Here is a 50,000-nt window from a genome sequence, read left to right as displayed (position 1 = left end):
CCTCAGTAACGCTCTCGCATCTGCACACTATTTGGGCATATCTAGGGTCTTTTTCTGCTAAAGCAGATCTTTCTTCCATGGTGAGATATGCAAATCGTGGTATATGTTTACGCTCTGGCACAAATTTCCTGTTAGGCTTGAATTCAACAAGATCCTTTAGTTCATCTTTGATTCTTTCAACTATATGCTGTGCAATCGCGGGAGCGGAGGTAAAGCCTGGAGATTTGATTCCTGCGACGTTGACAAATCCATGGGGTTTTTTAAGGATCCCTATTACAAAATCTCCTGTATCTGGATCCGCCCTAAGTCCAGCGAAGGTAGTTATGGCCATATTGACCGGGATAGGAGGTATTAGCCGCCTTGCTCCTTCAATAACCTGCTTCAAGCCCTCTGCAGTGGTCGCAGTCTTATCGCGATCTACCTGGAATATGGAAGTAGGTCCCATTAGTAAGTTGTGATCTGCTGTGCTAGCCACGGTTATACCCTTGCCAGCCTCGGAAGGACAAGCAAAAAAGAAGCTCTTGACGAGATTTCCGACATATTTATCCGTTATGAAGTAATCACCCCGTCGTGGATGTATGACGAAGCTTTCATCGCCAACCATCCTAGCTATCCTATCCGAATGCACTCCAGCGGCGTTTATGACAATAGGAGCCAAAAACATTCCCTTATTCGTATTGACCCCCACAACCTGCTTTTCGCCCTGAGAGAGCAATACATCCAAGACCTCAGTCTCCAAAAACAACTCAACCCCGTTTTGTTGAGCATTATCCATGAATGCCAGGACAGCTTCGAAATTATTTATGATGCAACCCGTAGGAGCCCAAAGGGCAGCGATAATTTCCTTAGATGCATTTGGCTCTCGCGACCTTAGCTCGTCGCCGCTTATGATCTCCACGGAAGGAACTCCGTTTTTTCTTCCCTGATCGAGCAGTAAATTAAGATGGGCTATTTCCTCTTCGGCAAAGGCGCATACATAAGATCCTACTTTATTAAGTGTAAAATCAAGCTCCTCATAAAGGCTCCTGTAAATAGCATTCCCCTTTGGACAAAAGTAAGCTTTCATAGTGCCAGGCTTGTCGTCGTAACCTGCATGAACCATGCCGCTATTGGCCCTAGAGGCGCCTGAGGGTAGCTCTGAAGCCTTATCCAGAACAGCTACCCTAACATCATAACGTGACAACTCGCGGGCAATTGTCGAGCCCACAATACCGCCGCCAATTACGATCACATCGTAATATCGCGTGCTCACAAAATCACCTCCAAGAGTACTTGCAAAATCCCACTATGGAATCTAAAAGGGGAGAAAGGCGCATCTTGCAGTGCACCTCTCTCCCCTCTCATGCACCTTACGCGAGACTTATCTGATGCCCTTCGGCATTCAAGTCATACTAATCTATCCATCCCTTAGCTCTTTCAATCGCCTTCTTCCAGCCTCTGTACATTTCATCTCTCGTTTCCTTGCTCATGGTTGGCTCAAACCGCTTATCAACTTTCCAATTTTGCTTTAGCTCGTCTAAGCTCGTCCAAAAACCTGTAGCAAGACCAGCAGCATAAGCAGCACCCAGCCCCGTAGTCTCATTTACCTTTGGACGCACGACCGGAACACCCAAGAGGTCGGCCTGCAACTGCATGAGGAGGTTATTTCGTACAGCACCGCCATCCACTTTAAGTTCCGTGAGGGGCACTCCGGAATCGGCTTCCATTGCCCTTTGGACGTCCAAGGTCTGATAGCAAATGCATTCCAGGGTAGCCCTGATCAAATGCTCTTTTCGAATGTATCTCGTCAATCCCACTATACAACCTCTAGCTCTCATATCCCAATAAGGTGCAAACAATCCGGAGAAGGCCGGGACGAAATATATCCCGCCAGTATCTTTGACCTTGCTGGCAAACCATTCCGAATCGGCAGCATCATCAAAAAGTCTCAGGTTGTCACGCAGCCACTGGATCGCAGCTCCCGTAATGGCCATCGATCCCTCTAAGGCATAAACAGCTTCTCCCTCTTTAAGGCCATAAGCAACTGTCGTAAGCAGGCCGCTCTTGGAAAGGCTTGGAGTCTTGCCTATATTTAGCAGCATGAAGTTTCCGGTGCCGTAGGTGTTCTTTGCCTCGCCAACGTTGAAGCATACTTGACCAAAGACCGCTGCCTGCTGGTCTCCAAGATCTCCCGAAATGGGGATGCTCGCCCTGAATGGTCCGTTAGGGACAGTATAGCCGTAAATATGGCTGCTTGGTTTGATCTCTGGTAACATGGATTTCGGAATGCCCAAGAAATTCAGCATTTCCTCGTCCCATTGCAGCGTTTTGATATTCATGAGCATAGTCCTGGACGCATTGCTGACATCGGTTACATGAACCCCGCCGTTCGGACCGCCCGTTAGATTCCAAATTACCCATGTATCTATGTTTCCGAAAAGCAGCTCTCCCTTTTGGGCCCTTTCCCTGGCGCCGGGAACGTTGTCTAAGATCCACTTGATCTTGGGACCCGAGAAATAGGTGCTTATCACAAGGCCAGTCTTTTGATTGACCTTTTCGTTCGCGCCTGGCTCTTTCTCCCATTCCAGACAGAAATCCTGAGTCCTCATGCATTGCCAAACGATTGCATTATAGACGGGTTTACCTGTATTTTTATCCCATACTACCGTCGTTTCCCTTTGGTTCGTTATGCCGATTGCCGCAATGTCATTGGGATCTACATTGCCTTTCTCCAATGCCCCTCTAATTACGTCTTGCGTACGCGACCAGATCTCCATGGGATCGTGTTCTACCCAGCCAGGATGAGGGTAAATTTGTTCATGCTCCATCTGGCTGCTGGATATCGGATTGCCTTCCCTGTCGAATATCATACACCTCGTACTGGTAGTCCCCTGATCAATAGCAGCAACATATTTCTTTGCCATCCCGATCTCCTCCCTTTATTTTGATTATTTTAATTGGTCAACTTTTTTAGCAAGTGTGCGCTCTCCGCAACCTGCCTTACCTTTTCAACCGGAGATCCCGTGCTTGCCTCGACGGAGGCCAGAACGGTCCCCTCTAAAACGGGAGCATCGGCAATAACGACTTTACTTTTTTGATCTTCGGGCAAGAAATCCAACGCAGCCTTAGTCGACAAGACGGCGCTTCCGAGATCCGGTATAACGACAACGCCATCACATTCCATCAAAAGTTTATCCAATCCCTCATATATATTTGCAGTAGAAGTTCCCAGGCCCCCTTCTTCATTTCCGCCTACCCCTACTACCCTCACCTTTTCGCCTGCCATCTGAGAGGCAATTTCCACGATTCCATCAGCTGCCTTAAAACTATGGCAAACGACGAGAATCCCTATCATAGCTCTAAACCCCCAAGGCTTCGCAAATGGCCTTTAAAATTAGATAGCTGGACGTAGCCCCTGGATCCTGATGTCCTGCAGACCTCTCGCCTAAATAACTTGCACGGCCCTTCCTCGCCACCAACGGAATTGTATCCTTCATTCCCTTCTCAGCCATATCAAGCGCTCTCTTTAACCCTTCCTTCAAGGGCAATCCCTGCTTTGCTGCGGCCTCCAAGGCTTCTATGGCAGGCGTAAGAGCATCTACCATCGTCTTATCGCCTAACTGAGCTTTGCCTAATGCCACAACGCCCTGTAACCCCTCGCGAAAGGCCTGAGCTAACAACGTCAGATCTGCCTCTTTTTGGCCAGCGAGCTTCATCGAAGCTCTCATGAAGAAAGTACCGTAAAGTGGCCCTGCCGCTCCGCCAACGGTGCTCATTAACGTCATTGCGACATCTTTGAATACTGCCCCTATATCGTTGTACTGGTTATTTCGCACTTTCTCGAGAGCCTTTGTAAAGCCTCTGCTCATGTTGATGCCATGGTCGGCGTCGCCTATGGCAGAGTCAAGTTTCGTCAAAAACTCCTTGTTAGCATCTATAATTTCTTTTATGTTTTCAACAATGGCGACTGCTTTAGTGACATCCAGATGCTCGTTATCCAACTTTCTACATCCCCCATCTAAGCCCTGGCGTGCAAACGGGAGCGTCCCACAAGCGCTTCATTTCATCGTCAAGACGTAAAAGCGTTATGGAGCATCCCTGCATTTCTAAGCTGGTGATATAATTTCCAACCAAATTTCTTACTATCTTGATTCCCTTCTTTTCCAGAAAATCGCTCAAATCGTTGTAAACGATGTAAAGCTCAGATAAAGGCGTTCCGCCCATTCCATTGACAAAGGCCAACACCTCATCCCCAGCCTTAAAGGGAAGGTCATCTACTATCGGAGTCGCAAGCATTTCTACTATCTCTCTGGCCGGCTTCAGCTTCATGCGATGCCTGCCCGGCTCACCGTGAATTCCTATGCCTATTTCAATCTCGTCGGGTCCAAGCTCAAATGTTGGCTTTCCTGCAGCAGGAACCGTGCAGGGCGTGAGGGCCATGCCCATCGAACGCACGTTGGCATTGACGCGCTCGCACAAACTTTTAACCTCTTCAAGCGATCCTCCCTCTTCCGCTTTGGCCCCCACTATCTTTTCGGCCAAAACGGTGCCACCTACGCCACGCCTGCCAGCAGTATATAAGGAATTTTCCACCGCTACATCGTCGTTGATGACAACCTGTTCCACGGGTATCCCTTCGGCAGCCAGCATATCGGCAGCCATTTGGAAGTTCATGATATCTCCGCTGTAGTTCTTGACGATGAATAAAATTCCCTTTCCACCGTTGACTGCCTTTGCTGCCTCATACATCTGGTCTGGGGTCGGAGAGGTAAATATCTCACCGGGGCATGCAGCATCAAGCATGCCGTAACCAACATAGCCAGTGTGCATGGGCTCGTGACCGCTGCCACCTCCAGAAATGACTGCAACCTTTTCCTTGGGGGAGTCAACCCTGAGCACCGCCCTCGCTGACGGATGCAATTTGATGAGATCCGCATGAGCCTTGACCAAGCCGCTAAGAGATTCCTCAACTACTTTTTCAACATCGTTGATGAGCTTTTTCATTTTCAGTTCCACCTCCTCAAGTGTAATAACATTTCATCATAATAAAAGAGAAAGCACGCCATATGACAACATATGCTAGGCTTTCTCTTTTTGTCTCTGTGCCCAGTAAAAATTTGTAACGAATTTTTCGTTATTGCCCTATTCATTGCTCCCACAAAGCTCTTTCGCTCGTAGAAACGGCTAAAATCCCCCTTGATAATATTTTATTTACCTGATCTAGCGTCTTTATCAGCCCGCCAGCAATTAATGGAAACGGAATTTCCTTCAAAATAGGTTCATCCACGGCAATCACAGAAATGCCGGGGAGCACCTCAATGAAATCAGGATTCACATTGTAAGCTAGCTGTTTGCCTTTCTTGAAGGCCTGGGAATCGAGCAGAAAGATACGCAGTATAGTGAGCAAATTCAGATCTTTAGCGATCTCGAGAACATTTTTATGGGTCGTTATCAAGCCTTCAGGGTTAATTTCGCGTGCTAAAAACCTTATTCCCGAGGGATCCGTTTTTAGCCCTTCTATTAAATCAGCATGGACGAATACGAAATGTCCCCTTTCTCTTAGGCTATCCACTACGTTTTTTAGGGTGTAAATGGAGGATTCAAGGACAAATACGCATCTTGGCGTTATCTTCAAGGCTGCCTCGACATCCTTGCTAGACCTCAAAGCAGGTATTATGGGATTTTTTTGTAATAGGTTTTTTAGGTCACTCAGCCCAGACATCACATAACTCCCTTATACGTTACCCGCTGTTTCAGCGGACAACTAACTTTGCTAATTTTCCGTTATTTATTTTACCAAGTGCAACAACAGTATGCAACTTAAAATGTTATTTGTCCCATTGGTTATTTACTGATGACCATCAAGTTGCCCATTTCCCTAGCGCTTCTGCCATACAGCATCATCTCGTTTGCTGCATCTACGGCGTCTTTAAAACCCCAACAGGCCAGTAAAACCTCTGACAAGGAAAGCAAGCACCTGCTGCGCAAATCTTCCCATAACGGCACGCTCAAACTAAGCCATACGTATAGAGATTGGGCTTCGAATATCTCCTTAAAACGATAAATGTAGCGCAATAGATATGAATCTAAACCTTTTATCACCGTGGGATTACTTTCGCTTAGTTCAAAATGCTTGAGCTGATCGGCAACAAACCCCTCCTCTTCCCACTGCTGCAAAACCGATTCATCGGGAAACTTGGACAACGAAAACCACATGGGAGGTGGAGACGTATAGGAAGGGTTCAAAACATCAAGAGATCGTGAAAGCCATATCTGGATACGAGATACGGATTCAGTCATATTCCACAACAAAGCCCATCTTAGACCCCAATAGGCCATCTCTAGGGTGATATCTTTAACGCTGCTTTCGAGATTGTGGCCATAGGGTTTTATTATTTCGCCTTTTTTATCAGTAGCTATCCGCCTTTTCATTATATTCTGCAGAATGGAAACGGTCATTTCATGATCTCCGGGCGGCTCCAAAAGTTCAAGCAATCCCTTACGTAGGGAATTGACAGAGTCTTTTGTTAGTAAAATCTTGCCCAGCAAGCCCAGGTCGAAGAATTTCGGCCTATCACGACATAACGTAACTTCATTCCACTCATAGCTTCCCATTTTACCCCAACGCCACACTTCATAGCTCTTGCAAAAAGCACTGCCAATTAATACCCTATTAAAAGGCATAAAAAGCGCAACGAGGGGGGAGAACTCCGTCGGTATACCCGCAACGGAGTCGCTGTCAGGTAACCTCACTATCTCACCCGAAGACATCAATTCATATAAGCGCATATTGCGCTTCACCCCCTCTACTTCCTAACATAAGTTTACCTTTATATTGCGCTGGAAACAAGCCCAAACTAAATTTAATCTCTCCAACGCCTATGGAGCCATAGCCACTGCTCAGAAGATCTCCTTATGAAGCCCTCTAAAATATCGTTAAATTTTATAGTCATCTCTCTTATGGCTTCCTCTCTTGGCAACTCATAAAGAGGCTCTATGGGGGGCAAAACTAAGATTTCATGTTCATAGGGAGCAATTCTATAGGAAACGATCGGAACGACTGGAGCCTTCGTAAGCAAACTTAAGGCAGCTGGCCCTCCTACAGTGCTTGCAACTTTACCCATAAAGGAAACCCTTATACCGTCAGTCCCCCCATCCTGGTCCGCCAAGATCCCAATGAACTTGCCTTGTTTTAATAATTTAGCACCCTTTAACAATAAGCTTTTCTTGGGTATCGTCTCCACGCCTAAGGCTTTCCTATAATAGGCCAACAATTTAGAAACATGCACATCGTTCGGATCTCGGACCCCAGCGACTAGGGGATAACCTTTACATGCCAACCAGGCTGCCAATAGCTCCCAATTTCCCACATGTGCAGTCAAAAGCACAGCCCCTCTCCCGCTCTTTGAGAGATTTTCGAGATGCTCTTCCCCTTCTACCTTTGTGACCCATTTGGAAACAGCTTTAGGGTTTTTGGTCAAGATGAGAAATTCCATCACCGATAAAGAAAGATTGAAATACAGCTTTTTCACTACTTCTCTTCTCCAGGAAGGGTCACTTTCCGGATAGGCTATCCCCAAGTTTGTCAAAGCGACATTTCTACGAATTCCGAAAGTGCAGGCCAATCTATAAAGCAGATATGCCAATATATTTGCACTTATGCCCGGCTTAACAAGAAAATGGACACCTTTTATTGCTGTTGCTACTACACTCATGACTTCCTTTCTCCTCGTTTTGTTTTGTCAAAAATAGAGCAGGAAGGCGCCTTCCTGCTCTATTTTATAGCAACCAGTTCCACGATGATTGCGACGTTCACAATATCTCCTAGTCGACAGCTATCATGACCTCAGAAGCTTTTATCACAGCGTAAGCTTCCATTCCTTCTTTTAATCCTAATCTTTCCGCAGAAGCCTTGGTGATGATAGAGACCACCTGCTGTCCTCCGGGAAGTTCTAATGTAATCTCAGAGTTTACGGCCCCAGGAACGATCTTTATAATTTTTCCCTTTAACATGTTTCTGGCACTTAATTTCACAGGACATCACCCCTTTATCAAAGTCTAGTAAAACACTGATCCTGAGTCCCGCTTACCTATTAAGCTCTATTAAATGATACCTCTTTTTCCCAAGCTTTAACAGCAGGTATTTCCCATACAGAAAGTCATTCTCGGAAACCATACAATTTTCATCGAGAACTTTCTCGCCGTTTATGGTGACAGCTCCGCTTCGAATCAACCTACGAGCCTCGCTTTTACTGGAACAAGCACCAACTTTTGTCATTATATCCACTAAGGAGGAAGGGACTTCGCTGGCATGACCGCTTGGCACTTCCAGCCTTATCTCCTCCAGTAAATCTTGGGTAAGATCCTCAAGGGTATAGGATTCCCCGAAAAGAATCTCACTGACCTTCTTAACCCTTTCTACTGCCTTATCGCCATGAACAACGCGCGTCACCTCGTAAGCAAGCTTTCTTTGGGCCAGTCGCATTTCGGGATGATCGTTATGTTCTGCCATTATCGAATCAATTTCATCAAGAGGAAGAAAAGTGAAGAGCTTTAAGAATTTAGGCACATCACGATCATCAGTATTTATCCAGTACTGATAAAACTTGTAAGGCGTCGTGCGCGAAGGCGAAAGCCACACCGTGCCCTCCTCCGTCTTCCCGAACTTTTGGCCAGAAGCCGTCAAAAGCAAGGGATACGTAAGGCCGTAAGCCTTCCCCCCAAGCTTTTTCCTGATCAGATCAATGCCGGCAATTATGTTTACCTGTTGGTCATTTCCTCCCATCTGCAGGATACAATTTTCATGTTTATATAGGTGATAAAAATCATATGCCTGAAGGAGTATATAGGAAAACTCTGTGTATGTAATGAACTTATCTGGGTCCTCAAGCCGAGTCTTTACGTAATCACGGGCGATCATGAAGTTGACCGTAAAGTATTTCCCTATATCTCTCAAGAATTCAAGCAATCCCAACTTGGACAGCCAAGTATAATTATTGACAATTTTTGCCGACGACTCGCCACAATTAAAATCGAGGAAATGCTCGATCTGCTTTTTGATTGAAGCCATGTTGCTCTCGACCTGCTCCAGCGTCAAGAGCTGCCTTTCTTTGGTCTTCCCGGAGGGATCTCCGATCAACCCTGTGCCGCCCCCTGCAACGGCTATTGGCTGATGTCCGGCGCGTTGCAACCAGGCCAATCCCATTATGGGCACAAGATGTCCCACATGGAGGCTATCAGCTGTCGGATCGAACCCTATATACCCAGATACAAGCCTTGCCTTAAAAACAGTTGACAGTTCCTCCGGATCGCTGCACCATTCCATAAATCCCCGTTCTTGTAAGATCTGAACAACATCCTTCGGCATCGATATTCCTCCTGAAAAAATTTAATCATCCTAATTATCCTTGAAAAACAGTTAAATGCAAATTGCATCAATTTATCAATTATTCGCCTGCGGGCTTTTATATTGCCACAACAGCTCTCCATCGGTAATGCTCTGCAATCCCATGAAGAGATGCCCTGCATTTTTTAGCGTTTCAATGGCCTTGTATAGCTTACTGAAATTCTCCCGGATACCAATTCCGGCTGACACTTGGGTATTAAAAGCCTTGTTTACAGAGAGAAGCCTTTCTATATCTGCGGCAATTGAGCGAAAATCCACGTCAGCCCAAAATATATATTCCTTTCCGGCAACTGCAGGAAGCGCTCTATCTAACGTAAGGCCATTCAAGATGGCATCATTCGAGATAAGGCCAAGCAAGGTCATCTCCTCACTAGAGGCCAATACCAAGGAAACCGGGAGCTCAATAACCCCTCCACTCTCAAAGCCCTCCAAAGGACTTCTGTTGATCAATAAACTTTGAAGCCTGTTTTCCCATATATAATCTACTATTTCTTTACCTAACTCCTTCCTGTTCGGAAACTGAAAGAGCACTCCTGGCAAATTAAACGTGAAGACGTTGGCTTCGCCGCCCAAAGAGAAAATGACCTGACCTCTTAAAAATTCTAACAATTTATCCGGATTTACACCCAATGTGCCTGCCAATGACGAGACTCCTTTCGCTAACTGTGGCGTGTCAATCATGGTAAGCCCTAGGGCAAGCGAACTTTGAGACGGGAGGATATAATTCCCTGACCATTTCTCGGGACGAGGCAAACTTACTTGCTCTTTGGATAAAAGCCCCTCGATGCCCTGGATTTTCCATTTGGCATTTAACTTTTTATCATCGCAAATCCACGCTAACTCTCCTTGGATATTTGCTGGAACATTGCACCTCAAACGTCCTGACCATTCCCCCTGTACAAGCCATTCGAAGGAGGATATATCCCTTTCATTGTCCAGGTTATGTTTCATTATGTCCAAATCATCCATTGACGACGACACTAAAAGGATATCCCTATAGGGCAAAATCAAGATAGGATTCGATTGAGATGTGTTTACCTTCACGATTCCATCGACGAATTCATAACTAACATCAGGATATGCCTCTATCCACTTGGCTGGCAACTTGCCCAAAGATATAGTATGCAAGATTTCATGATCGGGTTTAATTGCCAGATAAAATTTCCTATCCCTGGGCAACACCAGACAAGCAGTGTTTTTTGAGCCCTCGAGCATGGATAACAACATATCGACAGATTTAAAGTTGACATCCTTGATCGACAAAACCAATGACAGGAGGTTGTCAACGGCAACCGTTTCTTTAATATGAAGCAGAGTCGATCCTTCCTCGACATACAACACGTAAGGTTCTCCTTCTTCGGGAATCGGCAGTGCATTAATCGCTGCTTCCTCTCGAAGAGGCTTTCCCAAAAAAATCAAACCACATATAAGGATTGCTAATGCCACAACGCAAGACGACCAAAAGACAAGCGAGCTTTTAGATCTGACGTTTCTCAAGAAACTCCCTCCCACCATCATGGCAATTTGCCTGCCTAATATGTCATTATCAACAATACTCCCTGCAGCAGGACCTCCGTCGTCCTGCTGCTTACAAAGAATATTAACTTATACGAAGCATGCTTGCTAGTATCGCTTTCATTTACAATAATATCGTTAAGGAAGATATTTTTCGACAGCTTACATAATATATCATTTAACCAGCAATATAGCCACTACAACCAGCAAAGCGCGAGGAGCGATGAAAAATGGCCACAGTCTTGGGATTGCTTTTTATTTTTTTTGCCAGGATAGCGGATGTATCGATCGGCACAATTCGAATTCTCCTTTTGGTCCGAGGAATGAGGTTAAGGGCTGCAGTAATCGGGTTTTGTGAAGTAAGCATATACATGATAGCCCTTTCAATCGTATTAGGTGGCGGTAAGTTAAGCCCCTTAGAATTAGTGTTCTACGCTGGAGGATTTGCTACTGGCAACTACGTCGGGTCATTCCTGGAAGAAAAATTATTATCAGGATATGCCTTGATCGAAGTAATAGCAGAAAGCAGCCCTCTGGTTAGAGAAAGGGTCGAAAATCTAAGAGAGGCAGGATATGGCACAACGGTTCTGCGTGGAGAAGGTAAATTCGGTGAAAGAATGATCTTAAAGATAGTCTGTGAGAGAAAGAAAATTAACGACGTATTGACCAAAGTTAAGGGATTAGGATTTGCCTACATCTCCGACATCAAAAGCGTTTCCGGGGGATTTTTCCCCAGAAAGGGGAAGTAATACTTTACATAAAATTATTGTACCTCTGTTTGATGATGATTTTATGTCAATTTGGCCGTTTACCATGCGCATTCTTTCTGCCATATTGGCTATTCCCCTATGCCCTTTTATCCTTAAAGATTCGATATCTCCCTCAAAGTCAAAACCACTTCCATCATCTTCGATTTGAAGCACTAAATATCCTTTCTCGCAAGCAAGCCTGACCCAGACGTTCTTTGCACTGCCATGCTTTACTGCGTTATTGATTGCTTCCTGTACTATCCTAAAAAAAGCTAGCGTTACATCCTCGTTAACATCAGGAATTTCACTTGCTTCCAGATATACTTTGATCCCGTAAATGCGGGCAAGCCTTTCTGTGAGCTCTGTCAACGCTTGCAGCAAACCAAGATCCAGCCACGGTGGCGAAAGCGTGTCGCAAAGCCCCCTCAACTCCCTCACGGCAGCGGTTGCGCTTTCTTCGGCTATTTCTATATATTTTTTTGCCCTTTCGCTCCAACTTTCTTGCTTTAGCAATAATATTCTCTGAAGTAGCGCCGTTACATCCTGAAGCGGGCCATCGTGTATTTCTCTGGCCAGTTTAGTCCTTTCCTCTTCCTGCACTTGAACCAGATCCGATACATATCTCTGTGTCAGCTCTTCCCTTTCCTTTGCCGTTTCAGCCAACTGGTACAATACCTTCCTTAGCCTGCGAAGCTCCCAGACAGCAATGGGGTCGTCGGGCTTTGGGAGGTCTATGCCCCATTTCAAACTGCTTACCTCAGCTTCCAATGACAATAAGGGCATTATCAACCATCGCCAGAAGGCCCACACGGCACACATCCCAACTATGGCCAAAAGCCCAACTGCCGCGGGCCATAGATGCGAGAACCGTACCATGGGCCCAAGCAATTGAGACCATGCCACTGCCGCAATGACATACCATCCTTGCGAGGTGGGAATCGCAGCTATTGTGTACGTATCTCCTAGCGGCCCCTTGAGAAGAGTGGCCCTGCCCACAGGAACGCCAACTTGCCAAATCTGGGGTAACACATCTTGCGCTTTTGAGGATGCGGCTAACAAATTTCCGTCCTCATCCACTAAAGCTACCCATCCTGGCATCGACATATCCAAGACCAAAGAGTCCAAGGATCTAGGCGGCATCATCAGAGCGCGATGTATAAAACGTGGCCTGTCAACCCTCGAGGCCACAGATTGGGCCAAATCCAACACGTAGGACTCCGTCACATTTTTCATGGCCCTTTCATGTTCAACCACTCCCCAACCTGTGACGATCAAGATTGCGATGGAGGGAATTAACACTAACAACGTGAGGATCAAAAGCAAATGCCTTCTCATTATTCCAGCAATTCCTCCAGAGTTACCACACCGTACTTCAAAGCCAAAAGCAAAGCTTCAGTTTTGTTGCGTGCTCCTAATTTGTCATATATCGAAGCCAAATGCGTTTGTACGGTTCTTTCGCTTATATAAAGCTTTGAGGCTATTTCTTTGCTGGATTCTCCTCTGCCAGCCAACAGCAAGACTTCTCTTTCCCTCGGAGAAAGGCCTTCCGGGCTAAATCCGGGCTCCTCTACGGCCTTGGCAACTTCCTTATCCAGATATACCCCCTGAGACGCCACTATCTCTATGGCCCTCAAAAGCTCGTCCGGCGATGCAGTCTTCAAGATATAGCCTTTGGCGCCTGCCCTTAAGGAGGCTAACACATATTGTTGGGCATCGTAAGATGTCAGCATGAGACATGCCACTTGCAATCCTTCTTGCCTGATACGGCGAACCAGAGTTACGCCATCTATACCGGGCATTCTAATATCTATGAGAGCAACGTCAGGCATTTGCTCTTTTATCAATTCCCAAGCGCTTTCGCCATCCGAGGCTTCCCCCACCAGCTTTATGTTTTCCCTTCCCTCGAGATAGGACTTAAAACCCTCTCTCGTCAAGGGATGATCGTCAGCCAAGATAACCCTTATCACCATAGTATACAACCTCCAATCTATGACCGATCTTTCCGATAACTATTGTAATCATAATTCCATGATCTTATATTAAGTAAAGATGCTTATTGTACTCGTCATTGTAATCCGCAATGAAAATTTTTTTGAAAGGCAGGCGAAGCAAAAGTTGAATTCTAAAAAGATGACGATGTTATTGTGTATTACCTTGGTGCTGATGGTGATTTCTATTTATTTAGGAGTCAAACTGCACGACTTGAATGGCAAGCTTGTATCGCTCCAAAGGGCATACCAAGATCTCAGCGCATCAATTCCGCCATCTCCATCTTGGCCCGAAGGAATTACAAGAGATGGTATGATCGACCAACTTGTCAAGAACAAAGAGTTATTCCCATGGCATGGGGTACTTGGCGGTACCATGGACATTTACGATCAAAACCAGGTTTGGTTTATAGGCCCTGCCTGGTGTATGGCGTACATAGAGGACGGACATATGGGCGGGTATATGTTGCTGCGATATAAAATAACAAAGAAAGGAATCGAATGGAGGTTAATAGATAGCGAAGAACTTTAAGGGTAAGTTTGGTGGAATTTCAATCAGTTTTCAATGATTTTAAGCTTGCCTCCATTTACCTCTATGCGTTTGGGAAAAAGGGCCGCAAAATCTGGGTCGTGCGTGATGACGCCCACAAAGGCTTCTTTGCCCAAGTTATCGAACAGATTCATCATCATTTCCAAGTTTTCATCGTCCAACATGGCGAGCCCTTCATCGATAAACAGAACTTCCTTAAAACCAACCTTATTTGCCAAATGCCTGAGCATTAGCAAGGCCACCATGGCCCTTTCTCCTCCGGATAAAGTAGTGACATCACGCTTGAATCCGTTGACAATTGCATAGAGCCTGCCGTTTTCCGATACTAGCGAGAGGCCTCTAAAAGAAAGGGCTTCGTTGACGGCATCAAGTAAACCGCTAAGTATCGTGTCGCTTAAAAAGCGAACGAAGTTTCTGCCATCGGAATACTTCTGAAGCTTTAAGGCAATATCATATGCTTGGTTGAGGCGTTCGAATTGCTGCTTGATCGATCTCATCTCGCCTTCCAACGACCTTCTTTGCTGCAAATCGTACTTCAGTTTTGTTATTTCATCCTTTCGAGCTTCTATTTTTCGGTTTATTTCTTCTCGTAAACTCAACAATTTATCCAGATCAGGTAAACCATCGCGGATCCTCGGTTCAAGCTCTGATAATTCTTCCTCAATATTGGCAAGTAAACCCTGAAGCCATTCTATGCGATTTTTCTCTCTTTCAACTTCTTCTTGTTTGCAGGGCCTTACGTCACCACTATGAACAAGTTGCCATTTGTCCTCGTGACTTAGCTGATATTTTGCACATACTGCTTTAAATTGGCTCGTCGCTTCTTTGAGCTCTTTAAGAACAACATCGCGCCTCCATTGCAATTCGGCAAGCTCCACTTCCATGGTGTGCCTTTTCTCGTTAAGGCGGTTAATTTCTACGTTCAAGCCATCGCCTTTGCTTCTGAGAATTTCCATCTCCTTCAATAAATCTTCTCTTTTTTCGCAAGCTTTAACGACATACTGAGGATCAAGATCTCCAAGCTCTGGCTCTAATTTAAGCAAAGTTGCCGTCATCGTTTGAAGATCGCTCAAATTTTTTTCAAGGACTCCTACCAGCTTTTGTCCCTTGATTTCAAGCACTTTCATTTGCTTATCTACGTCATCTAACGCAGCTTCTATATCATCAAGCGAAGCTTCAGGGTATGTCATGCCCCCACACATATGGCTTATCTCATCCCTTAAACGCCTTCCTTCCTTTAAAAGGAAAAGGGCCTTGTTCTGTGCATTTGCCCACTCCGACAAAGCCTGACCCAAATCCGAAGAGAGCAAGCCTTTGGCAACCTCTATGGCTCGATTTCCCCTGAAACGGCTGAAGTCAACAACGCCATTAGGCGCCAGTTCCGTGATCCAATCGATCAACTTGCTCCTTATCCTTTCGAGCGCAACTGCCATGGAATGAGAGGCACGCTTGTGTTCATCGATGATCTCGACCAAATTCCTTCGCAATTTCTGACAGACCAAACCCTGGCGACGAGATGTAATTTGGTCATAAGCCTGTTTATTTTTATGAATTTCTTTATTAAGCAATTTAATATCTTGTTCACATTTAGTGATATTACGATGTAAATCGATGTACTTATAAGCTAAGTCTCGATACTTAGCAATATTATTCAACTTTTTTATCTCATTTAATAGATTTTTATAATTATTTCTCAAAAGTTCTATTTCATTAAGTTTCGGGTTTACCCTTTTATCTATGGCATTGATACCATTTTCGACCAGCCTGATTTTCTTTCGAAGGCCTCCGTAATTTACGGAAGCTGCGACTAGCCTTTTTAAGGCTTGTTTTGCGTCATATAATCTTAAATTCTCATAAAGCCGTTCGAAGTTATCCTTGGCTTGCTCTATTTCCGCTTTATATCGAGAGGCTCGCGCCTGGAGGTCTTGGAGTCTTTTTGCCGTTTCTATGGCCTTTTCGTTCAAGGTCAATTCATCCTGCAATCCTCTCAATTGATTGTTTAAGCTGACCAAATTCCTGTTTATCTCTTCAAGGGGTGGCATCTTTTCCAAGAAATCGGAAATTTTGGACAAATGGCCCTTGATGTTTTCCACTTCTCGCGATGCGTCTTCTATGACCCTGCGAACCCTTTCCTGCAGCGTGCTTTCGCCCTCCAACCCCAAGGACGCAACCAAGATTTGCCATCTGTCGCCTGGGGAAACATCCACGAACTTCGTGACCATTCCCTGAGGCACAAACACGGTCGAGATAAAGGCCTCTCGCAATCTGCTTAAAGTGGTATCAGTGGGGTTTCCAATGAAAGGCGAAAGTACCTTCACAATTCCTTCATTCACTTCTCTGACGGTGGAGGCAAAGGGCTGCCATCTCCCGTCGACGTGCCTTTCTAATAGCGCTTCTTGTTGGCCCTTGGGCGCCCTAAATTTCCTAGTTACCCGATATTTGTTACCATCCTTGACAAAGGTGCAGATCACATATCCTTCCGATGTGCCAGTCCTGATGATGCTTTGATTGTTGACGTTCCTAACTGGAGTCGTCGAGCCGAAAAGGGCCAAGACCAGCGAATCTAGGATAGAACTCTTTCCCGCGCCATTTGGCCCGACAATGGCCACCGCCCCAGGTTCAAAAACTATAAATGCTTCCCTAAGGCCTAAAATGTTTCTTACCTTTAAATCTAACAATTTCATTCCTGCTCATCCGTTTCGAAGAAGGATTTCAATTCGGACCACATGGTCGAGGGGTCTTTGCCCAAAAGCAGGCTTTCTCCTATGGCCTTCAAAATTTCCTTCGTCGCATCGTCCTCATCTTGATTATCTATGAAGCGCTTCCATAAACCCAGTACATCAAAGGGATCTTGTGATGAACTGGTTGTCTGCAATATTCCGTCATTAACGGAAACCGCGACTATCCGATCGTCAGTCAAAAGGCGAAATTTGTCCAGCAGTTGCGACACAGGTAATGCCGATCTGTTTAGGACTACCCTAACATAAGCATCCTTCGCAACTTTGTCTAGGGATTCGCAAAGTTTGCTGGAGGCCTCAGCTTCGTCATCGTATTCTAATGTAACGAGCGACTTTCCCTGAAGGGGAACATCGATAATATCTGCTCTTTCATCTACGACATAAACCCCCAGATCGTTTCCTTCCTCTGCAAAGTCCAAACGGATTGGCGAGCCAACGTAGTAAATGGATGAACTTTTACCCTTTACCTTATAGTGTCTATGGATGTGACCGCAGATAGTCTTGTCAATTTCAAAATCCACTAAAATCCTTTCGGGAAGGGTTATTTCGGAAAGGCTCAATGGAGTTCCCTCAAGTGCCATATGAGCAAAGCATAACCGGATACTACCTTTTGGGGCATCCTTCCATCGCACTTTCAAGAACTCCTCTATTTCCATGCCCTTGGGCAAGTCATGTCTTCGCAAGTAGGGAACCAAAAATATCACCGTATCACCCAGGGTCACAAAGCTTGCATCGTCCACAAATACAAACCTTCCGTCCCCTTGAAAGAGTTCCCATATCCTGATGCCGCTCCAGTCATGGTTTCCCTTGAGCAAATATATAAAGGGTTTAGCGGGAAGAGATAGAACTTCGGAGAAAAACTTGGCTATGGGCAAAACAACGTCCTCTCCAGGATACCGAAAGCTATGGAATATATCTCCCAGGGCAAATAGGGCATCTACATTAAAATCCCTGGCCACATCGTATATTTGAGAGAGAGCCAGAAGAAGTTCGTCCCTCCTATCGACCCCCCAGGTACGTATTCCAGCATGCAAGTCGGCACATAAGAGGATCTTCTTCAATGCTACCCCAACCCCAACTCCTGCTCTATGGGTCGTAACGCCTCTATGACATGCTCGATCAACTCTGCCAGAGGCATTTCAAGCAACTGAGCCCCCTTTTCAATTACTTCCCTATTGACTCCCTTGGCAAAGGCCTTATCCTTCCACTTCTTCATGACCGACTTTGCCGTCAAGTCCGAAAGCGAACGGCTAGGCCTTACAAGCGCTACGGCTATTACGAATCCCGTAAGCTCATCTACAGCGTAAATGACCTTTTCCATTAACGATTTAGGTTCAACTCCAGTCAATTCCCAAGCGTGAGCCAACACTCCTCTTATAACTTCCTCGGGATATCCTGCCTCCTTCAACCATTCGGCTCCTTTTTTAGGATGTTCCTCTGGACATTCCTCCCAGTCCAGATCGTGGAGCAGCCCCACGATGCCCCACAAATCTTCATCTTCACCAAAATGCCTTGCAAAATATCTCATCGCGGCCTCAACGGCCAAGGCATGCTTTACGTGGCTCTCGTCATGATTATGCAATCCGAGCAACGCATAAGCCCGCTCCCTTGATAGGTCAAACACAGCGAACATCTCCTTTCCGCAATTAATTTCAACCTAGGCGTTTGCCTGTGGACATTAAGGTTTAGGAAGATCGAGAATATATTTCGTTTCTTCAACTTCAAGCTTGCTGCAAATATCAAGTATCGCTAGCTCCACTAGGTCATCCGTCTCATAGGGGATGAAAAAACGCCTATACCCAAACCTCTCGGCATAAAAGGATAATGAGGATGTCTCATTGGTAGATACTTCGTTTTCAAGTTCACGAGTAAAGCGCTCTAGAAAAGTCCTCTCGTCGAAGAATGGATCGCTACTTATTAGGGCAATTGCCTTACACTTGCCCAGACGCATTTTTCTGTCCTTGAGATCGCAAAAGCATATGCCAACCTTTATGTCTTCGAATTCCTTGACAAGACTTGACACAAAGGTTTCCATAGTTCGAGAGTAGGAGAAAAGCATCATAAAGCCCAACGGAAAAACCATATCCCTGCCGGGGTCTATGGTCTTATCGTAAGATACAACTCCGACCTCTCCATAGTTCATTCCTCTCAAATAAACGAGCTCGCTCTCTAGTTCCATTGCATAGGTAGCGATATCTCTTATAAGCTCATCCGTCCCACCTAAGAAAGAGACAGGCTTATAATCAAGCCCATATGGCGTCCACATGGGCACCTCGAAATTTACGTTTCTAGCCCAAAGAGGCAGTCCCTTCATGGTTTTTACTCCCAACCTCCCTTCGTTTCCTTAACAGCTCGCCGACCTTTGCAATTAGCTGCTCTATTTCCGGTTTTGTTATCTGCCCGTCAGCGCCGACGCTTTGAGCCTTCTTCTTGATATCGTCGGCCATGATAGACGAAAATACAATAACAGGTATATTACGCAAGCGCTCGTCTTCCTTGATCTTTTTCGTCAAAGCCAAACCATCCATCTTGGGCATCTCGATATCGGTTATAACCAAATCGAATGCCTCGCCCTCATCGCACAGCCTGTCCCAAGCTGCCTTGCCATGAGATACTGCCTCAACATTATGAAAACCGCCCTTGGCCAGCACGTCTTGAATCATCTTTCGTATTAAAGGCGAGTCCTCAACTACCAGTATTTTGTACTGATCGAGATCTCCCAAATCGGATACCGCGCCATGCATCCTTGTCGAATCCACCTGATACTGGCCAGCTAACTGTGGATTTACGACTTGCACTATCCTTTCATAGTCTAGTAGGAGTATGTTTCTTTCGTCCCTTTTGATTACGTACAAAACGTTTTCACCCAAAAAGGTCCCCGTTAAGGTTGCATCAAGCTCTTCGGAATGAATGCGGTAGATCCTTTCCACTCCATCTACAACAAAGCCTAGCTTCATTTGGTTAAACTCTGTGACTATTACTTTGCTCTGTTCCAGAGGAACCGCCGGCGTGATGTTTAAATATATGCGCAGGTCGATCAGAGGTATGACCTCACCGCGAACAGTTGTTATGCCAAGCATGGCCGGATGTGACTGAGGCACCGGACGCACCCCGGTCCATCGCAAAATCTCCCTAGTTTTGTCGACGTTTATGGCAAAGCTTTGATCCCCAAGCGTAAAGACTACTACCTGCCATTCGTTGGTACCAACTTCCGTCATTATACGATCCTCTCGCATCTTTTCACCTCCTCAAATTTCATCTAGCCCCTATCTGCGAACATCGTAATGCCTTTAAACCATTTTAACACCGGTGCTCTCATCATATCCTCATGCATACGCCATTGCCAATTACCATCCTTGCTGGCCGGCCTGTTCATTCGTGCTTCAGGCCCAAGCCCCAGTATATCTTGAAAGGGGATAATCACCAACTTGGCTACGGACAGCTCAACTAAACGAACCATGTCACGAGACACACAGTTTGCCTCCGTTTTACGTCCTAAGAAAAGTTTCAGATTTTTTACGGCCGCTGAGGAGGCTTCCTCCAGAAACCATCCCAACGCAGTATTATTATCCTGAGTCCCAGTATAGGCAACGCAATTTTCAGTGTAATAAAACGGTGCGTGTAAGTTCTGTTTCGGGTTGTCCAGCCCAAATAGAATGACCCTCATGCCAGGTATATGGAAGGCGTCCATAAGTTGACGAACATCCTGAGTTATCTGCCCTAAGTCCTCCGCTACTATCGGAACATTGCCTAAACGATTTATTATAGCATTGAACAACTTATTGGCAGGGCCCTTCACCCATCTTCCGTTAACGGCCGTTGATTCCTGTGATGGGATTGCCCAGTAAGCCACTAACCCCCTAAAATGATCTATCCTAACCATGTCGTACAATCTGAAGGCATGAGCCAATCGCCTAATCCACCACTCGAATCCATGCTTCTCCATTGCATCCCAGTTATATAGGGGATTACCCCAATATTGTCCTGTTACGCTAAAGTAATCTGGAGGAACGCCAGCTACATGGGTTGGCATGCCTCTTTCATCGAGACAAAACATCTCCCGGTTCGCCCACACGTCGGCGCTATCGTGAGCCAAATATAGAGGCATATCCCCAAACACGCTAATCCCCTTTGATTTCGCATACAAATGCAATCTATCCCACTGCCGGTAAAAGATGTACTGAGCAAATTTTTCAGCCATTATTTCATTGGCAAACTTCTTGCGTGCCATTTCTATGGCTTGCGGTTGCCTGCTTTTTAGCTCATCCGGCCATTCGTACCATGGCAATTTGTAATGTGATTTAAGTGCCTTATATAAAGCATAATCTTCCAGCCACCAGGAATTTTCTTCGCAAAAACGTCGAAAATCATCGTCGGGAGTAAACTTGCAGTACCCCTTATACGACAGATCTTGGCGGATATTTATTGCATCCCTGAAATTAGCGGTAAGGCCATTAAAACTAGGAGGAAGATCTCCCTCTGTCAGAAAACCCTCCTCAACCATCGCCATTGGGCTTATCAGCATAACGTTTCCCGCAAACGCGGAAATCGAACTATAGGGGGAAAAACCATAAATTTCCTCCGTGGGATTTAAGGGTAAAATCTGCCAAACTGATTGATTGCACTCTTTAAGCAGATCGATGAAGCGATAACTTTGAGATCCCATGTCACCCACGCCCCAAGGGGAGGGCAAGGATGTGATATGGAGCAATACACCGCTTTTTCTTCCGTCTACGGGAATCACGTCCTATCTCCTAATTTGTGTGCGTTTGCGACAATTTCCTTCATTTGGTAAAATGATATACCAAAATATGCGTTTTGTGGGTATAATCCTTTTGAGAGATTCTAGTGGCAATTTGCACTTGTTTATATAAAAACAATTTTCAGAGGAGGTTCACGCGATGCCAGCAAAAAGATATGTTACCATCGATGGCAACGAAGCAACGGCATCTGTAGCCTACAGGCTATGCGAGGTCGCTGCCATATATCCTATCACTCCCTCTTCGCCAATGGGCGAACATGCTGATGAATGGGCTGCAAAAGGACAACCTAACATTTGGGGTTTTGTGCCGAGGGTAATCGAATTACAGAGCGAAGGAGGGGCATCGGGATCACTGCACGGTGCATTGCAGGGCGGAGCACTCGCCACTACATTTACGGCATCTCAAGGCTTGTTGTTGATGATCCCAAATATGTACAAGATAGCCGGGGAGCTGACATCGGCAACCATGCACGTTTCTGCAAGGACCGTAGCCACCCATGCGCTATCTATATTCGGCGATCATAGCGACGTAATGGCGGTCAGGCAAACCGGATGGGCATTGCTTGCATCGAGTTCAGTGCAGGAAGCACACGACTTTGCGGTTATCGCCACAGCATCTACGCTCGAAAGCAGGGTTCCCTTTCTTCACTTCTTCGATGGTTTCAGGACATCTCATGAAATCAACAAGATCGAGTATTTAAGCGACGATATCTTAAGACAAATGATCGATTACGATCTGGTGCTGGAACATCGTAAACGCGCTCTTTCTCCGGATCGACCCTTCATTCGCGGGACAGCCCAAAATCCGGATGTCTTCTTCCAGTCAAGGGAAGGATGTAATCCCTATTTCGCGGCCTGTCCCAAGATAGTCCAAGATGCCATGGACAGGTTCGCCAAGTTTACTGGAAGGCAATATCACCTGTTTGATTATGTAGGAGCGCCCGATCCCGAAAGAATAGTTGTACTAATGGGCTCAGGAGCGGAGACGGCTCACGAAACCGTAGAGTATTTACTTAAAAAGGGAGAAAAGATCGGCGTCATAAAGGTACGACTTTACAGGCCGTTTTCCGTTGAACACTTCGTTAAGCTTCTTCCCAAGACGGTGAAGTCCATTGCTGTGCTGGATCGCACCAAAGAATCCGGGAGTGCAGGAGAGCCGTTATATCTGGATGTAGTAAACGCCATATACGTAGCCAAGCGCGATGGCATGTTAGATGCCAATTTCAACCCCATCGTAATAGGTGGTCGTTATGGCCTGTCTTCCAAGGAATTCAACCCAGCTATGGTCAAGGCTGTCTTCGACGAACTGAAAAAGAGCGATCCGATCAAACAGTTTACCGTAGGTATAGAGGACGACGTGGCCAACACAAGCCTGAAGGTGGACCCAAGTTTCTCGATAGCCGATCCAGAATCTACCAGGGCCGTATTTTATGGATTGGGCTCGGACGGAACCGTAGGCGCCAACAAAAACTCGATAAAGATCATAGGCGAAGAAACTGATCTGTACGCTCAGGGCTACTTCGTTTATGACTCCAAGAAGGCCGGCGGATATACCATATCTCACCTTCGCTTTGGCCCCAACCCGATTAGGTCGACCTATCAGATCGATAAGGCCAACTTTGTGGCTTGCCATCAGTTTGCCTTTACAGAAAAGCTCAACATCCTCGATATAGCCGAAGAGGGAGCTATATTCTTGCTCAATAGTCCCTACAGCGCTGAAGAAGTGTGGGATTACCTGCCGCGGACGATGCAGCAGCAGATAATTGACAAGAAATTACGTTTCTATGTGATAGATGCCTACACCGTCGCGAAGGAAAAGGGATTAGGTCCTCGCATCAACACCATAATGCAGACATGCTTCTTCTACTTGAGCAAGGTAATTCCCTTCGATCTGGCCGTCGAAAAGATAAAAGAAGCCATAGTAGAGACTTATGGCAAGCGCGGAGAGGCTATAGTGAACAAGAATATAGCAGCGGTTGACGCTGCCTTAGAACACCTGCATGAAGTTAAAGTTCCAGGTAAGGTCACTAGCAACTTCGACATAAAACCGCCAGTCTCAGAAAAGGCTCCTGAATTTGTAAAAGAAGTATTAGGGCCAATGATGGTGCTTCAGGGCGACAAAATTCCCGTGAGCAAGCTTCCTGCCGACGGGACATTCCCTTCGGGCACTTCAAAATGGGAGAAGCGCAACATAGCAGTCGAAATTCCCCAATGGAACCCTGATGTATGCATACAATGTGGCCGCTGCACATTCATTTGCCCACATGCCACCATCAGGGCAAAGGTATACGACAAGTCGTATCTGAAGGATGCTCCAGAAGGATGGCAGCATGCCGATGCCAAGTGGCCTCAATATAAGGATCAGGCCTTTACAATTCAGATTGCTCCAGAGGATTGTACCGGATGCGGCAGCTGCGTCGCTAATTGCCCGGTGAGCAAAAACGAAGATCCGACTAAAAATGCCCTTAGAATGGTAACTCAAATAGACGTGAGGGACAAAGAGATTCCTAAGTGGGACTACTTCCTGTCCTTACCGGAGATCGACAAGGAAAAACTGAATACACAATCGATAAAGGATTTGATGTTGGTCCAACCGTTGTTTGAGTTCTGCGGTGCCTGTGCCGGATGCGGAGAAGCTCCGTATCTCAAGATGCTTAGCCAGCTTTTCGGTGACAGGATAACGATAGCCAACGCAACGGGTTGTTCATCGATCTACTGTGGCAACTTACCCACCACTCCGTGGACGACCAATAGGGAAAATCGCGGTCCGGCCTGGTCGAACTCGCTATTCGAGGACAATGCGGAGTTCGGACTGGGAATGAGGTTGGCCTTGAATGCACGCATCAACAGGGCAAAGCAGCTTTTAACCGAACTGGCCGGTCAAATTGGAGACAGGCTGGTGCAAGACATATTAAACGCCGATCAAGCTACTGAAGAGGGCATCAAAAAACAACGAGCGAGGATAGAGGAGCTCAAGAAAACCCTAAGTGGCATATCTGATGTAAAGGCAAAGGAACTTGCAATGCTTGCCGATGATCTGGTCAGAAAGAGCATCTGGATAGTAGGTGGAGATGGGTGGGCATATGACATAGGTTACGGCGGTTTAGACCACGTGCTTGCAACTGGCGAAAACGTAAACGTCCTGGTCTTGGATACAGAGGTGTACTCCAACACCGGAGGACAGGCCTCGAAGGCAACGCCGCTAGGTGCGTCCGCAAGGTTTGCCGCAGCCGGCAAACCTACGGGTAAAAAGGATTTAGCATTGATGGCCGTAACTTACGGCAATATCTACGTGGCACGCATAGCCATGGGCGCCAATCCAACTCAAGCGGTGAAGGCCTTCCACGAGGCAGAATCCTATGAAGGTCCTTCATTGATCATAGCTTACTCCCACTGCATCTCGCACGGGTATGACTTGAAGCGAGGTGCGGAACATCAGAAAATGGCTGTCGACTCAGGCCAATGGATACTGTTCCGATATGATCCAAGGTTAAAGGAAGAGGGAAGGGCATTCCAGCTGGACTGCAAGGAGCCCACCCTACCCTTGAAGGATTATCTGCTTTCGGAGAGCCGATTTGCCATGCTCCACAGAGATGCGCCGGAAAGGGCAGAAATGCTGCTGCAGGCAGCGGAGGCATTCAATAAGGAACGCTGGGCACTCTACAAAGGTCTGGCCGAGGTTCTCAACAAAAAACAAGCTTAAGCGAGGATGAAGGGGAAGGGTTTAACCCTCCCCCTTCATCATTTATTATGCCCTGCAAACTGCAGCATTTCATGCTTTATCATTCATTCCACAATATGGTATATTAATAGTCGCGTCAAAAAAGAGATCCCGAAGGGAGAGTGACAGAGATATGTCAAAAGGCTCTTACAGTTACATCAAATGGTTCGACGAACTTGGGAAAGAAGATATACCGCTGGTCGGCGGCAAGGGGGCAAACCTTGGCGAGATGACCAATCACGGCATACCGGTACCACCGGGATTTTGTCTAGTATCGAAAGCTTACAAGGATTTCGTCACGCTATCCAATATCAACAAAGTCATAGAAGACATCGTCTCTAAAATTGATTTTGAAAATTCGGAGGATTTGGAAGAAAAAACTGCTAAAATAAGAAATTTAATCATAGAAACTGATGTCCCGCCACAAATCGAAAGGGACATTTTACAAGCATACGCAGAGCTGGCAGAGCTTGTCAACCTAAATGAACCTGAAGTTGCGGTACGCAGTTCGGCAACCGCGGAAGACCTGCCAGATGCTTCCTTTGCTGGACAGCAAGACACATACTTGCATATAAAAGGCAAGGAAAACCTTTTGAAAAACATAAAAAAATGTTGGGCATCCCTTTGGACTTCAAGGGCCACATATTATCGCCAAATCAAAGGATTCGACCACATGAGCGTCTTGCTGAGCGTCGTGGTACAAAAGATGGTCAATGCATCGAAGTCAGGTGTCATGTTTACTGTAAACCCCATAACCAATGACCGCGATGAGATTTTGATAAATGCCAGTTGGGGCTTGGGCGAGGCAGTGGTCTCAGGGATAGTAACGCCCGACGAATTTCTCGTGGATAAGAACACTTTAAGCATAAAGGAAAAACGGATAGCAAAGAAAACGATCATGATCGTTAGAGAGGCCTCTGGAATAGGTACAACAAAGGTCAACGTCAAGGACATCTTGGGGCCGGGAGCAATCTCTGAACCCTCTTTAACCGACGATGAGGTAAGAAAAATTGCCAATATGGGCAAGAAAATAGAAAACCTATATGGATTCCCCCAGGACATTGAATGGGCCATCGACAGAGATACGGGCGAGCTTTACATTCTTCAATCGAGGCCCGTTACTACGCTTAAACCTCAGGAACAAGAGGGTCCGACCATTCTAGAAGGAAAATCTGAACCGGAGGTCCTGGTTAAGGGTTTGGCAGCTTCCCCCGGAATAGCCGTGGGTAAGGTCAAAAAAATAAAGAGCGTCAATGAAATAGGCAGGATAGAAGAGGGCGACGTGCTTGTCACGACCATGACAAACCCCGACATGGTACCTGCAATGAAAAAGGCGGTAGCCGTCATCACTGATGAAGGCGGAAGGACGTGTCATGCCGCTATAGTGTCCAGGGAATTTGGGATACCCTGTATTGTTGGCACCCAAAATTCAACGGAGATCTTACAGGACGGCATGGTGGTGACAGTAGACGCTACCAGGGGAGTGGTATACAAAGGTGACAGGCTATTTCAGTTACAAGAGCAAAAACCTAAGGCAACAGCTCAGGTCAGCGAAATGTCGGAACGAAAGATGAGGGAGATAGTTGAACAGTGGAGCCCAATAACGGGTACAAAGATCTACATGAACCTTGGAGAACCCGGGCTCATCGATAAATACAAAGACCTTCCCTTCGATGGCATTGGTTTAATGAGGACCGAGTTCATATTTACGGATATGATCGGAATCCACCCGATGTATTTAGTTAAACAAAACCAGGGAGACATATTGATAAACAGGATGGCCGAGGGAATAGCTCAAGTTGCTCAAGCCATATATCCACGGCCCGTAGTCGTCCGTTTTAGTGATTTTAGGACAAACGAATTTAGGGGTCTCAAGGGCGGTGACGAGGTCGAACCTGTCGAAAACAACCCCATGATCGGTTGGAGAGGCGTTTCCAGGTACATTTCACCGGAGTACGAAGAAGGCTTTAGGCTGGAATGCAGAGCCATTTGTAAAGTTAGGGAAGAATACGGATTAACGAATACCTGGGTAATGCTCCCCTTCGTAAGGAACCTTTGGGAGTTGGATAAAGTGAAGGCAATCATGGCTTCTGAAGGTCTAACTCAAGGTGGAACGCTGAAAATATGGATCATGGCAGAGGTGCCTTCGGTGGTGATGTTGGCCGAGGAGTTCGCCCAAAAAGTAGATGGCGTGAGCATAGGAAGCAATGACCTCACGCAATTGACATTGGGAGTCGATAGGGATTCTGGAATACTTAACAGAATGGGCTATTTCGACGAGCAGGATCCTGCAGTCTTAAAGGCCATCGAGATACTGATAAAAGCAACGCACAAATACGGAAAAACTTGCTCTATATGCGGACAAGCTCCATCTGTATACCCCGGGTTTGCCGAGTTTCTAGTTCGCAAGGGAATTGACAGCATATCCGTCAACCCGGACACCGTTGGCTATACGAGAAGGCTTGTTGCTGCTGTAGAGCAAAGGTTGCTGCTTGAAAGGGCTCTTTCTAAGGACTAAAAGAACCAAGGGGAGGTGCTTACTTAAATGACAATCTTGAAACAATCAAGCGAACAAGTAATTCGCGAGAATATGCGCGGCGGAAAGGGCAAGATAGCTTTTTATTACGTACCCATCCCCGACGACAAAGGGGCCATCAAGATGGCTTCTCGCATAGAGCTTGATCCCGGAGCGTCCATAGGCCTTCACGAGCACACGGATGATGAGGAAGTTTACGCAATTATGTCAGGCAAGGGGCTACTTACCGATGGCAGCACCGAAATTGAAGTAAATCCAGGGGATATCTTATTGACGCGCAAGGGAATGTCCCATAGCATAAAAAATATCGGCGACGTTCCGCTGGTATTTTTCGCTGTCATAGCAAAAAAATAAGTCCATAGATCGATTAAAAGGGTCAGCAATTAGCCGACCCTTTTAATCTTCGTTTCAATTATCAGTTGGTCTTATATTTCTGCGAAAGCTCATTGCACTTTGAAACTCCTATAAAATCCGTGAACTGTTTGAAGGACCACATTTGATCCTGAACGTCCCTATCGGTTTTCTTGACCCTTATCTCCTCTGCCAGAGAATACATCGCTTTGGTGGCAGAAAATAGCAACCCCACGGGAAATATGACTATCTTGTACCCTAACCTTTCAAGCTCATCAGCGGAAAGCATGGGAGACTTTCCACCCTCGGCCATATTGGCTAAAAGAGGTATGCCTTTCAGCTCTTCCGATATTTGTTTAAACTCGTCTGCGCTGTATGGAGACTCTACGAAGATGACATCAGCTCCAGCATCATAATACTCCCGGGCACGCCTTATCGATTCCTCCAATCCCATTACTGCCCTAGCGTCAGTCCTTGCTATAATCTTAAAATTAGGGTCGGTCCTGGCGTCGCAGGCTGCCCTTATCTTTTGGACCATCTCACTTGAGCTTACAACTTCTTTGCCTTCGAGATGACCGCAACGTTTAGGAAATGTCTGGTCCTCTATGTGGATGGCCGCAACGCCACTTTGTTCATACTCGCGTACAGTTCTACATACGTTCAGGGCATTACCATAACCGGTATCGGCATCAGCAATTACCGGTATATTTACTGCCCCTGCTATGCGTCGGGCATTATCTATCATCTCGGACATCGTTATAAAGCCCATGTCTGGCAAACCAAGCAAGCTTGCCGAAGTTCCAAATCCCGTCATATATGCACATTCATGCCCTGTAGCCTCGATGATGCGGGCGGACAATGCATCATAACAGCCAGGTGCGACGATTATCCCATCATCTTCTAACATTGTCGCAAACCGCTTGCGAACGCTCTCGGTCTTGCCCATATTTACGCCCTTCCCTTCATGTTTTTCACATATTCAATTAAACCGCCAAGGCTTAGTATGTCTTTGATGGATTCAGGCAGCGAAGGAATCTGATAACTTCTACCTTTGGTGATATTCTGAAGCACACCAAGGTCCATATCTATTTCCAAAACATCGCCTTCATCCGTCTCGTCGACTGCTTCAGGGCATTCTATGAGTGGCAGTCCAATGTTAATTGCGTTGCGATAAAATATGGCAGCAAAGCTCTTCGCTACTACAGCACCTACCCCACATCCCTTAAGAGCCATCGGCGCATGCTCTCTGGAGGATCCGCATCCAAAGTTTACGCCTCCCACGACTATGTCACCAGCTTTGACTTTTTTGGGAAAATCAGGGTCTATTCCTTCCATGCAGTGCTTTGCCAGTTCTTTTGGATCAGTAAGGCTCAAGTATGCTCCCGGAATTATGACGTCCGTATTCACGTGGTCGCCATATTTTAAAGCTCTTCCCTTTATTTTCATCTCACATCACCTCTGCAGGATGAACCAATCTTCCGGCTACCGCCGAAGCTGCTGCTATCGCAGGATTTGCCAGGTAAACTTCGCTTTCCTTGTCTCCCATACGACCTACGAAATTTCTGTTAGTCGTGGAAACGCACCGTTCTCCCTTGGCCAAGATGCCCAAATGTCCACCGAAACAAGGACCACAACCCGGAGGCAATATGGTAAATCCGCTATCGGTAAAAGTCTCGATCAAACCCTCCTTCAATGCCTGAGCAAATACCTTCCTGCTGCCCGGTGCAATCAATCCTCTTACGCTAGGGTGCACCTTTTTGCCTTTAACTATCTCTGCAGCAATGCGTAAATCCTTTATGCGACCGTTAGTACACGAGCCTATGAACACTTGATCGATCTTGATGTCACCTACCTCCGTAACGGGCCTAGCGTTCGAAGGCAAATGAGGCATGGCCACCATTGGTTCAAGCTCGCTTAAGTCCACATCGATGATTTTTTTGTATATGGCATCAGCGTCGCTCTTGTATTCCTTGTAATCTCGCAATCCCAAAGCATCCACAAACTTCTTGGTGACCTCATCAAAGGCAAATATGCCATTAACGGCTCCGCACTCGACTGCCATATTGCAAATGGTAAAACGGGAATCCATATCCATATATTTAGCGCCTACACCATCAAACTCCAAGGACTTTCCCAGGGCTCCATCTGTGCCTATCATCGATATTACGTAAAGTATTACATCTTTGCCCGAGACCCATTTACCAGGAGCCCCTACCAGCAACACCTTCATTTGCTCTGGAACCTTGAGCCATGTCTTGCCCAAGGCCATGATTCCTGCCACATCGGTACTGCCCATCCCCGTGGAAAAAACTCCCAAAGCACCATGGGTTACCGTGTGAGAATCGCCGCCTATCACCAAATCGCCAGGTTTTACCAAGCCGTCCTCCGGGAGAACAACGTGCTCTATTCCGTAACCAGCATCATAAAAATGACATATCCCTTTTTCTGCAACGAAATCGCGCATGGTCTTTGAAAGTTTTGCGGAAGTGACATCCTTGTTTGGAGTAAAATGATCCAACACCACCACTATTTTGTTTTTATCGAAGACGTCACCATCCCCCATCTTATTAAATACTTCGACGGCAACGGGTCCCGTTATATCGTTCATCAAAAGCAAGTCCACATCTACGTCGATGATATCGCCCGGTTTGAAATTTCCTTGTTTACAATGAGCAGCAAGGATCTTCTCAGTTACTGTTCTTCCCATTTTGCATATCCCTCCCGATAATCTAGTGCCTTCTCAAGGTATAATAACTTTCCGATCTATCTTTTTTGAATTGTTCTATATCTTTTGCTTTTAAGTAATCTATTATCCTGACATGATACTCATAGGTCTTGATTAAATCTGCATCCATAAGGAAGTTGTACATTCCTAAAATTAATAGGAGGTAAATGTCAAGAAGCACTTTTACGGTCCATTTAAGATTTGACTTGGACCAAAGATATTTATGAAATTCTAGATCTTTTAAAAGAAAATTACCTAATATAGGCTTTCCTGGAGTGTTTAAAAGAATAACTTCTTTCATCTCTTGAACTAGTCTTTTTAAATGATTTATATCCTCTTGAGATAATGCATCTCTACTGATCAAATCATTAAATATGCGCTCTTCAAGCAAATATCGAATTGTATATATTTCTTCCATGTCTTCTTTACTAAATTGCGTTATTTTAGCACCTTTATGGGGTACAATTTCCACAATACCGATTGCTGCGAGCTCTCTCAGTGCCTCTCTGATCGGAGCTTTGCTGACGTTAAGCTCCTTTGCAATGACAGATTCGTTAATCCACTCGCCGGGCTTGTATTTATCTGAAAACAAGATCTCGACCATTAGCCTTTCCTTAACAGCCCCCGCAATGCTCCTATAGGGCATTTCATCCAGCACGCTTTTTGTGCCTCCTTTTCTTAAAACAATTTAAAAATTAGTCGAAAGTCGAATTCGAATGTATCCAACGTTTTAAGAAAAATAGCACTGTTTTATTATTTATTCAATAGGAACATAACTAAAATACAATATACACGGCGGGTAAGCGCTTGGAGCGTAAAGCGCAGGCAGCACATCAAGAGCAAAAGCCAGGTCTATACCCTTATCGTCTTCCAGCGATCGGATGTGTATCTCTTATAAATAAAAATCGAGCGAAAAAGTTGGTCCAAAAGCTGAGCAGTCCATAGACCAATCAATCCAAACCCCAAGGCGACAAACACCTTAGCAAACACCACCCGAATACACCAAATACCGATCATGGTGGACAACAAGGGCCAACGCGTGTCGCCAGCACCCCTCAGGGCACCAGCCAATATGAATTGGGTAGATTGCAGGGGTTGCATAATTGCAACTATCTTCAATGCTTTGGCAGCCATGCGCGTTACCTCTGCGTCGTTGATGTAGATATCGGCAATTTGCCTGCCGAAAAAGAAAAACAAAAGGGCAATGGAGAAGGCTATTATCATGCCCAGGCGGCGAGTTTCAAAGCCACACCTTTCGGCGACATCAGGCCTACCAGCCCCCAAACTTTGTCCGACAAGAGTGGTTGCAGCTATGCCAAAGGCCTGACCTGGAGCAAAGGAAAGCCCCACGACATTAAGAGCTATCTGATGAGCAGCAAACACCATTGTGCCAAGGCTGGCCGCAGTTCGGGCAAACTCGATCTGCCCCGTCCTTAACGCCACTTGTTCAAGCCCGGATGGCAAGCCGATCCTAAGCATGCGCTTTACGAGGCCAACATCAACCTTTAACCTCAGCAAAGGAAAATTCGAAAATATAGACCCTTGGCGGTGCACAGCATAAAAAGCCATCATCATGCCAAGACCGCGTGAAATAGTGGTGGAAAGTGCGGCTCCCGTCACTCCCATAGCAGGAAAACCAAGCTTGCCGTAAATCAATATGTAGTTCCCAAATACATTGATTAAATTGGAAAGGATATTGTACTTCATTGGACTGACCGTGTCGCCAGCACCCCGCAGTGCAGCAGTGATACCCATGGTTATAGCGATGAAAATGGAACCTAACGCCACGATGCCAAAATAGGATGTAGCCAGAGGGATTACCTCAGGCTTAGCACCCATGAATACGACAACTCTTCTGGCAAAGAGAAAGCCAATCAAACTGGTCAATACACCCAGGATAGCAGTCAAGATCAAGGTTTGCCTTAACACAAGGCCAGAGGATCGCCTATCGCCAGTACCGATGAAACGAGCTACCAAAACTGTGGTGCCAACATTTAGAGCCTGAAAGACGGCTAATATCAACATCATTGGCTGGTTGCTTATTCCCACGGCCGCTAACGATGCAGCACTGACGTTTCCCACCATTATCATGTCTACCATACCAAAGAGGGTAGCCAGCATCAGTTCCAGCAAGGACGGCAGGGCAAGGATCCAAATATATTTATCCAGTAGCTTTTTGTTTAGCTTATCGTTATCGAACAAATTGTCTAAACTAATTGCTTTTCTTTTGACATTCATCATTCATCTCGCACCTAAATTTAATTATAACACTGTCATATGAAAATGAAATTCTCATGCACAATGTCATATTATAATAATGCTACATTAATTCATAAATAAGTAAGGGCAAATATGAATATTTGCCCTTACTTATTTAGCTAGACCACATTTAGTTATCTTATGCCGTTAACCAAGAATGGCCTTCAGATCCTCCTGTGGAGTAGTGATGGGTTTTAGGCCAAGATTTTCGCTCAAGAAAGCGACGACTTTGGGCTTTAAAAAGGCAGGAAGGGTTGGCCCTAACCGCATGTTCTTGATGCCAAGGGCAATAAGGGACAATAAAATGCAAACCGCCTTCTGCTCATACCACGACAAAATGAGAGACAAGGGAAGGCTATTTACATCTATACCGAAGGCATCGGCAAGTGCTTTGGCTACAACTATAGCTGAATAAGCATCGTTGCACTGCCCCATGTCGAGCAACCTTGGGATGCCCTCGATGTCACCAAACTCTAACTTATTAAAACGATATTTGCCACAGGCTAAGGTCAATATTAGACAATCCTTTGGTACGCTCGTTGCAAACTCAGTGTAGTAATTTCGACCTGGTTTTGCTCCGTCACAACCACCTATCAGGAAAAAGTGACGGATTTTACCCCTCTTTACCAGGTCAATAACTTTGTCCGCCACGGACAACACCGTATTCCTTGCAAAACCTATGGTGATGTATTTTTCAGGTGCGTCCTCAGTAAAACCAGGCTGGGCTAAAGCAGCCTCTATTACGGGAGAAAAATCCTTATCAGGACCAATATGGCGTACGCCTGGCCATGCCACAAGGCCCGTTGTAAAGATCCTATCTTTGTAAGAATCCTTTGGCTTTTGGATGCAATTGGTAGTCATTAATATCGCACCTGGGAACTCATCAAACTCGGTCCTCTGGTTTTGCCAAGCGCTACCATAATTGCCCACTAAGTGGGGATATTTTTTAAGCTCCGGATAGGCCAGACAGGGCAACATTTCTCCGTGCGTATATACGTTTATGCCCTTCCCCTCCGTCTGTTTCAAAAGGAGATCCAAATCCCTTAAGTCATGTCCGGAAACTACTATGGCCTTTCCTCTTATAGGGGTTACTCTGACTTTGGTAGGCTCAGGATGGCCATAAGCATCGGTATTGGCTGCATCAAGCAACTCCATAACCTTAAGGTTGAAGTGGCCGAATTCGATGGCCTTTCCCAATAATTCCTCTTCCGTAAAACTCTCCCTAGAGAGGAAATCTAGAAAGGCATGAAATCCGGCGTAGATCTCGTCGCTTTTTTTGCCTAAAATTTGAGCGTGATCAGCATATGCAGCGCTTCCTTTTAAACCGAAAAGTATGAGATCGTGTAGTCCGGCCATTACATCGCCAAGCTTTTTGGCACGCGACTCGGGCGTCACCTGTTCTCCCTGAGATATCAGGCCAGCCTTATCTTTTGCAAGCTCAAAAGTTGCCGGCCCGCTAAGGTTCTCTGGAGTTATGCCCTTAGACATGGCGACATCTTCATAGAGTTTGCGTGCCTTTGCCCTTATAATTTCCGCTCTTCGAATCATCTGCTCCATGCGTTCTTCATCGAAGTTAACATTCGTTACGGTAGTGAACAACGCCTCCACCACGAAGGAGTCGATTTCCTGATCGCTAACCCCTAGAGCGCGAGCTCGATGAGCGTACATGGATATGCCCTTAGTTACGTGAATCAACAAATCCTGAAGATCGGCCACCTCTGGACTTTTTCCGCAAACTCCGAAATTTGTACATCCGCTACCCTGTGCCGTCTGCTCGCATTGATAACAAAACATGTAAACATCCCTCCTTAATTTGACTTATATCTATATTTTATCGTTTCCTTTAGTTTAATATTACCATCAATACTAATAACCACTTTAATCAAGTCTATGTCAATACCAACCTCATCTACTGCAGCTTCTGCCAACCTCCAAAGCCCGCTGCAACAAGGCACTTCCATGATCACTACCGTAAGCTGGGGTGTTTTATTGTTCTTTAATATTTGAGACAATTTTTCTTCATATAAATTGGCATCATCCAGCTTGGGACAGCCAATGAGCAACATGCTTTTGCCACTTTCAAGGAAGGCCTGCTGAAAGCCTGGAAGAGCAAAGCCTGTGCAGTCCGCTGCCAAAACGATAGGAGTCTCCCTTAAGTAAGGAGCATCTACTGGGACCAGCTTAAGCTGGATAGGCCAATTGGCCAACTGCGATATCATCCCAGCATCCTGGTCAACTTTATTTGCGGTTACAGCCAAGGCAGCCTTGGTCCTATCGATTCGCATGTCAACAACAGCACTTCCCGAACAACCACAAGGAAGCACCCTATCCCCCGGTGCGCCCTTGCCTTCATCGGGGCCCAGGTATTCTTCTACCTCACTCATTTCGAAGGATATGGCCCCCTTGGGGCATTCACCCACGCAATCGCCCAACCCGTCGCAGATAGATTTCCTTTTAAGTTTAGCTTTACCGTTCTCTATGACGATTGCCCCCTCATGACAGGCTTCGGCACACAGACCACAGCCGTCACATTTGTCTTCGTCAATCTTTATTACCCGCCGCAATATTTTTTGCTTCATCAAAAATATCACTCCCCACTAAGTCAGCTAAAGTCTTACTAGACATATAACTTACAAATTCGTCATTTATCTTCTTGATCATCGTTCCAAATATGCATGCTCCGAAGGGGCAGGCTTGTCGATTTATCAAACAATAGTCATGCGATGGTTTGCCCTCTATGGCCTCATAGATATCGCAAAGGCTTATCTTCGATGGAGGAATTGAAAGCTCAACTCCACCACCGGGCCCGCGCGTGGAATTTACCAGGCCTGCCTTGACCAACCTTTGAAATACCTTGGCGGCATGAGGTTCGGACACGGATATCATCTCCGAAAGCTCTTTAATGCTCATCCTCTTCCCGTACAGGGCCAGCAATCCCATGCCATGCAAAGCAATAGACGCCGCTTGAGATATCTGCACTACTCCACCTTTCATCGTTCTACCTTCCTTTCTAACAGGAATTATGGTACTTAAATTCCTATTTGTCAAGAAAAAAATTTAGGCCCTTTTCTTAAGGGCCTTTGTTGCAATCAAACGATAATCCCAAATATCTAACGAAAGAAGAGGCTAGCCAAGAACCTTTGAGAAAATCCCCTTTCCTCTATGTCCACATATCTCACCTTGGAAAGCATGGGATCAACGTCTTCAAACGCCTTGCGCCCCTTTAACAAGAGGCGCAGCCCCCCTTTTAAGGCGCCATTCCCAAGCGCTACGACCTCCCCCTTAAAAGCTTTAGGCAATAAACGTATATCCATCACATCTTTGGGATTCAAACAGCTTCCAAAGGAGCCAGCCAGATAAATCGCATTCAAGGCATCTGCATTTAAGCCAGCTTCTTCTGTCAGTATTTCAACAGCGGCATATATAGCTCCCTTTGCCAACTGAAGCTGTCTAATGTCCCATTGCGTTAGGGCAACATCTTCTGCGATGATTATCTTCCTTTCGTTTTTCTCGTCCTCGATTTTTATCTTAGATAACAGGGTTTCATCTTTAATGGATTCAGGATCCTTAATCCTTCCCGATTCCTCAATCAACCCCAAACGAATAAATAAGGCCAGTGTGCTGATAATTCCGCTACCGCACATCCCCTTAGGTTTTGTGTTGCCCAAGACCATAGGTTTGAGTCCATATTTTTCATCCCAATGAAGAGCGTAAATTGCACCATCCGTTGCCGGCATACCGCAGCTTATCGCTCCCCCTTCAAAGGCAGGACCGGCCGCGGCGGAAGTCACAAAAATAGCATCGTTTAAGACTAACCCTATCTCACCGTTGGTGCCCAGGTCGATCACTAACGACGGTAGCTTGGGATTTAGCGACATCAATTCAAAAAGCAGGGCAGTCATATCTCCGCCTACGAATCTAGCTATAGCAGGCACAGTCCGCACCCTGCCCAAAGGGTGCATGAGGAGTCCGGGAAAGTTAGAAGCTTCAGACGTTAAACCATCCGTAAATACAGGCAAATATGGAGACCTTGCAAACGACTTGGGCGATATTCCCCAAAAGATATGCTCCATTACGGTATTGCCCAATACTAAAAGCTCAAAGACATCCTTCTTGTTTACTTTAGCCTCTTTTAAGCAATGCCTCATCATCTCGCTGATCGATTCAAGCAAAACAGATCTCATTTCATGCAGCCCCTCGCTCAAAAGGGCGGCAGATATTCGAGATATCACATCTGCACCATAGCTTTTTTGTGGATTCGTCTTGGTATAGCCAGAAACCACTTTACCGCTACTTAGATCCACCAACGCCATGGATAAAGTCGTGGTACCCAAATCGCAGACAAAGCCATAGGCAGATTTGTCATAGTTTTCAGGAAAAGCCGCTATGCATTGGTCATCTATGGTAACGAGGTAAGCGCAAATTGTTCCTATGTCGGACAAAAGCGCCGATATATCAGCCAGTGCCTCAGGCCTAAAGCTTAAATGCGGTTTGCCCAATATGCTGCAAATTAAATCCCTTAAGCTTGTCGCCCCTTTGTCATCTAAGTCGATATCTATCTTCTCTTTGACGACGCTTGGAGAAATCTGGCCAAAAGCATCGCCGTTAACATCTACAAATCTCGCCTTACCGCCCACATCCAATATATCGACGTATACATCCACATCCCCTTCGACGGTTGCCTGACAAGCAAGCCTCCAACCTTCATCCAGCTCTTCGCCTAGGTGTTTCATCTCTATTTGAGAGGGTCTGCCTAAGATACCATCGGTCATGACCTTGCATCGTCCGCATTTACCCAACCCGCCGCAGCCTGCATCCAAAACAATGCCCATGGACCTTAATGCACGAAGAAGCGACGTACCCCTTTCGACATGAACTTCTTTCGTCGTAGCACCCTGCTTGCAAGTAACGACACAGACGTTATACCTATCCATATCCATATACATAGACTTACAAACACCCCTTTAAAGCAGATAATATTTCCTCGAATTCGATGCCTTCCATTCCCACGTGAGAAAGGGCAAAATCATACCTCAGCGGATCATCTGGCCTTATGGCCTTAAAGGCCTGAGTCAGTTCAACGGCAGCCTTTAGGTCCGGAACCTGCCTTTTTATCCACCCCAGGTTCTTGCCTACCCTCCACATATGGACATCCAAGGGGACAAGCAAGTTTGACGGGCTTTCGACCATCCATCCTCCGGGATCTACATTATCCTTTCTGACCATCCACTTCAGGAAAAGCCTAAGCCTTTTACAGGGGCTGTTTTTGCTTGCGTCCGGAATTAAGGCACTTATATCACAAAAAGATTCATTTCTAATAGATAAAGCAAAGCCAATTAGAGGATCTTTGCCCGTATGCTTACAAGTCTCATAGAGAGCTTGAAACGAACCGTATTTTGTCAACAACTTCTTGCAGGCATATAATAATCCAGCAACTTCCTTTCCACTCACCCATCTGTGCTTAAATCCGTCAAGGTTTGCAATTAAGTACTCGACAGAGGAACTCATTACAAAACCTACAGGATCGTCACCAAGCAAAGAAACGACGCTACCAACAGAAGCTATTATTTGAGAAACGCGCCCAAAGGCCAAAGATGAGGCTATTATGCCTACCACTTCCCTGGCGTTTAGATCTTCAAAGTCATGCAAAAAACGGACAGGGTCCTCCTCCGCTTTTTGTATGTCATTGTAAGCATCATACAACTTCTCCAGTAAATCGCGCATTTTCAAGTTAATTTCCTAGCCCCCTTAATCTAAAGCCAACGCAAACAGGGAAACGCCGATGATGCGTCTCCCTGTTTGCGAGAATGATTTATCTATGCCTTATTAAATACAAAGGTCGGAGCGTTTTTGGGAGATTTCCCACCCTTGATCAACCTGTAATTGGCGTAGGTCAATGCAGTACCGCTTTTTAGCGTCTCAGCAGATACGACTTCGGCCACGAAGAGCTTATGAGTATACACAGGAATTACGTCGATCACCTTTGCCTCTATAACGGCAAGGGAATGATCCAATACCAATGGGACACCTGTCTCGCCGATCTTATATTGACATTGACACATCTTATCAATGTCACGTCCACACTTAAAACCAAAGGTGCCTATAAAGGTCATCGGCGTATCTTCTTCAAGCACCGAAACTCCAAAGGCCTTTCCCTTCTCCACTAGCTCGGTCGTCAAGTTGTCCTTGTGCAGGGCGGCCACCAAGCATATCGGATCTGCAGTCACCTGCATCAATGCATTAGCGATCTGCCCGTTCATCTTACCGTCATGAGTTCCAGTGACAATATAAAGCCCGTAACTTAACGTGAAGAGTGCCTGTAGATCAATCTTGTCAACACCCATAGCTTTGCCTCCTTCCTCCAGTAACATGCTTTTGCACCATGTAAATTATATGCTATCCAGTAATGTCAGCCAGAAAATGTTTACTCTCGCTATATCGTTTACCCCTTCACATCCATCTAGATTTTCACGAACTTAATTATACCTCAAGTCGAGTTAGCTATTTGAAACCGTTTTATTGATCTCCTCGATTATGCTCCTTGCCGAGACCAATCCACTCGCCGAGGCCTGAATTACACCTCGGGTCACACCAGCTCCGTCACCGGCTGCATATAGACCCTTGACGGAGGTCTTAAGCTTACTATCCAAGGCAAGCTTAAGGCTATAAAATTTTACCTCAATGCCATAAAGCAATGTATATTTATCGTTTACATGGGGAATTATAGATTCCAGCGCTTCAAGCATCTCTAATATATCTTTCAAGTGCCTGTAGGGGAGGGCGAAAGAAAGGTCGCCGGGTTCAGCCTCTACCAATGTTGGCTTTACCAAGCCCCTTTCTATCCTCGAGCGGGTCGAACGCCTCCCAAGTTTTAGATCTCCCAGGCGTTGAACCAATACCGATCCGCCCAACATGTTGGCAAGCCGAGCGATGTGAACACCGTATCCGTTTGGATCGTGAAAGGGCTGGGTGAAATCCGTGCTCACGAGGATGGCAAAGTTAGTATTATCAGTCTTTTTATCCCTGTAGCTATGTCCGTTAACGGTGACCACTCCCCCGTCGGACTGAAACTCCGTTACCACTTCTCCGTAAGGACACATGCAAAATGTCCGAACCTGATCGTCGAAGGTAGGAGAGTTGTATATGGCCTTCACTTCGTAAAACTGTTCAGTCAACTCCTCGGCCAACTCAGCAGGAATTTCAACCCTGACGCCAACGTCTACCGGCAGAGAATCCACAGACAGTCCAAGCTCCTTGCTGGTGCGCTCCATCCAGGGAGCTCCTTCCCTGCCAGGGGCAAGCAACACATATTCTGCATCAAGCCTTTCTCCGCTAACAAGCTCTACACCTTTAACCTTGCCATCCTCAGACAAGATGCTCTTTACCTCAGTATTCATTAATATGTCAACTTTATCGCGCAGCTTATGATAGATATTGCGCAGCACTTCCTTGGTCCTATCCGTGCCTATGTGGCGTATCTTGGCCGGAATTACCTGCAGTCCAGCGACACGACCCCTTTTTATTACGCTTGATGCGAATTCGGGGTCCGGCTCGAAAAGCGGGGCCGAATTTGCACCGTGCTCCATCCAGATGGAATCAACCTCGTCCAGCAACGCGAGCAATTTTTCTTTGCCCACGTATTTTTCGAGGTTCCCGCCAAAATGGGGAGTCAATGTCAATTTGCCATCGCTAAAAGCCCCAGCTCCTCCCCACCCACACATAAGACTGCAGGAATTGCAGTGAGCACATGTCGGAACCAAACCCATCTTCAACGGACACTTACGTTCCTCAAGGGTCTTTCCCTTATCCACCAAAAGGACGCTTAAATTTGCCTTTGACAATTCGAGGGCTGCAAAAAGACCGGCTGGTCCAGCTCCTACCACTATCACATCATACCTATTTGCCACCTTTATCCCTCCATCACGATACACTATTCCTATAAAGCGGAGGATGCAAATATCCTCCATTAATGATAAAGTATATTATGAAAATATGCGAGAACCGGAAGCACCTAGGAGGTGACGAGCATGTCAGATTTAGCTGCCAAATGTGCTGACATGATCAAAGAGGCCAAGAAAATTTGCTTGCTTTCCGGGGCCGGAATCTCGACCAATGCAGGCATACCTGATTTTAGGGGACCGAAAGGATTATATCGTACGGCCGGCATAGAAAATCCGGAGAGGATCTTTGATATCTCTTATTTTTACCGTGATCCTTCTCTTTTTTACAGGTTTCATAGGGAGTTTTTAAGGGCACTGCAACAGGTACAACCTACGTTTGCCCATAAGTTCTTCGCCAAGCTCGAGGAAATTGGCAAGCTAATCGGGATCATAACGCAAAATATAGATTCCCTTCATCAAAGAGCCGGTTCCAAAAAGGTATACGAGATACATGGCGGTGTGTGGGAAAGTTTTTGCGTTAAGTGCGGCAAGGCCTACACTTACGAGGAAAGCCTTAAAAAGACTTTCGAGGAAGATATCCCTCGCTGTGACGCCTGTGGGGGTGTAATAAAGCCTGACATAGTGTTTTTTGGGGAACCCGTTAAGTATTTGGATAAATGCATACAGCTTGCAAGGGAAAGCGACCTGTTTTTCGTCGTGGGATCCTCGCTAGTCGTGACACCGGCCGCTTTGATACCTGCAGAGTGCAGGGGAACCATAGTGGTCGTAAACAAAGGAGAGTTTTCCACCGCGTATTTACCCATGAGCAAAGTAAGCTTGGTTGTAGATGAGGATATTGACGCCTTCTTTCGGTCGGTTAATGAACATTTAAACATTGTTTAGGAGAGATCAAACATGGCTTGCAGATCCTTCTGGCGTGGGCTTATGGCTGTTTTCTTCGTTCTGTTTTTTGCCGTCGAAATCAAGGCAAATGCCTTGCCTATCGACATCTACGTGGATGATGTTAAAAACGAAACCGATCTAAAGATATACAAGGACAGGTTTACTTTGACGTATGACGTACTGCCCCAAAAAATTAAAGCCGAATTCATCAGAATGCTTGAGGAATCACCGTTGGTTTACGTGACGGCAACAAGGGAAGGAGCTATGTTGCAAGCTGAAGTTGTGCTTCGAGATATCAAGCCCAAGGAAAGCGATCTACTGGGCTCAACAGAGCGGGCTGTCGCTTTTTTACGGATAAACTATCAAAAAAGAAGCGATGAAGGTAACGTCACGTCATGGCGTCGAGAATATAAAATTAGCGATGTACGCTGGTACCCGATTTACGAAGAGAGCTTCTTTAAACGCCCTTGGTGGGATAACTTCGAAAAATCCTTATACTGGCAAGCTATAAAGAAGACGTTGTATAGGGCAAAAAATGAGCTCTATCAAGATTTGGCCCAATACGGCATAAAGGGGAAGATAATAGGAGCCATCGACTGCAACGCATCAAACGAACAAAAAACGCAGAAGAGGTTCATAACCGATTTAGGACTCAAGGACTCCCTTAAAAGGGGAGCTATTTTATACGCCATAAGGGATCACGATCTAAATGGATACAGTTACCATGAAATTAAGGGAAACCTTAAAGTCATATCCGTATATGACGATTCATCGATTGTAGAGGTCGTACATGAGGACGAAAAAGACCCCGTTAAGCTAGGCGATGATGTACTGTTTTCAACTCTTTCTTGACATCAATCCATGTTATGTCGACACTTTCCGCAAACCCCATACACAAGCATTTGCTTGCCTTCGACGAGGTATCCTTTAGGGACCTCGATGAAGGGTAAGTTGTATTCTTTGAGGCATTCCATGCTACCGCACTTGAGACAATAAAAGTGAGGATGGTCTCCTGGGCATCCAGGCTTCTCCGTTTCATGGAGGCAAAAATACCAACAGCCGTCAACGCCAAGAACCTTATGTACTAATCCTGCATCCACAAGGGCATTGAGAGCTCTATACAATGTAACTCTATTGATCTCTTTCAGGGAATCGTTCGTCTGTAGGTCGCCATGAGATATCGGACGACCCTCTTTCATCAATATCTCACAGATAAGAACGCGCGCCTTGGTCGGTCTTATATTAAAAAGCTTTAAGGTGTTTCTTATGTCATTCAACTTTTATGCCTTCACCCCGAAAGAACAATTAGGGAAGGTGCACATCTCGCAGCGCCTGCAAAGTCCCCCGACCCCAAATTTGCGAACTTCGTCAAAGGAAGGAATGGTGCCGGCAAATATCCTAGGCAAAATCAAATCCAGGCTTGTCCATTCGTCATGAACGACGCATGCTGGCGCTCCAATGATTACTTTTTGCCCTTTCATTCCCACCATGAGCATTGATCCGGGCAAAGCTGGTATGCCCTTAAATTTTATCTCATCACAGGCTTGCGCAATAGCTCGCGGGGTATTGTCATCAGCATCCACGCTCATGCCCCCTGTGCAGATGACCAAATCTGCTCCACTATCCAAAAAGTTCTGTATTGCCTCTTCAATCTCGCATAGGTCATCTCCAGCCATGTTTTGCCCTAACAAGCTCCCCCCAAAATACGCTATCTTCCTTTCAAGTTTGGGCCTGAAGGCATCTTCTATTATCCCGCTTTTAATTTCCCTTCCAGTCGTGACCAAACCAACTTTAAGGGGTTTATAAGCCCTTACCTCAAATTTAGCGCCAACATGCAGAGCCCTTTCAAGCTGTGCCTTCTTAATGACAAGCGGTAAAATTCTGAAACCAGCAACTATATCCCCGGGCTCCACCATCGTGTAAGGATACAACGTCACTACTACCCAGTCGGAATCGCAATTTATCAGATGAACTTTGTCTGGATCAAAGTAAAGAAGCCCCCTGAAGTCGGCTATCAAATTACACCTTCCTTCGCTTGGGGCGGTCAATTTCAATCCTCTTCCACAGATGGCTGACCCTAAAGCCGAAGCGGCATCATCTTCGTGTACCTCGTCTTCTTCCAATTCCAATATCGTTAGATGTTCCCTTCCCATAGATCTTAGCGTTTCTATGTCATCTTGTCCGACTACATGTCCCTTTTTGAAGATGGCACCCTTAAAGCCAGTCTTGACATCTATTTTCGTCAAGTCATGAGATAAGATATGACCTATTGCCTGATCTAGGCTTACCGTCTTTTTTCGCATTACTTAAATCCTCCTCAAGGGCTCATTTAACCCTTAAATAAATTGAGTCCATATAACCTCGATTGACTTGTATATTTTATAATAAATCTGCAACAAAATGAGCCATATATACAAGGAGGTAAATTCAATGGATCTAACAATCGTACAGGCTTTGAAGGATTCCATCGAAAAGGGCAAAAGAAGCGTTTTATGCACAGTCATAGACGAAGAGGGATCAGCTCCAAGAAACGTAGGCGCCAAGATGTTAGTCTGGGAAGACGGCTCGATCGTAGGGACCATTGGCGGAGGAATTTTAGAATACCACGTCATTCAGGAAGCCCTAAAGCTGATCCGTGAAGGAAGACCTTCGTCCCTATATTCAGAGGAATTTACGGCGACCGAGCCAACAGATACAAAGGCCGCCTGCGGCGGCAAGGCTAAGGTGTTTCTTGAGCTCATAGGCAGAAAAAAAGAAGTCTTGATCTTCGGGGCAGGACACGTAGGCAAGGCCGTCGCCCAAGTTGCAAGCTTCCTGAACTATGCGGTAACTGTATGGGACGAACGAGAGGAATTTGCCAACACACAAAACATCCCATGGGCCCGTACAATAGCTTGCCCTCTCGATGAGGCCTTTGAAAAACACCTGTCGTTTCACGACCTTACTCACGTTATAGTGGCGACCAGGGGACATTCTCTGGATACGGAAGTCGTACAGAAACTTGAAGGCAAAAAAACAGCCTACATAGGAGTAATAGGCTCCAAGCGCAAGATAGCCGTGATGAAAGAAAACTTGTCCAAGATGAGTGTATCTCAAGAATTTCTCGACAGCATATTTGCACCCATTGGGCTGCCCATCAAGGCAGAGACGCCAGAGGAAATTGCCATTTCCATAATGTCTGAGGTCATAGCCGTCGACAATGGGGCCAACATAAAGGCCTTACGTCAATCCCTTTAGCCTGGCCTTTAAAAGGATTTCAGCCCTTTGCAGATCATCGGGCGTGTCCACATCAAGGGCAACTCCCTCGTCGTCGACGGATATTAAAATCCTATCTTCCGGTGGCGGCATGAGGTCCTTCAAGGTAAAATGTATCGGAGCTCTACGAATGGCTTCAATCAAGCTGCGAGGAATTAACAGAGGATGATATCTTTTGCCGTTGTAAGTTGGTTGAACCACCTTCAAGGGATTGCCCTTCTCTAATATAGCTTTTATCGTCTCAGGTTTCACCAGAGGTTGATCGCCAAGAGCGATTAGAACATGATTGCAGCTTTCCGGCACAAATGAAATGCCTGTTTTTATCGAGGAGAACATCTCATTTTTATAGTCGGGGTTTTTCACTACATTTAAAGAGGCGTCGTAACTTTTTAATATACCTTCAGTTTGACTGCTGTTATATCCGATTACTACTATGATGTCTTTTGGCAGGAAGCCTGCGGCTGTTAAGGAGTCTAACGTCCAAAAGATCATTGGTCTGCCGGCAATAGACCTAAGCATCTTATGATAGCCCAAACGACGCCCCTCGCCAGCCGCCAGAAGTAAAGCCTTCATATCTCACCTTTCACCTCGTAATTTAAATAAGGCAGGGAGAACTCCCTGCCTTATTTAAATTATAAGCTCATTCTAGTTTAACGCCAATACCCCGCTCTTCGTCAGTCCCTGGAATTAAACTGTCACAGACAGCAGCACATATGCCAGCAACCGCCATTGGCGTCTTAAGCACAGCCCATATGACCTCTCCAAGAACACCTAACGTCGAAAAAACGGCATGATTTTGCTCGACCCATCCGGGAAGGCCAAGAGCCATTAAAAAGGCAAAGCCGACTATCAATACGTTTCTCTGGCTACCCATGTCAGCCCTCATCAAAACTTGAATTCCGAGGGCACCAATTACGCCAAACAAAGATATGTATGCTCCACCGATTATAGGACTCGGTATGGTGGCAATCAAAGCACCAAGCTTTCCTATTGTGCTCATCAATATCAATATAACGGCACCTGTCCTTACAACCCAGCGAGAGGCAACGCCCGTCAAACCGATTAGTCCGATATTTTCGGTATAGGAGGTCGTGGCAACACCGCCAAGCATTCCGGAAATGGCACAATTTAAACCTTCAGCACCAATGCCCTTGCTTATAGTTTCAGATGAAGGATCATCCAAACCGGCAGCATAGGAGCAAGAATGGTAATCTCCTATCGACTCTATCATTACAGAGAAAAATCCTGCCAATCCTGTTCCGAAAGCCACCACGCTGAACTTCGGAGCTCCCCAAGGCATAATACCAGTAAACCTAAACCACGGTGCTTTAAAAACCTCTGTAAGATCAATATAGGCAGGGTGTCCGGTTGCAAATATTCCGAGGGCAGATAATGCCAGGCACAATAGATAAGTTGTGACAATGGATGTTAATACTGAAAAAATGTTTAAATATTGATTTTTGACGACAAGGCTAAAAAGGAAGATCAAAAAAACGACCAATAAAGAAATAGGCCAATAGTTAGCCGCATTGTACTGAACAGCTGTAGGGGCAAGGGAAAATCCAATGGCCATTATCGTCGGACCAATCACGACTGGAGTAATAATCTTACGGATATAACCAACTATGCGGCTATAACCCAAGAAAGAAAGCAATAAACCTCCGCTTATCAGGGCACCACCGACATACTGCATGACTACGTTAGGTCCCATCGCCTTGTAAATCCCGATTATGGTCATTATGGGAGGGATAAAGCTAAAGCTAGATCCTTGTACTATCGGAAGCCCTGAACCAAGCTTGGGATGTGTTTGAATTAAGGTTGCTATCCCCATGGCTAAATATACGCATGAAATAAAGAATCCTATCTCAGCTCTTGTCATTCCCATTTCGGGACCCAATATCAGAGGGACAAGCGTAGTAGCACCAAAGAGCGTCAAGACATGCTGAGCACCGGCTAATAGTAATATAGTGAATGGTGGTACGTCGTTCACACCAAAGATAACTCTTTTATTCTTGTGCATAATACAAAAACACCTCGTGACGTTCTTTCTTTATAGAGTATATAGACACCACAAAAAACAGGCACATGGCAGCGACCTACTCTCCCGCGGGTACCCCCCGTAGTACCATCGGCGCTGGAGGGCTTAACTGCCGGGTTCGGCATGGATCCGGGTGTTTCCCCTCCGCTATGGCCACCATGTGCCTGTTTCAAGCCTTTTACTCAAAAACTACAAGGGAAAGAGGAAAGTTCATTAGGACAAGGCCTCGGTGTATTAGTACCGGTCAGCTGCACCCCTCACGGGGCTTCCACCTCCGGCCTATCTACCCTGTCATCTACAGGACACCTTACCTGGCTTACCCAGTGGGGGGTCTCATCTTGAGGGAGGCTTCCCGCTTAGATGCCTTCAGCGGTTATCCTTTCCGAACTTAGCTACCCGGCTCCTGCAGCTGGCGCCACAACCGGTACACCAGAGGTTCGTCCACTCCGGTCCTCTCGTACTAGGAGCAGCTCCTCTCAAACCCCCTACGCCCGTGGTGGATAGGGACCGAACTGTCTCACGACGTTCTAAACCCAGCTCACGTACCGCTTTAATGGGCGAACAGACCAACCCTTGGGACCTGCTACAGCCCCAGGATGCGATGAGCCGACATCGAGGTGCCAATCCCCGCCGTCGATGGGAACTCTCGGGCGGGATCAGCCTGTTATCCCCGGGGTAGCTTTTATCCGTTGAGCGACGGCCCTTCCACTCGGAACCGCCGGATCACTAGGACCCACTTTCGTGCCTGCTCGAGCTGTCGCTCTCGCAGTCAAGCCACCTTATACCCTTACGCTCTTCAGGCGATTTCCATACGCCTTGAGGTGACCTTCGCGCGCCTCCGTTACTCTTTAGGAGGCGACCGCCCCAGTCAAACTGCCCACCTGACACGGTCCCGCTTTCGCGGTTAGAACCCCAGCACGTCAAGGGTGGTATCCCAAGGGCGGCTCCACTGAGGCTGGCGCCTCAGCTTCACAGCCTCCCACCTATCCTGTACATGACGTACCGAAATTCAATGTCAGGCTACAGTAAAGCTCCACGGGGTCTTTCCGTCCCACCACGGGTAACCGGCGTCTTTACCGGTCCCACAATTTCACCGGGTCTCTCGCTGAGACAGCGTCCAGATCGTTACACCTTTCGTGCAGGTCGGAACTTACCCGACAAGGAATTTCGCTACCTTAGGACCGTTATAGTTACGGCCGCCGTTTACCGGGGCTTCAGTTTGGAGCTTCGCCAAATCGCTTTGGCTAACCCCTCCCCTTAACCTTCCGGCACCGGGCAGGTGTCAGGCCCTATACATCGGCTTTCGCCTTTAGCAGAGCCCTGTGTTTTTATTAAACAGTCGCCTGGACCTGGTTTCTGCCACCCGCCTCGGCTAGCCCTGTAAAAGAGTTCACCTAACGCGGGCACCCCTTCTCCCTAGGTTACGGGGTCAACTTGCAGAGTTCCTTAGCGAGAGTTATCCCGTCCACCTTCAGTCTGCTCAACCAGCCCACCTGTGTCGGTTTAGGGTACGGGCACCCTGGTTCCTCCCTAGAGGCTTTTCTTGGCAGTGCAGCGTCAACGCCTTCGCCTTATAATTAAGGCTCCCCATCAGGTCTCGGGGTTAACGAGCTTCCGGATTTGCCTGAAAGCTCCCCCTACTCCCTTGGACTGGGCATTCCATCGCCCAGCGCGCCTAGCTCCCTGCGTCACCCCTTCGGTACAAACGTTGCCAAGGTGGGGCCGGAATGTCTACCGGCTGTCCATCAGCTTCGCCCTTCGGCTACGCCTTAGGCCCCGCCTAACCCTGGGCGGATTCCCTTCCCCAGGAACCCTTGGGCTTCCGGTGAGCAAGTCTTTCACTTGCTTTAACGCTACTCATACCGGCATTCTCACTTCCTGCCAGTCCACCGCACCTCACGATGCGACTTCGACCCGACAGGAACGCTCCCCTACCATCCAAAGACCTAAGTCTTCGGATCCGAGGCTTCGGTCGCGAGCTTAGCCCCCTACATTTTTGGCGCAGAAGCGCTCGACCAGTGAGCTATTACGCACTCTTTCAAGGATGGCTGCTTCTAAGCCAACCTCCTGGCTGTCTAAGCTCTTCCACATCCTTATAACACTTAGCTCGCGTTTGGGACCTTAGCCGTCGGTCTGGGCTGTTTCCCTTTCGACCGTGAAGCTTCTCCCCCACGGTCTCACTCCCCTGCTATTAAGTGGTGGCATTCGGAGTTTAGTTGAGCTCGGTAGGGTCATCACCCCCCTCACCCATCCAGTGCTCTACCTCCACCACTGAACACAGGAGGCTGCACCTAAATGCATTTCGGGGAGAGCCAGCTATCACCGTACTCGATTAGCTTTTCACTCCTATCCACAGCTCATCCAATGGTTTTGCAACACCAACTGGTTCGGTCCTCCATCCGGTGTCACCCGGACTTCAACCTGGCCATGGATAGATCGTACGGCTTCGGGTCTGCAACGCGCGACTAGCGCCCTATTCGGACTCGGTTTCCCTACGGCTTCGGACGTTTACGCCCTTAACCTCGCCACGCGCTACAACTCGCCGGCTCATTCTTCAATAGGCACGCCGTCACCCGGCTTGAAGTTGCCTTCAAGTCAGGCTCCGACAGCTTGTGGGCACACGGTTTCAGGTCTATTTCACTCCC

General features: G+C 46.5%; 43 protein-coding genes and 2 rRNA genes (2 of these 45 only partly in view). 8 read left to right on the top strand and 37 right to left on the bottom strand.

Going from position 1 to position 50,000, the window contains the following annotated elements; all coding sequences use genetic code 11:
• The 11 genes from BUQ78_RS07205 to BUQ78_RS07155 all read right to left on the bottom strand — a co-directional run.
• Positions 1-1,252, bottom strand: partial view of an NAD(P)/FAD-dependent oxidoreductase gene (locus BUQ78_RS07205; protein WP_014807544.1) — the 5' portion only. 233 nt of this gene lie to the left of the window's left edge; the window shows 1,252 of its 1,485 coding nt (coding positions 1-1,252); it begins with the start codon at positions 1,250-1,252; the stop codon falls past the left edge of the window.
• 139 nt (positions 1,253-1,391) lie between these two features.
• Positions 1,392-2,903 (bottom strand): glycerol kinase GlpK, encoded by a 1,512-nt coding sequence (glpK, locus tag BUQ78_RS07200; protein ID WP_074199769.1) that lies wholly within the window; start codon positions 2,901-2,903, stop codon positions 1,392-1,394.
• 29 nt (positions 2,904-2,932) lie between these two features.
• Positions 2,933-3,334, bottom strand: a complete 402-nt coding sequence (dhaM, locus tag BUQ78_RS07195; RefSeq protein ID WP_014807546.1) for a dihydroxyacetone kinase phosphoryl donor subunit DhaM — start codon at positions 3,332-3,334, stop codon at positions 2,933-2,935.
• A 4-nt stretch (positions 3,335-3,338) separates the two neighbouring features.
• Positions 3,339-3,980, bottom strand: a complete 642-nt coding sequence (gene dhaL, locus BUQ78_RS07190) for a dihydroxyacetone kinase subunit DhaL (RefSeq protein ID WP_143228353.1) — start codon at positions 3,978-3,980, stop codon at positions 3,339-3,341.
• A 4-nt stretch (positions 3,981-3,984) separates the two neighbouring features.
• Positions 3,985-4,983, bottom strand: coding sequence for a dihydroxyacetone kinase subunit DhaK (gene dhaK, locus BUQ78_RS07185; RefSeq protein ID WP_014807548.1), 999 nt, complete (start codon positions 4,981-4,983; stop codon positions 3,985-3,987).
• Positions 4,984-5,125: 142 nt separating this feature from the next.
• Positions 5,126-5,701 carry a glycerol-3-phosphate responsive antiterminator gene (locus BUQ78_RS07180; RefSeq protein WP_014807549.1) on the bottom strand — a complete coding sequence of 192 codons (576 nt, stop codon included), beginning with the start codon at positions 5,699-5,701 and terminating at the stop codon, positions 5,126-5,128.
• Between the two features lie 122 nt (positions 5,702-5,823).
• Complete coding sequence (locus BUQ78_RS07175) at positions 5,824-6,768, bottom strand: hypothetical protein (protein WP_014807550.1); 945 nt, start codon at positions 6,766-6,768, stop codon at positions 5,824-5,826.
• Positions 6,769-6,842: 74 nt separating this feature from the next.
• Positions 6,843-7,694, bottom strand: coding sequence for a lysophospholipid acyltransferase family protein (locus BUQ78_RS07170; protein WP_074199768.1), 852 nt, complete (start codon positions 7,692-7,694; stop codon positions 6,843-6,845).
• A 109-nt stretch (positions 7,695-7,803) separates the two neighbouring features.
• Positions 7,804-8,013: a TOBE domain-containing protein gene (locus BUQ78_RS07165; RefSeq protein WP_074199767.1), complete on the bottom strand. Its 210-nt coding sequence runs from the start codon at positions 8,011-8,013 to the stop codon at positions 7,804-7,806.
• 52 nt (positions 8,014-8,065) lie between these two features.
• The gene (gene tyrS, locus BUQ78_RS07160; protein WP_074199766.1) at positions 8,066-9,346 is read right to left on the bottom strand and encodes a tyrosine--tRNA ligase; all 1,281 of its coding nucleotides are present in this window, start codon (positions 9,344-9,346) and stop codon (positions 8,066-8,068) included.
• Between the two features lie 75 nt (positions 9,347-9,421).
• On the bottom strand, positions 9,422-10,882 hold the full coding sequence (locus tag BUQ78_RS07155) for a hypothetical protein (protein WP_074199765.1): 1,461 nt from the start codon (positions 10,880-10,882) through the stop codon (positions 9,422-9,424).
• Between the two features lie 248 nt (positions 10,883-11,130).
• Between BUQ78_RS07155 and BUQ78_RS07150 the strand changes: the two genes are divergently transcribed.
• Complete coding sequence (locus BUQ78_RS07150; protein WP_014807555.1) at positions 11,131-11,649, top strand: DUF2179 domain-containing protein; 519 nt, start codon at positions 11,131-11,133, stop codon at positions 11,647-11,649.
• Here BUQ78_RS07150 and BUQ78_RS07145 read toward each other — a convergent pair.
• Together BUQ78_RS07145 and BUQ78_RS07140 are read right to left on the bottom strand one after the other, a co-directional pair.
• Positions 11,581-12,984: a sensor histidine kinase gene (locus BUQ78_RS07145; RefSeq protein ID WP_074199764.1), complete on the bottom strand. Its 1,404-nt coding sequence runs from the start codon at positions 12,982-12,984 to the stop codon at positions 11,581-11,583. The genes BUQ78_RS07150 and BUQ78_RS07145 overlap by 69 nt on opposite strands.
• Complete coding sequence (locus tag BUQ78_RS07140) at positions 12,984-13,619, bottom strand: response regulator transcription factor (RefSeq protein WP_014807557.1); 636 nt, start codon at positions 13,617-13,619, stop codon at positions 12,984-12,986. Before BUQ78_RS07140 ends, BUQ78_RS07145 begins: the two co-directional genes overlap by 1 nt.
• A gap of 145 nt (positions 13,620-13,764) precedes the next feature.
• Between BUQ78_RS07140 and BUQ78_RS07135 the strand changes: the two genes are divergently transcribed.
• A complete protein-coding gene (locus tag BUQ78_RS07135) occupies positions 13,765-14,169 on the top strand; it encodes a hypothetical protein (protein ID WP_318259562.1) in 405 nt (134 codons plus the stop codon).
• Positions 14,170-14,192: 23 nt separating this feature from the next.
• Here the strand turns inward: BUQ78_RS07135 and BUQ78_RS07130 are convergent, their stop codons facing one another.
• Genes BUQ78_RS07130 through malQ form a run of 6 tightly spaced genes read right to left on the bottom strand, consistent with a single transcriptional unit; the run spans position 14,193 to position 21,669 of the window.
• Positions 14,193-16,871 carry an AAA family ATPase gene (locus BUQ78_RS07130; protein ID WP_074199762.1) on the bottom strand — a complete coding sequence of 893 codons (2,679 nt, stop codon included), beginning with the start codon at positions 16,869-16,871 and terminating at the stop codon, positions 14,193-14,195.
• Entirely contained in the window at positions 16,868-17,986 is a 1,119-nt protein-coding gene (locus BUQ78_RS07125; protein WP_014807560.1) for a metallophosphoesterase family protein, read from the bottom strand. The genes BUQ78_RS07130 and BUQ78_RS07125 overlap by 4 nt, the downstream gene beginning before the upstream one ends.
• Before the next feature lie 2 nt (positions 17,987-17,988).
• Complete coding sequence (locus BUQ78_RS07120; RefSeq protein ID WP_074199761.1) at positions 17,989-18,558, bottom strand: HDIG domain-containing metalloprotein; 570 nt, start codon at positions 18,556-18,558, stop codon at positions 17,989-17,991.
• 45 nt (positions 18,559-18,603) lie between these two features.
• Complete coding sequence (locus BUQ78_RS07115) at positions 18,604-19,239, bottom strand: hypothetical protein (RefSeq protein ID WP_074199760.1); 636 nt, start codon at positions 19,237-19,239, stop codon at positions 18,604-18,606.
• Positions 19,214-20,161 (bottom strand): chemotaxis protein CheV, encoded by a 948-nt coding sequence (locus tag BUQ78_RS07110; protein WP_014807563.1) that lies wholly within the window; start codon positions 20,159-20,161, stop codon positions 19,214-19,216. The genes BUQ78_RS07115 and BUQ78_RS07110 overlap by 26 nt, the downstream gene beginning before the upstream one ends.
• 23 nt (positions 20,162-20,184) lie before the next feature.
• A complete protein-coding gene (gene malQ, locus BUQ78_RS07105; RefSeq protein WP_074199759.1) occupies positions 20,185-21,669 on the bottom strand; it encodes a 4-alpha-glucanotransferase in 1,485 nt (494 codons plus the stop codon).
• A 157-nt stretch (positions 21,670-21,826) separates the two neighbouring features.
• Here malQ and nifJ point away from each other — a divergent pair, with 157 nt between their 5' ends.
• The 3 genes from nifJ to BUQ78_RS07090 all read left to right on the top strand — a co-directional run bounded on the left by nifJ (position 21,827) and on the right by BUQ78_RS07090 (position 28,298).
• Positions 21,827-25,390: a pyruvate:ferredoxin (flavodoxin) oxidoreductase gene (nifJ, locus tag BUQ78_RS07100; RefSeq protein ID WP_074199758.1), complete on the top strand. Its 3,564-nt coding sequence runs from the start codon at positions 21,827-21,829 to the stop codon at positions 25,388-25,390.
• A gap of 151 nt (positions 25,391-25,541) precedes the next feature.
• Complete coding sequence (gene ppsA, locus BUQ78_RS07095; protein WP_014807566.1) at positions 25,542-27,926, top strand: phosphoenolpyruvate synthase; 2,385 nt, start codon at positions 25,542-25,544, stop codon at positions 27,924-27,926.
• A gap of 27 nt (positions 27,927-27,953) precedes the next feature.
• Positions 27,954-28,298, top strand: a complete 345-nt coding sequence (locus BUQ78_RS07090; RefSeq protein ID WP_014807567.1) for a cupin domain-containing protein — start codon at positions 27,954-27,956, stop codon at positions 28,296-28,298.
• Between the two features lie 61 nt (positions 28,299-28,359).
• On the opposite strand, the gene BUQ78_RS07085 is transcribed toward BUQ78_RS07090, so the two are convergent.
• From BUQ78_RS07085 to BUQ78_RS07030, 12 genes are all read right to left on the bottom strand, one after another.
• Positions 28,360-29,241, bottom strand: a complete 882-nt coding sequence (locus BUQ78_RS07085; protein ID WP_014807568.1) for an isocitrate lyase/PEP mutase family protein — start codon at positions 29,239-29,241, stop codon at positions 28,360-28,362.
• Positions 29,242-29,243: 2 nt separating this feature from the next.
• Positions 29,244-29,741 (bottom strand): 3-isopropylmalate dehydratase small subunit, encoded by a 498-nt coding sequence (locus BUQ78_RS07080; RefSeq protein WP_014807569.1) that lies wholly within the window; start codon positions 29,739-29,741, stop codon positions 29,244-29,246.
• Between the two features lies 1 nt (position 29,742).
• Complete coding sequence (locus tag BUQ78_RS07075; protein ID WP_074199757.1) at positions 29,743-31,002, bottom strand: 3-isopropylmalate dehydratase large subunit; 1,260 nt, start codon at positions 31,000-31,002, stop codon at positions 29,743-29,745.
• Between the two features lie 22 nt (positions 31,003-31,024).
• Entirely contained in the window at positions 31,025-31,678 is a 654-nt protein-coding gene (locus BUQ78_RS07070) for a GntR family transcriptional regulator (protein WP_074199756.1), read from the bottom strand.
• A gap of 194 nt (positions 31,679-31,872) precedes the next feature.
• Positions 31,873-33,261, bottom strand: a complete 1,389-nt coding sequence (locus BUQ78_RS07065; RefSeq protein WP_318259560.1) for an MATE family efflux transporter — start codon at positions 33,259-33,261, stop codon at positions 31,873-31,875.
• A gap of 165 nt (positions 33,262-33,426) precedes the next feature.
• Complete coding sequence (gene hcp / locus BUQ78_RS07060) at positions 33,427-35,073, bottom strand: hydroxylamine reductase (protein WP_074199755.1); 1,647 nt, start codon at positions 35,071-35,073, stop codon at positions 33,427-33,429.
• A 14-nt stretch (positions 35,074-35,087) separates the two neighbouring features.
• A complete protein-coding gene (locus tag BUQ78_RS07055) occupies positions 35,088-35,858 on the bottom strand; it encodes an ATP-binding protein (RefSeq protein ID WP_074199754.1) in 771 nt (256 codons plus the stop codon).
• Positions 35,821-36,273 carry an RrF2 family transcriptional regulator gene (locus tag BUQ78_RS07050; protein ID WP_014807575.1) on the bottom strand — a complete coding sequence of 151 codons (453 nt, stop codon included), beginning with the start codon at positions 36,271-36,273 and terminating at the stop codon, positions 35,821-35,823. Before BUQ78_RS07050 ends, BUQ78_RS07055 begins: the two co-directional genes overlap by 38 nt.
• Positions 36,274-36,389: 116 nt before the next feature.
• Positions 36,390-38,225, bottom strand: coding sequence for an ASKHA domain-containing protein (locus BUQ78_RS07045; protein WP_074199753.1), 1,836 nt, complete (start codon positions 38,223-38,225; stop codon positions 36,390-36,392).
• A gap of 4 nt (positions 38,226-38,229) precedes the next feature.
• Positions 38,230-39,003 (bottom strand): TIGR02757 family protein, encoded by a 774-nt coding sequence (locus BUQ78_RS07040; RefSeq protein WP_318259650.1) that lies wholly within the window; start codon positions 39,001-39,003, stop codon positions 38,230-38,232.
• Positions 39,004-39,095: 92 nt separating this feature from the next.
• The gene (locus BUQ78_RS07035; protein WP_014807578.1) at positions 39,096-39,623 is read right to left on the bottom strand and encodes a flavin reductase family protein; all 528 of its coding nucleotides are present in this window, start codon (positions 39,621-39,623) and stop codon (positions 39,096-39,098) included.
• 153 nt (positions 39,624-39,776) lie between these two features.
• On the bottom strand, positions 39,777-41,186 hold the full coding sequence (locus BUQ78_RS07030) for an NAD(P)/FAD-dependent oxidoreductase (RefSeq protein WP_074199751.1): 1,410 nt from the start codon (positions 41,184-41,186) through the stop codon (positions 39,777-39,779).
• A gap of 120 nt (positions 41,187-41,306) precedes the next feature.
• On the opposite strand from BUQ78_RS07030, the gene BUQ78_RS07025 reads away from it, so the two are divergent.
• Both BUQ78_RS07025 and BUQ78_RS07020 read left to right on the top strand, forming a co-directional pair.
• Positions 41,307-42,062, top strand: coding sequence for an SIR2 family NAD-dependent protein deacylase (locus BUQ78_RS07025; RefSeq protein WP_074199750.1), 756 nt, complete (start codon positions 41,307-41,309; stop codon positions 42,060-42,062).
• Between the two features lie 12 nt (positions 42,063-42,074).
• Positions 42,075-42,914 (top strand): hypothetical protein, encoded by an 840-nt coding sequence (locus BUQ78_RS07020; RefSeq protein WP_074199749.1) that lies wholly within the window; start codon positions 42,075-42,077, stop codon positions 42,912-42,914.
• A 2-nt stretch (positions 42,915-42,916) separates the two neighbouring features.
• Here the strand turns inward: BUQ78_RS07020 and BUQ78_RS07015 are convergent, their stop codons facing one another.
• Entirely contained in the window at positions 42,917-43,339 is a 423-nt protein-coding gene (locus BUQ78_RS07015) for a Fur family transcriptional regulator (RefSeq protein WP_074199748.1), read from the bottom strand.
• Between the two features lie 3 nt (positions 43,340-43,342).
• The gene (locus BUQ78_RS07010; protein WP_074199747.1) at positions 43,343-44,365 is read right to left on the bottom strand and encodes a molybdopterin-binding protein; all 1,023 of its coding nucleotides are present in this window, start codon (positions 44,363-44,365) and stop codon (positions 43,343-43,345) included.
• A 127-nt stretch (positions 44,366-44,492) separates the two neighbouring features.
• Between BUQ78_RS07010 and BUQ78_RS07005 the strand changes: the two genes are divergently transcribed.
• Positions 44,493-45,299 (top strand): XdhC family protein, encoded by an 807-nt coding sequence (locus tag BUQ78_RS07005; RefSeq protein ID WP_074199746.1) that lies wholly within the window; start codon positions 44,493-44,495, stop codon positions 45,297-45,299.
• Here the strand turns inward: BUQ78_RS07005 and BUQ78_RS07000 are convergent.
• From BUQ78_RS07000 to BUQ78_RS06985, 4 genes are all read right to left on the bottom strand, one after another.
• Entirely contained in the window at positions 45,282-45,890 is a 609-nt protein-coding gene (locus BUQ78_RS07000) for a nucleotidyltransferase family protein (RefSeq protein WP_074199745.1), read from the bottom strand. The genes BUQ78_RS07005 and BUQ78_RS07000 overlap by 18 nt on opposite strands.
• Positions 45,891-45,957: 67 nt before the next feature.
• Positions 45,958-47,337 carry a uracil-xanthine permease family protein gene (locus BUQ78_RS06995; protein ID WP_074199744.1) on the bottom strand — a complete coding sequence of 460 codons (1,380 nt, stop codon included), beginning with the start codon at positions 47,335-47,337 and terminating at the stop codon, positions 45,958-45,960.
• A 63-nt stretch (positions 47,338-47,400) separates the two neighbouring features.
• A 5S ribosomal RNA gene (rrf, locus tag BUQ78_RS06990) occupies positions 47,401-47,516 on the bottom strand.
• 53 nt (positions 47,517-47,569) lie between these two features.
• Positions 47,570-50,000, bottom strand: a 23S ribosomal RNA gene (locus tag BUQ78_RS06985); it runs 566 nt beyond the window's last position.

This window comes from Acetomicrobium flavidum (assembly GCF_900129645.1).
GTDB lineage: Bacteria > Synergistota > Synergistia > Synergistales > Acetomicrobiaceae > Acetomicrobium > Acetomicrobium flavidum.
This window is presented reverse-complemented; position numbering and strand designations above follow the sequence as displayed.

What these genes read in the sequence shown, in the direction of transcription:
- nifJ (WP_074199758.1), top strand. Translation starts at nt 21,827, where the DNA reads ATGCCAGCAAAAAGATATGTTACCATCGATGGCAACGAAGCAACGGCA.
- BUQ78_RS07080 (WP_014807569.1), bottom strand. Translation starts at nt 29,741, where the DNA reads ATGAAAATAAAGGGAAGAGCTTTAAAATATGGCGACCACGTGAATACG.
- BUQ78_RS07175 (WP_014807550.1), bottom strand. Translation starts at nt 6,768, where the DNA reads ATGCGCTTATATGAATTGATGTCTTCGGGTGAGATAGTGAGGTTACCT.
- dhaK (WP_014807548.1), bottom strand. Translation starts at nt 4,983, where the DNA reads ATGAAAAAGCTCATCAACGATGTTGAAAAAGTAGTTGAGGAATCTCTT.
- BUQ78_RS07045 (WP_074199753.1), bottom strand. Translation starts at nt 38,225, where the DNA reads ATGTATATGGATATGGATAGGTATAACGTCTGTGTCGTTACTTGCAAG.
- BUQ78_RS07120 (WP_074199761.1), bottom strand. Translation starts at nt 18,558, where the DNA reads ATGTTCGCTGTGTTTGACCTATCAAGGGAGCGGGCTTATGCGTTGCTC.
- BUQ78_RS07050 (WP_014807575.1), bottom strand. Translation starts at nt 36,273, where the DNA reads ATGAAAGGTGGAGTAGTGCAGATATCTCAAGCGGCGTCTATTGCTTTG.
- glpK (WP_074199769.1), bottom strand. Translation starts at nt 2,903, where the DNA reads ATGGCAAAGAAATATGTTGCTGCTATTGATCAGGGGACTACCAGTACG.
- BUQ78_RS07005 (WP_074199746.1), top strand. Translation starts at nt 44,493, where the DNA reads ATGGATCTAACAATCGTACAGGCTTTGAAGGATTCCATCGAAAAGGGC.
- BUQ78_RS07035 (WP_014807578.1), bottom strand. Translation starts at nt 39,623, where the DNA reads ATGGGTGTTGACAAGATTGATCTACAGGCACTCTTCACGTTAAGTTAC.
- BUQ78_RS07150 (WP_014807555.1), top strand. Translation starts at nt 11,131, where the DNA reads ATGGCCACAGTCTTGGGATTGCTTTTTATTTTTTTTGCCAGGATAGCG.
- BUQ78_RS07110 (WP_014807563.1), bottom strand. Translation starts at nt 20,161, where the DNA reads ATGCGAGAGGATCGTATAATGACGGAAGTTGGTACCAACGAATGGCAG.
- BUQ78_RS07040 (WP_318259650.1), bottom strand. Translation starts at nt 39,003, where the DNA reads ATGCGCGATTTACTGGAGAAGTTGTATGATGCTTACAATGACATACAA.
- tyrS (WP_074199766.1), bottom strand. Translation starts at nt 9,346, where the DNA reads ATGCCGAAGGATGTTGTTCAGATCTTACAAGAACGGGGATTTATGGAA.
- BUQ78_RS07010 (WP_074199747.1), bottom strand. Translation starts at nt 44,365, where the DNA reads ATGCGAAAAAAGACGGTAAGCCTAGATCAGGCAATAGGTCATATCTTA.
- BUQ78_RS07085 (WP_014807568.1), bottom strand. Translation starts at nt 29,241, where the DNA reads ATGGGCAAGACCGAGAGCGTTCGCAAGCGGTTTGCGACAATGTTAGAA.
- BUQ78_RS07075 (WP_074199757.1), bottom strand. Translation starts at nt 31,002, where the DNA reads ATGGGAAGAACAGTAACTGAGAAGATCCTTGCTGCTCATTGTAAACAA.
- BUQ78_RS07065 (WP_318259560.1), bottom strand. Translation starts at nt 33,261, where the DNA reads ATGATGAATGTCAAAAGAAAAGCAATTAGTTTAGACAATTTGTTCGAT.
- BUQ78_RS07025 (WP_074199750.1), top strand. Translation starts at nt 41,307, where the DNA reads ATGTCAGATTTAGCTGCCAAATGTGCTGACATGATCAAAGAGGCCAAG.
- BUQ78_RS07055 (WP_074199754.1), bottom strand. Translation starts at nt 35,858, where the DNA reads ATGAAGCAAAAAATATTGCGGCGGGTAATAAAGATTGACGAAGACAAA.
- BUQ78_RS07090 (WP_014807567.1), top strand. Translation starts at nt 27,954, where the DNA reads ATGACAATCTTGAAACAATCAAGCGAACAAGTAATTCGCGAGAATATG.
- BUQ78_RS07020 (WP_074199749.1), top strand. Translation starts at nt 42,075, where the DNA reads ATGGCTTGCAGATCCTTCTGGCGTGGGCTTATGGCTGTTTTCTTCGTT.
- hcp (WP_074199755.1), bottom strand. Translation starts at nt 35,073, where the DNA reads ATGTTTTGTTATCAATGCGAGCAGACGGCACAGGGTAGCGGATGTACA.
- BUQ78_RS06995 (WP_074199744.1), bottom strand. Translation starts at nt 47,337, where the DNA reads ATGCACAAGAATAAAAGAGTTATCTTTGGTGTGAACGACGTACCACCA.
- BUQ78_RS07000 (WP_074199745.1), bottom strand. Translation starts at nt 45,890, where the DNA reads ATGAAGGCTTTACTTCTGGCGGCTGGCGAGGGGCGTCGTTTGGGCTAT.
- BUQ78_RS07180 (WP_014807549.1), bottom strand. Translation starts at nt 5,701, where the DNA reads ATGTCTGGGCTGAGTGACCTAAAAAACCTATTACAAAAAAATCCCATA.
- BUQ78_RS07140 (WP_014807557.1), bottom strand. Translation starts at nt 13,619, where the DNA reads ATGGTGATAAGGGTTATCTTGGCTGACGATCATCCCTTGACGAGAGAG.
- ppsA (WP_014807566.1), top strand. Translation starts at nt 25,542, where the DNA reads ATGTCAAAAGGCTCTTACAGTTACATCAAATGGTTCGACGAACTTGGG.
- BUQ78_RS07145 (WP_074199764.1), bottom strand. Translation starts at nt 12,984, where the DNA reads ATGAGAAGGCATTTGCTTTTGATCCTCACGTTGTTAGTGTTAATTCCC.
- BUQ78_RS07115 (WP_074199760.1), bottom strand. Translation starts at nt 19,239, where the DNA reads ATGAAGGGACTGCCTCTTTGGGCTAGAAACGTAAATTTCGAGGTGCCC.
- BUQ78_RS07130 (WP_074199762.1), bottom strand. Translation starts at nt 16,871, where the DNA reads ATGAAATTGTTAGATTTAAAGGTAAGAAACATTTTAGGCCTTAGGGAA.
- dhaM (WP_014807546.1), bottom strand. Translation starts at nt 3,334, where the DNA reads ATGATAGGGATTCTCGTCGTTTGCCATAGTTTTAAGGCAGCTGATGGA.
- BUQ78_RS07170 (WP_074199768.1), bottom strand. Translation starts at nt 7,694, where the DNA reads ATGAGTGTAGTAGCAACAGCAATAAAAGGTGTCCATTTTCTTGTTAAG.